This window comes from Paenibacillus sp. J22P169 (assembly GCF_059691995.1).
Genome location: NZ_JCAUAO010000008.1, coordinates 114,038 through 170,463 on the forward strand (window position 1 = coordinate 114,038; position 56,426 = coordinate 170,463).

A 56,426-nucleotide genomic window follows, 5' to 3' on the forward strand; every position below is an offset into this window, starting at 1 on the left:
TGCCTGAGGTCGGCGCAAGAATTATGTCACTAGATGATGCTTCTAAGAAAATGAGTAAGAGCAGTCCTAATGCTGGTAGTTACATCGCGATGCTCGATGAGCCTGATGTAATTCGTAAGAAGCTTAGTCGTGCCGTCACGGATTCTGGGCGAGAAGTGAAATATGATCCTCAGAATAAACCTGAGGTTAGTAATTTGATGTCCATATACTCGCACTTTGCGGAGATGAGTCTAGCGGAGATTGAGGCTCGCTACGAGGGTCAGGGATATGGTCCGTTCAAAAAGGAGCTTGCTGAACATATTGTTTCTGTTCTAGAGCCTATTCAGCAGCGCTATCGTGAGATTCGCAGTTCGGGAGAAATCTTCGACATTTTGAAAAAAGGTGCGGATGAAGCAGCAGAAGTTGCTAATCAAACGCTGCTTGAAGTGAAGAAACGGATGGGCTTTATTGTTCGCTAACACAGCCTGTATAACCAAAGAAAGCTCAAAATCCCTGTGGTTGGGGATTTTGAGCTTTTTCAGTTCACTCGGAAGGTGTATTTTTACGACGCATTTTGGCCTTCACGGCGAAGCCGTAACCGATAAATCCTAATGATATGATAGAGAAGAGGAGCACCATCCAAGGCTCCCGAAGAGCAATGAAAAGCGAGATACAAGCGAGCAGCAGCGTACCAACAACTGCGAATAGGAGAGCGAGTGATTTACTCATAGGTGTGACCTACTTTCTAGAAGTGTATGGCTTATTTTATTATTTTAAACTTTTTTTAACGCTGTGCATATAAATTCATTTCCTCCACATACTATCTTTGCAAGCTTGCAAATACATCAAAGATTATAGCTGACTGAAAGGAGTACGATCCTGATGGCACAATCTCGTAGTAACACACTAGTCGTTCCGCAAGCCAATCAAGCTTTAGATCAATTGAAATATGAGGTAGCTCAAGAACTGGGCATCCAAATTCCTCAAGATGGTTACTATGGCAACATGGCAACCCGTGACACTGGTTCCATTGGTGGTGCGATTACTCGCCGCTTGGTACAAATTGCTGAGCAATCGCTCGCGGGACAATCTGGGTCTAACTACCGTTAACTTAGACAATTTGTCTCCGTACTAGCATACCCGAATTATGTAATAATAAAGCTCAGGAGCCTCAATAGCTCCTGGGCTTTTGGTGCGCAATCACATTCAAGGGAAAGCGCAGCAACGAAAAAGACCCACGCCATTTGCGCGCGGGCCTCGATGTAATTGAGTTTTGAACTTCAAAACCCAATATAGATGCATTTTCTGTAGTTAATTTTTGATAGAATTCACGATTTTGACCAAATAGATGGATTTCCTACAGTTAGATTCAGCTAATATCTCTGATTCCACTGAATTCAGCAGAAATAGATGTAGGAAATCCAGTTAAACCACGAAATCAGGGATTTCCAAAGAAAATAACTGGATTTTTTACAGCTAACTCCCTATTGAAGGGGAATGGCATAAGCCGGCGTTGCTCAGGTATGGAGTCGCGCATCGTGCTAGAGTAAGAAGGCATCAGCGGAAGAAAATGTAGTTGGCGAGCGCGATTTTAATAAAGATCAACTTTCAGCTTCTTTCCAAGCTTCGTATCGTTCACCCAGCCGACATAAGAATCGAGGGTTTGGAAATTATGATCCATCAGGATGACTCCGACGAATGGGAATTGCTTGCGATGACGGTAGCGCACATCTGCCCATCTCACCTCATAGCCCCAGCGATGTTCTTTGACCTCAGCACAGGTGAAGGAGGAGAAATACAGCAGCGATTGAATGTCCTCGTGGTGCTTGGAAATCTCGATAGCTGGGTGATCAGAGCAAGTAATGGTGTCGAGCCACTTGAGCTTGCCATTCTTGAGCTCGCCTAACTGATAGGTTCCATCGGCGCACTCCTTTACGACATTCCAGACATAGAGGTTGAATGTTACAATAAGCGTATATTTATCACCGGGCTGAAAGGTTGCATCTTTGCGATAGAGACCTTTTTCAATAATAGCGTGATCTAGGGTTCGCCAAATGTAATAAAGCGCGAGTAAGCCATACAAGGTTGGGAAAATCAGCTGTGGCTTCGCTAGATCGAAGGACCACATGAAGATTGCGGCAATGTGACTGGTAAATATAAAGGGATCGAAGATGTGGATGATGTTCCAGGATACCCACTTTTCTGAAAAGGGCCGAATGGCTTGAGTGCCATAGGTGTTGAAACAGTCAGTGAACACATGCACGCAAACGGCGATGCCGATCCACATGGCTAGATGCAAGAAAGAGATACCATGGAAGAATGGCGCAAGTGCCCCAGTGATCAACAGCGTCCATAAGGGCAAGGCAGGCAAAGAGTGTGAGCGACCGCGGTGATTGCGAATATACACAGCATTTCCTTTGAAACGGAGGAGTCCATCGATGTCAGGAATCTGAGAACCAACGACAGTTCCAATAAAAACAGCAGTCGTTGCTGCCGTATTTGCAGAAATGCTCGGATCGATTTGCGAAAGTCCTGCTAATCCTAAGCCGATGACGAGATGAGTGCCTGTATCCAACTGGTTATCCTCCTAAGTGTTCTGTACACATGGTTTGTTCTGTATCTGTTGTGAAGGGGGGCAATTAACAAGGGTCAATTAACATCTTGCTCTTAGTTTACCATTTTAGAGTAAAAAATAAATCAGAAGGAGATCTAAAAATGTCTAAAGTTTTTGTAGAGTATGCCATAAAATCTGAATTTCGAGCTTCATTTCTCATCTATATGCAACGACTTCAGCGGCGGGAAGGGCGTTTGGAGCTATTGGAAGGGACGGATCAAGAGGGACTTTATGTAGAAATTTGGAAAGACGTTACGTATGAGGACTATCTGAGTATGAAGGAGAAACGCTTAAATGAGGGGTTGGCTAGCGGCTTGGAGGGCGATTGGGAGCAATGGATCAAAGGCGGCATCCAAAAGCTGCATATGTGGCATTTTTCACCAGCTAAGTATTCCTAAAATAAAAAAACCGTTGCTCTCTCACAAGAGCAACGGTTGACGCATGCTATTTAGTTATTATCTGGAGACTCCGCCCCGGAAGGGGTAGGTGTAATTGAGTTCTTCATCAAATGTAATGTAATCCAAATTCACCATAAGTAATAGGAAACGCATGCCAGTAACAGGATCGCTGATGATGATATGATCACGACCTGCAGCTTCTAATCTTCCTTTGAAAATCTTGGCGTTCCACTCGGAGTTATTTTCATATGTCATGTAGATGGTAGCCATTTTACCAAGGTTCAAACGCAGAATATTTTCGATATACGATTCTTCGACCGGAAGGCCAGGTATATTCACTCCTGTTTGTAAACCACTTCCTGGGGGTGTAAGTACAGATCCGGCAGGTGTTTGGGGAACAATCTTATTCGTAATGTTGGTTGGAACAGGGAAAGCGGGATAGGGATTGCCATATTGCATTTGCGGCATTGCTTGATTACCTATTTTGTAAGGGTTATTCAACATAATGATAATTTCCTCCTCGAGCTTTCAACACGAAAGCTTTCTTCATAAATGTGTTTTTAACAAACAGTTCTCCATCAAGTACTCTTTTTGCCAAACGAACATCAGAATCCCGGGGCTTTTTGGTGCGAATGTTTTTGAAATCGAGACAATTCGCTTTGACCCGATTTACGCCTGCATTTCCAACCATCAGCATACCCTGTTCCCCTTCGCCCTCAGCTTCGGCTCGGAGTAATCGTGCCAATAATTGCCGATCATTTGAATTTGATTTATTACGGCCATTTAGATGGTCACTCCTTTCCGTCGCCTAAGTTCGTAAAGGTCATTTTCCATAATCATCATATTGTGCTGATGCCTATTTGGTGACGAATTTGAAAGTATTTCACAAAACAAAAAAAAGCTCCCGAAGGAGCTTACATGAGTAGAAATTTATAACCGACACCCCAAACGGTCTTGATGTGCTTGGGTTCTTTAGGATCTTCTTCGATTTTTTTGCGAAGGTTAGCAATATGTACGTCGATTGCACGTTCAGTTACCTGGGAATCAAAGCCGCGAACGCGATTTAACAATTCTTCTCGACTGTAAACCCTGCCTTGATTTTGCCAGAAAAGCTTCATGATTTCGTACTCGGAGAAGGTTGTTTCGATATTCTTACCGTCCACATAGAGACAGCGTTTCTCCAAATCCAACTGAATTCCCTGTTGATTAGACACGTCGGATGGTGATGGAGCCTGTGGTGGAAAGGCGTTGGAACGTCGAAGTAAGGCTTGTATTCTAGCGGATAGCTCTCTCATCGAAAATGGTTTGCATAAATAGTCATCTGCACCTGTCTGAAGGCCCTTCACACGATCGGAAACTTCGTTCTTGGCAGATACCATCAGGATCGGAATGGTTGAGGTATGACGAATCGTCGTACATAGTTGTATCCCATCCATATCGGGCAGCATAAGGTCAAGAATAATCATATCAGGCTGAAATTCTTGAAATAAGACCTCGCCTTGTCGGCCATTCTCCGCTCTTTTCACTTCATAGCCATCTTCGTATAAGTAAATAGACATCATTTCACCGATACTTACATCGTCTTCGATAATTAAAATTTTTGACATACAGGTTCCCCTCCTTTTCCTTTAAAAGGCTAGGTGCTCGATATGCCGTCCGCAATAATCGATCCTATCTATATGACATGTTATCCTATCCATTTTGTGACGTCCAGTTTTAACTTATTTTCAAACAGAAAAAAGAAGCTGTTCGCTACTTAAACCATTCATCCTTAGGTCAAGTTGGCCAGCTTCTTCTTATAGGGAGGGTGCAAAGAAATAAAACAATCATACGGTCAAATGCTTTCGGACGAGATCTTCGCTTAAATGCTCCGCTTTCCCTTCGGCTGCTATAGTGCCGCGGTCGAGCACATAGTAGTAATCAGCGATGCTTGTGGCGAATTCTAAACTTTGCTCGACCAAAAGCGCCGCAATTTCTCGATTTCGCTTAATCGTTTCAATGATCGCCTCGATCTCCATCACGATAGAAGGCTGTATGCCTTCCATAGGTTCATCCAGCAGCAAGAGCTTAGGTCCAGAAGCTAATGCCCGCGCAATGGCTAGCTGCTGCTGCTGACCGCCGCTGAGGTCCCCTCCTTTGCGATGTAGCATTTGATGTAGAACGGGAAATGTATCGAAGAGCGTTTCTGGCAATTTCTTGCGGCGATCTGCCGCGGCCTCGAGGCCTAACATAAGATTTTCCTCCACAGTGAGTTGGGGAAATATTTCCCTTCCCTGTGGTACGTAGCCGATACCTGACTTCGCGCGGCGATCTGGTGAAGATGAAGTGATGTCTGCTTCCATGTAGCGGATATAGCCGGACCTTGGCTTAATGAGACCCATAATACTCTTCATCAGTGTTGATTTCCCAACTCCGTTGCGCCCCATTAGACAAACGATCTGACCGGGTCTTACTTCGAGGTTGACGTTACGGATAACCATACTTTCGCCATAGCCGGCCTCTATACTTTGTAGTTTAAGCACCGCGTTCAACTCTCCTTCCGAGGTAAACTTCCGCTACTTTGTCATCATTCTGAATCTCTTGCATGGAGCCTTCTCGGAGGACGGTTCCTTCATGAAGAACAGTTACCGTTCTAGCGAATTGGCGTACGAAAGCCATGTCGTGTTCAACTACGATAATGGTCTGATTTGCTGCAATCTCATGAAGCAGTTCACCTGTCTTCTCTGTTTCACTGTCGGTCATGCCAGCCGCGGGCTCATCGAGCAACAACAGATCAGGCTCTTGCATCAGAAGCATACCGATTTCTAGCCACTGCTTCTCCCCATGGGAAAGGGAGCCTGCACGTTCTTTGGCCTTACTCTGCAGGCCGATCATTTCAAGCCTAAGGAGAAGGCGTTCTCTCTGCTCACTCGTGGTTTTGGCCCAGAGCGCGCTGAGAAGACCGCGCTGCTGCTTCATCGAAAGCGCCAGATTTTCAAAAACCGTTAAGGTAGAGAAAACGGTAGGCGCTTGAAATTTACGGCCGATGCCTAGCTGGGCAATTTGGTGCTCTTGGTGCTTGGTGAGATCAATAGAATCTTTGAAAAAGACATGCCCTTGTGAAGGCTTTACTTTGCCGCAGATCACATCGAGCAGCGTCGTCTTACCAGCACCATTGGGGCCGATAAGAAAGCGGAGCTCACCATATTTTAAAGAGAAATCTAGATTTCGCAAGGCTTTGAATCCGTCGAAGTTCACCTCAAGTCCCTTGACGCTCAGGATTGTCTCGTCAGTTGTCGTTTGTTGTTTCGCTAATTGTCCTAGCATTGAAATGTTCCCCTTTCCGGTTTTCATATACAGAGTTTATGTTTCTATGACTTCTTGCGTTGAAGCGATCTGCTTCGGGTGAGTGTTTCTTTTCCAATTAGAGAAATAGTGGGTCAGTGTGCCAACGATTCCCTTCGGCAGGAGTAGAACGACAATGATGAACATGGCTCCCAGCATGATTGGCCACCAAGCGGGATAGGCTTCGCTGAAAGTCGTTTTGGCTGCATTTGTAATTAGTGCTCCTAGAATAGCGCCTCCAATGGTTGAACGACCGCCAATCGCTACCCATAGAACCATTTCAATGGATGGCACGATACCCATTTGCGCTGGTGAGATGATCCCTTCTTGGAGTACGAAGAGTACGCCGGCAAGTCCAGCTAATCCTGCCGAGACGCAGTAGATGAAGACTTTATACGTGACGGGATTATAGCCAATAAAGCGCACCCTGTTCTCGCCATCCCGAATGGCAGTAAGAATATTGCCAAGCCGGCTGGTCACGAGCAGGGAGCTCAGGATAAGAACGACAAGTACAACGGCTAGAGTAAGATAGAAAAACAGCAGCTTCGTCGATTGTAATTGCAGGTTCAGACCGAGAAAGGTTGTGAAATTCGTCAAACCATTCGTCCCTCCTGTATAGCCTTGCTGCCCGACGAAGAGCGTCACCGTAATGATGACTAATGCTTGGGATAAAATGGAGAAGAATGCGCCTTTAATCCGATTGCGGAAAGTGAAATAGCCAAGGATGAAGGCGACAATCATCGGTACAATAAGCGCCAAAAGGAACGCGGCTGCCGCACTGTGGAATGGTACCCAGAACCAGGGCAAACTTTTGACTCCGCTCCAGGACATGAAATCAGGCAATTGATTAGGTGTGGAAGCCAGCTTTAGATGCATGGCCATGCAATAGGCGCCGAGTCCGAAGTAAACGCCATGACCAAGGCTTAAAATACCGGTATATCCCCAGATTAAATCAATTCCGATCGCGATAATGGCATAAGCCAGGAATTTGCCGAGTAAGGATAAACGAAAGTCAGACAAGAACAGGGGGGCAAGCGCGATGAGTAGTAAACATATCCCATAAATGGTTAGCTTGAGCTTAGATTGTCTGGCAAAGAGCATAGACGATTGTCACATCCTTTCTTCAATCTAAGGATCTCGAACGCATCGTTACAAGTCCCATTGGTTTCCATTGTAAGAAGGCGATGATCAGTGTAAATACAAGCACTTTACCGAGCGTAGCGCTAGTCGTATATTCCAAGGCGGTATTGAATACTCCGATCCCTAATGCACCGGCAACGGTGCCGATTAGCTTACCGATCCCGCCAAGCACGACGACCATAAAGGCATCTACAATATAGTAGGTGCCAATCGTGGGTCCAATCGGTCCAAGCAAGGACAACGCACATCCGGCGATACCTGCCATGGCTGAACCGAAAGCAAAGGATTGCGCATCGACTCTACGCGTAGAGATACCTAAACACGAAGCCATTTGGCGATTTTGCATAACGGCTCTCATTCGTCTTCCGCCAGCAGAGTGATAGAGATATAGATAGATGATGAAGATACATAATGCTACAAGCCCAATGATAAAGAGTCTTTTATATGGAAGAATTAAGTCTGCCGTTACATGCCATCCGCCTTCCAGCCATTGCGGCGCTTTAACAGCGACATTCGGAGCACCGAAGATGGATCGAGCAATTTGTTGTAAGGCAAGAGAAACGCCCCAGGTAGCTAATAAGCTATCCAACGGTCTGCCGTACATGAAACGGATGAGCACTACTTCGAGCAGCCAGCCTATGGCGAAGGCGACAACAAAGGCAACGCCAAGTGAAACGACGAAGTACCAGCCGAATGCAGAAGCCGGCATATAGGATTGGAACCATTTCTGTACGAGATAAGCCATATAGGCACCGATCATAATAAATTCGCCGTGCGCCATATTCATGACATTCATGAGACCGAAGGTAATGGCGAGACCGATAGCGATTAAGAGCAGAATGGAGCTTAAGCTGAGTCCGTTAAATAATTGAAGCAGCAGCAAACTCATGACAACCTCTCCTTCAAAAGTTTTGAGTTGTCCATGCAAGCGAAGCGGGATAGTGAAAACTCAAAACTCGCATCGGAAGCATAGGCTCTGAAACGGGAGTAAATGATGAAATCCAGGACTGCGGTTAGGCAGTCCTGGTTTCTGAGTACCGACTTGTAGTCGTAAGATCACTTCGTTACTTCTACGCCCCAAGGATATGTTTTGAGGAATGGATCCGGTTTGAGTGCTTTGCCAGAGTTCCAAATTTCTTTAATTTGGCCAGCAGCTGTAATTTGACCAATTCGTGCTGTTTTGTAAATATGTTGATTCTCACCATCAATGGTGACTTTGCCTTCAGGTGAATTCCACTCAATGCCTTTGGCTGCTGCTTTTACTTTCTCTACGTCAAAGGAACCGGCTTTCTTCACAGCTTCAGCCCATAGATAAACAGCTGTGTACCCAGCTTCAATCGGATCATCCGTTACACGGTCTTTGCCGTATTTGGCTTTGTAAGCCTCAACGAACTTCTTGTTCTCAGGTGTATCTGTCGTTTGGTAGTAGTTCCATGCTGTGTAGTGGCCATCGAGAACGGAAGCACCGATACCACGCACTTCTTCTTCGGCAATACTCACGGACATGGTTGTTAAATCTTTCGAGGTGATCCCCGCATCTTGCAGTTGTTTGAAGAAGGCAACGTTACTATCGCCATTCAAAGTGTTGAAGACGACATCTGGTTTTTCCTTTTTAATCTTACTAATGATTGTATTGTAGTCCGTGTGTCCAAGCGGTGTGTACTCTTCGGCAACCGTTGTTCCGCCATCTGCTTTCAACTGCTCTTTAATAATTTTGTTGGCTGTTCTTGGGAAAACATAGTCAGACCCGAGGAGGAAGAACTTCTTGCCTTTGTTTTGCAGGAGCCAAGTGACTGCGGGGATGATTTGTTGATTCGTCGTTGCGCCGACGTAGAAGATGTTAGGTGAGGATTCTACGCCTTCATACTGAACCGGGTACCACAGTAAGCCTTTGTTTTGCTCGACTACCGGAAGCACTGCTTTACGGCTAGCAGAAGTCCAGCAACCGAAAATCGTTACTACGCTGTCTTTTTGCAGGAGCTTCTTTGTCTTCTCTGCAAAAGTTGGCCAATCCGATGCCCCATCTTCGATCACGGGTTTAATCTTTTTGCCTAATAGACCCCCAGCTGCATTAATTTCATCAATTGCCATGAGCTCAGCATCTCTAACGGATACCTCACTGATGGACATTGTACCTGTTAGTGAGTGTAGAATTCCCACTGGTACGGTGTCGCCAGATGTTGTTGCAGCCACAGGTGCAGTCGTCGTAGAGGTGGTAGATTCTGTCTTCGCACAGCCGGCCGCAACTAACATCAAAGCCATACTTAGTGCAACTGTAAGCTTACCCTTGTTTCTTATCTCTCTCATTCACGTCCCACTCCCTTGCCTTACAAGATTTGGATTACATGGCTTATGATAAATGGCGATACAAGTTAATGTCAACATACATGACACATGCGAAACGTTTTTTGTTAAAAATGCACAAAAAAGCGTGAAAATCTTGTGAAAATCACATGAAAACGAAATAAATCTTTTAAAATCAAGTTTTAGATGTCACTATACATAACATTATAGATTTACAATCGCTAAATACACGAATATAATGAGTGTAAAGGATTACCATTATTCGGTTTTTGAAGAGGTGAGAAACGTGCATTTAACGGAAAGAGAAAAAGAGAAGTTGCTCATAACCGTAGCTGCTGACCTAGCCAGACGAAGATTAGCCAGAGGATTAAAGCTGAATTACCCTGAAAGTATTGCATTACTGACTTCCGAAATAATGGAAGGAGCTAGGGATGGCTTGACGGTCGCGCAGCTCATGGCGTTTGGTACGACTATTTTGAAGGCAGATCAGGTTATGGAAGGTGTTCCTCAAATGATTCATGAAGTGCAAGTGGAGGCCACGTTTCCCGATGGGACCAAATTAGTTACCGTACATGAACCCATAACGTAATCACAGGAAAGGGGCGAGCGCATGGTTCCCGGCGAATATCGAACAGCCAAAGGCTTTATTGAAATGAACGTTGGCAGACAGACGATAGATATCATCGTTACCAATACAGGAGATCGACCGGTTCAAGTAGGGTCGCATTTTCACTTTTTTGAAGTAAATAGAGGTCTTGCGTTTCCACGGGAGTTGGCATTTGGCATGCGGCTAGACATTCCAGCCGGAACAGCTGTCCGTTTCGAGCCTGGTGAGCAGAAACCCGTTCAGCTTGTTGAATTAGGCGGGGCGAAGCTGTCTTATGGGCTTAATAATTTGAGTCAAGGATTTGCGGAAAAAGACAAAATGTCGGTCGAAACGAGAGAAAGATGGCAGGCATGGGAGGGGATACTCGGTGAGTCGAATAGATCGTAAGAACTATGCGCTGATGTTTGGCCCTACTACAGGCGATGCCATTCGGTTGGCAGACACGGAACTCTGGGCGCAAATCGAGCATGATTACACGGTATATGGTGATGAATGTAAATTCGGTGGCGGGAAGGTTATCCGTGACGGAATGGGACAGTCTAGCGGCGCGACCCGTGCAGAGGGTGTCTTAGATACATTAATAACGAATGCTGTCATTATTGATCATTGGGGTATTGTCAAAGGCGATATCGGTATTCGTGATGGTCATATTGTAGGTATTGGAAAAGCAGGCAACCCAGATATTATGGATGGTGTGCACCCGAATATGATCGTAGGTGCTAGCACAGAGGTTATTGCGGGTGAAGGTAAAATCGTAACCGCTGGAGGCATCGACGCACATATCCATTTCATTTGTCCACAGCAAATTGAAACTGCGCTTTCCTCAGGCGTGACGACGATGATCGGTGGTGGAACCGGGCCTGCAACGGGTACGAATGCCACAACCTGCACACCTGGTGCATGGCACATGCAGCGGATGCTGGAGGCAGCCGAAGCGTTTCCAATGAATCTGGGCTTTACCGGCAAAGGTAATTCGTCCTTCCTGGAGCCGCTGACTGAACAAATTGAAGCGGGCGCCATTGGCTTGAAGCTTCATGAAGATTGGGGAACAACGCCGGCAGCTATCGACATGTGCTTGGAAGCGGCAGATCGTTATGATGTGCAAGTCGCGATTCATACGGACACATTAAATGAAGCGGGATTTCTTGAAGATACGCTTGCAGCAATCAAAGGACGCACCATTCATACGTATCATACCGAGGGCGCCGGGGGCGGTCATGCACCGGATATTATCCGAGCGGCCGCTGAGCTGAATGTCCTACCCTCCTCGACAAATCCGACACGCCCGTACACGATCAATACAATTGAGGAACATTTGGATATGTTGATGGTGTGCCATCACTTGGATAGTCGAATTCCGGAAGATGTCGCTTTCGCAGATTCTCGGATTCGCCCTGAAACGATTGCAGCGGAGGATATTTTGCATGATCTAGGCGTGTTCAGCATGCTGAGCTCCGATTCCCAAGCGATGGGGCGAGTGGGTGAGGTCATCATTCGTACGTGGCAAACGGCGGATAAAATGAAAAAACAGCGTGGACCACTAGCTCCCGATACCGAAGATAATGATAATTTTCGCATTAAACGCTACATGGCAAAATATACAATAAATCCTGCTATTACGCATGGCATCTCGCATCTTGTTGGGTCAATTGAACCAGGCAAGTTCGCAGATTTGGTCGTTTGGAGTCCGATGTTTTTCGGTGTAAAGCCGGATCTGGTCCTCAAGGGTGGCAGTATCGCGTATGCGCAAATGGGAGATCCGAACGCCTCCATTCCAACGCCTCAACCTGTGTTCGGTAGACCGATGTTCGCTGCATTTGGGAAAGCATTGACGCAAAGCTCGATTACATTCGTTTCTCAGGCTGCTTATGACAGCGGGATCGCAGAACGCTTTGGATTGCAAAAGCGGATTGAGCCGGTGAAAGGCTGCCGCAGCATTTCCAAGAAAAATATGATCCATAACGATGGAACACCTTCTATAGAAGTAAATCCTGAAACCTACGAGGTGAAGGTTGATGGGGAGGCTGTGACCTGTGAGCCGGCGACAGAACTACCGATGGCTCAGTTGTATTTCTTATTTTAAATGTAATGGAAGGAAGTCCCGATTGAGGTGACGACATGACAGCAACAGAACAATCATCATTTCATTGGTTAGCCTATCAGCAACTGTTGGATTCAGCGCTTCCGATTGGTGGGTTTTCCCACTCATTTGGATTGGAAACACTAGTCCAGCAAGGGAGATTGACGACAATCTCAGAGCTGGAGGCCTACATTCGGTCGATGCTCGCGAACAGCTGGGCATCCTCGGATGCCATGGTCATAAAGGCTGCTTATATGCACATTCCTGACGGGGAGCTAGGGCAGCTTTGGGACATTGACCATATGCTCCACGTACAGCGGGTAGGCAGAGAGAGTCGGCTCGGTGTTCAGAAAATGGGACGCAGGCTGCTTCAATTATCACGTTCGCTGTATCCGGAGCTGAATTGGCAGCCATTCGATGATGCTGTGAATGCCGGGAAATGCAGTTCGAATCATCCCATTGTTCACGGCTGGGTGAGCTACCATCTGGGCGTTCCACTCCATCAGGCTGCTGAAGGCTATCTATACACCTGTATCATGACTTGCATCAATAGTGCGCTCAGGCTCATGTCCATTGGACAAACGCAAGGTCAGATGCTATTGGCGAAGCTAGTTCCTTTAACAGGAAGCGAATGGCAGCGCGTTTTACATATGGATCCAGTGGAAGCCTACACGAATTCACCTGCGGGGGATTTAGCTATGATGCAGCATGAAACCTTATATTCCCGTTTATTTATGTCCTAGAAGGAAATCTAATCATAGATCTGAGGAGGAATGACGATGTGTCAAGGTAACGGTCATCATCATCATCACGAATGGGAGAAGCCTGCAGCAGATCGCAATCGCCCTATGCGAATTGGCATCGGAGGTCCCGTAGGTTCAGGCAAAACAGCGCTAGTCGAGCGCTTGGCAAGAAAGCTGAACGGCCGCTATAGCATTGCAGTTATTACGAATGACATTTATACGAAGGAAGATGCACGTATTCTGATTAGCTCTGAAGCGTTGCCTGAGGAGCGAATTATTGGGGTAGAGACCGGTGGATGCCCGCATACAGCGATTCGTGAGGATGCATCCATGAATTTTGAGGCAATTGAAGAGCTGGAGAAGCGGTTTGAGAATCTCGATATTATTTTCATTGAGAGTGGTGGCGATAATTTGGCGGCTGCATTCAGTCCGGAGCTTGTGGATCGCTTCATCTATATTATTGACGTGGCCCAAGGGGAGAAAATCCCTCGTAAAGGCGGTCCTGGCATCATGCGTTCGGATATGTTGATTATTAACAAAATCGATCTCGCCCCTTATGTAGGCGCTAGCCTTGAAGTGATGGATTCCGATACGAAAAAAATGCGCGGCGAACGTCCGTATATTTTCTCAAACTTGATGGGCGGTACAGGGTTGGATGATATCGTGACTTGGGTGGAGACGGAGTTCAGCCATGCCTAAGCTGACTGGGGAGATATCCGCACAATTTGCAGTACGCAGCGGCATCACACGACTCGTACACAAATATCATGCCTCCCCGCTCAAAATCGCCAAAACGTTTCATTATGAGAATGAATCGTGCATGGAAAACGCCGAGCCAGTGGATCAACTTGGCGTCTATATGATGGATTGCTCACCTGGACTCATGTCGGGAGATCATTACGAAATTAACGTGCGCCTTGAAGAGGGCGCACGTGTTTTTCTAACGAACCAGTCGTTTACGAAGGTTCATCCTGCAACAAAGGATCAAGGAAGCACGCAGCATCAGATACTTCGTCTCGAAGTTGATGCACTGCTTGAGTATATGCCTGAGCCACTCATGCTGTATAAGGACGCGGACTTGTCTGCGAAAACGGAGGCGCATTTATCAAAGGGATCCGTTTTGATTTTCTCTGACGTCATCTGTCCCGGTCGAGCGCAGCGGGGAGAGATCTTTCAGTATTCAAGGTATGTGAACCAAATGAAGGTTTGGTATGAGGGAGAGCTGATTTTTTATCAGAATCAGCGGATTGAACCAGCGACGATGCTTTTATCTTCACCAGGTTGCTGGGAAGAGGAGACGCATATGGGGAATCTGTTTATTTTCTCGGATCGGCTCAAACAGAATCATTTGGAGGCGATTATGGAGAAACTGAGCCAGTTGGAAGGTAGCACGGTTCGAGTGGGAGCGAGTTTGACGTATAAATATGGCATCGTCGTGAACGTCATGGGAAGGCATGCTTGGGAGTTGCAGGATGCATTGACGACGGCGTGGCATCAGATTCGCCGCAGTTTATTGGCGTTAACGCCATTGCTGGTGAATAAATAGAAAGAGGAGGCAGGGATGACCTGTCTCCTCTTTCTATTTATTCAGCGTCGGCTGTGGAGGAGCCTTTACGCCTGCGCGCCGCAGGATAAGGCCCTTTTTGGGCCTTAAAGCTCCCGTCACTGGAGGCGAGTGAGGTCCGCACCGTCCAACTTTTTCACATATTTCAAAATGGAATCGAATGGTAAGTTCATTTTCCACGCATACTGGAAAGGAGAATCGACAATATGATGACAACTGCCCATGCTTCATTGTCAAATGATGTAGGGGTTGGTATGATGAGAATGTTCATTTAGATGGAGGATCGGAAATTCAACATAGAGGAGGTTAATTTATATGGAAAATCAAGTCACCTACGAAACCGTTTCGAAAGGCTCGTCTCAAGAGTCCGTTGGAACTGATTCTATAGATGCCAGCCTAACGAGAGGTGCGGCAGAACCTGTGACCCTGAAAGAGTTTTACCGACTGGTGAAACCAGGAATTATTTATTCGAATCTGATGACAGCTTTTGCTGGTTACTGGCTAGCTGCTCAATGGGATGTGGACTGGATCCATCTGATTATGACCATGCTGGGGACAGCATTGGTGATGGCTGGAGGTACAGTGCTGAACAATTATCTGGACCGTGAGATGGACGCGAAGATGGAGCGCACACAGAATAGAGCACTTCCAAGCGGAAGACTCAGCGCTAATTTCGTACTCGGGTACGGTATCATACTGGGGACAATCGGTTTAGGCGTTCTGTATTTTGGGGCACAATCACCTTTAGCAACATTGATCGGTGTACTTGGATTGTTTCTATATGTATGGCTCTATACGGCATGGTTCAAAAGGACATCCGTTTGGAGCACATTCGTTGGTGCATTCTCAGGTGCGACGCCACCCGTCATTGGATATTGTGCGGTTAGCGGGACAGTCGATTTAGGAGCTATACTGATCTTCCTGTTCTTGTTCTTGTGGCAGCCGCCGCATTTCTGGGCGCTTGGCATTCGCCGCATGGAAGAGTACCGTGCAGCGGGCTTCCCGCTTTTGCCAGTCGTTAAAGGGACTTTCGTGACGAAAATTAGTATGGTTCGCTATGTCGTTCTATTAGTACCTGTTACGGTTATGTTAACGGCGTATGGCTATGTGGGAACTATCTTTTTGATCGTATCCACAATTCTTGGATTAACATGGGTTTTCATGAGCGTCAAAGGGTTCAAAGCAAATGGGGAAGCGGAAATTGTATGGGCAAAGCGTATGTTCTTGTTCTCCCTTTTATATTTGACGCTGTTATCGATCTTGATGGTCATTGATACAACGGCGAAAATTTAGTAAGTCTGGGGGACGAAAACGATGGGGACGTTTTTCGAGAAAAACTGGTTTAAGTTAGCACTGGGTTTAATATTAGTTGCGATGATTGCATCCTTTGCATATAAATTAGTGTCGAACGGCAGTAAGCCGGATGAAAGATTAACAGCAATGAAGGCAGCGCCTTCGTTTCAGCTGCAGGATTTAGATGGCAAAACGGTTACCTCCGAAAGTCTGAATGGCAAGGTGCGACTAGTCTATTTCTTCTACTCTTTTTGTCCGGATGTGTGCTTGCCGACGAGCTTCTTGATTTCGCAGGTACAGGATAAGTTGAAGGACAAAGATCTACTGGGCTCCAAAGCAGAAATTCTTTCAATTACAGTGGATCCCAATAGGGATACGGCTGAGGTGTTAAAAGCATTTGGAAATCGCTTTGAGTCGAAACCGATCCCTGGCGGATGGACGTTCCTCCGAGGTGAGGAAGCGAAAGTTCAGAAGCTTGCTGAGGACTTCGGTATCATGGTCATCAAAGAGAAGGATGGTAATTTCTCGCATGCCAATGCGATTTTGCTAGTGGATCCGAAAGGTCAGCTAAGAAATTACTATGATGCAAGCAATCCAGAGTTGGATGCGGATCATATCGTGAAAGATGTTGTAACCCTTTCAAAAGGGAAATAACGCAAAGTAGTTATTCATAAGCAGGGTTGGGCGCAGGGTAGATAATATACGCGTCCAGTCCTGCTTTTTCTAATTGTTGAATGAGATATTCTTCAGGCGTTCCTTCTACGCCCGCATAGCCCTTACGGGTATAAATGTGTTCAGCATCTGGAAATGTATCACGCAGCAAATAACGAATTTTTTTGCCGGATGCGTCATTGTCCGTGAAAATATAAACGGGAAGATGGTCAACTTTTTTTCGCAGCGAATCAAGCGTAATAGAACTAGGAGTTCCGAATGTGCAATGGATGCTGACAGTATCATCAACCACGCGTTTCAAGCGACTTTTATCATTTTTACCCTCAACAATAATGGCAATGGACATGGGATCACCTTCACTCCTTTTTAGAGTAGTATACCCCGTTTGGAGCGGCGATCCAAGTAAAGCGAAGCTTCGATATTTCCTGGGAAATGACAAGGATTTACAGCGTATGACAGCAGGAAAAGGCCTGATGGTTGGCATCAAGCCATTTGGTGGGGCTTCGTTATGAAGATATAACATGCGATTTGAACGTACGGAGCGGCAATAGGGAAAGGGCTAGCATGAGAATGAAGAATGCAATGAAGTAGGAGGAAATATGATCGCGAAGCTGACCTGCCATCATGGGGCCAATAAAAGCACCGACGGAATATGAAATCGATAGCAAAGAAAACACGCGACCATATCTAGAACTACTTGTTATGCTGGCAAGCAATGCTGCAAGAGCTGGATAGATGACTCCTTTGGCCATACCGATGAGAAAGAGGGAAACCGTCAGAGGAATCGGCCATTGGACGGCTAAACCAAAGAACACTGCTGCAAGCCCAATACTGCCGCCGATCGTTCGAAGAAATGGAGATATTTTATTCAAAAACCAGAAAGAGATGCTCAGCAGCGCACCTAAACTGACCAACGTGAAAAATACACCAGAAGTAAGGATGGACTCCCGTGCCGATTTCATCAAGGGGAGCTCAAAGAACAAAATCCCTTGCGAGCATGAAAGTGCCATGGGGATGAGGAAGAAAAGCCAGGGGATAGAGACACCATCCGAACTATCATTAATATCCTGAGATCCATGGTGACCATGGGGGTCTAAAATAGCTGTTGAACCTGCTTGCTTCCCTTGGTGAGCTAGTAGTTCCTTCTCTTTCACGCCGAAAATGGCAAGGAAGCCCGTGATGATTAGGACCCAGCCTAACACGGAAAACGCGGTGGTAAAGCCAATTTTGGCCACTAATATAGCACCTGCCGCAGGTGAGACCACGGATGCAAGGGTGTGAACGAGTCCATTGCCTGCCATAAGCTTGCTTTGATGAATGCGATCACGTGCTATGCGAGCTAGTAAAGTTAAACAAGCTGGCGATAGGAAGGCAAGAACAAATCCGCTGATGGAACGAATGTAAAGCAGATGCCAGGGGTCTGTGACATTCGATTGAAATAGTAAGATGATCCCTGCTACAATCAAACTAAAGACTATGAATAATTTGCTGCCATATTTGTCCACACCATAGCCTGCAATGAGATTGCCGGGGAGATGTGTAAGAGAGTAAACACCCATGATGAGCCCTATAAAAGAGGGAGCAGCTCCCAATGATAAGGCGAAAGGGGATAAAATCGGGTATTGCGCGTGTAAATCAAAAAATGCAACAAACATAAATAAGTACAACCATATGGCTGTTCGCACGGTTTCACCACCTCGATCCTTTAGTCTTGTCTTCTTAAGTTTTACGCTGCTCGTCCTAAGGATATGACCGTTCGGGACAAATGACACAATTTCGGTACATAGGAGGAAGCATGGATCCAATTGTTTTTATACTGTTGGCCGCAGTTGGCATTTTTCTTGTATTTCGTTTAAGACAGTCCTATCGGAAAACAGGAAGAACGATGGATAAAACCAAAGAAATTGAGCAGAAGCTAGCACAGTTAAGGAAAAAAAGAGATGAAGATTAAGGAGTCCATGTAGTATGATAGGAAGGGACTTTTGGATTACAAGGAGGGGTTAAAAATGGATCAGTGGATTTCGTTTGCACAGGATCGTTGGTATTTAATTGTAGGGGCTATTATTGTTCTATTTATTGTGATTGGTATTGTAAAAACCGTGGTGAAATGGGTAGTGGTTCTTGTCATCGTGGGGGCGCTTATCGTTTATGGAGCGAGCTATAAGGATAAAATAAAAGATATTGGGGCAACTGTCGTTTCCCAAGTCAGTGATGATATCAAGGATAAAGCAGTTAGCGCCTTGACGTCAGAGGCCAAAGAAGCCAAATTTAAGGCCAATGCAGATGGTTCCTTTTTGATCACGACGAAAAGCTTGCAAGTGGAAGGTAAACCAGGATCCGATGAAGTTCAGATCACCTTTCTCGGGAAATCTTTCAAAATGAATGCTAATTCTGCTGTGAATGCATTCATTGAGCAAGCAAAGAAAAATGCCTAGACAAAGCTAGGTCAGCCTATCAAAGGAAGGTGAGTACACATGACGGATAACGCGTGGTTTTCAACCACCTCAATTAATCTTATATCCATCTTGATCGTTCTCACGATTGCAGCTTCCGTGCTGCAAGGATTTTTCCGTGGTGGCTCCGGCTCGGCCAGGCATTTCGTAGCAATGTTGGTGGAAGCAGTGCTCGCCATCTTATCCATGTTGATTGCTTGGAAAGGCGTGCAACTGATTTCACCTTGGATTCAAACGTGGTTGAAAGGGCAGGATTTGCAAATTCCGGCGGTGGACTTAAGTACGATCAAACAAGCCTATTATACCGCCATCACTAGCTTGCGTGATTTTCCATTACTCCGTTTCGGGGTTTTATTTATCCTTGGCTATGTCATTATCAAACAAATCTTAAATTACTTGGTTGATGTTTGGCTAGGGCGTTGGTTGGCTGAACGATATGCGATGCCCAAACGCAGTCATTCCATTCTAAGCTCGGTTTCAGGCGGGGCTATAGGTTCCATAGCCGGATTTGCTAGAGCTCTGATGCTAATCGCGATATTATTCATCTATGTCTCTTTGTTCCCACACTCGTTGATAACCCCCTATATTGAGTCCTCGCATATGTATCAAAAAGGAGCTCAAGAAGTTATTTCACCGTTCACAGGTGATTTTATAGCGGAAAAGGCGCCTGTTTTCACACGTGCTGTTGAGCAGGAATTCACGAATATTCTACAACGTAAATATGAAGTACTCGATGCGAAAATCCCGGGAAATATTGCTGATGCGGCGAAAGAAATTACGGCGGATGCCAAGACGGATGAAGATAAAGCCAAATTACTGTACAGTTGGGTAGGAACCCGAGTTCAGTATGATTGGGATAAAGTGAAATTATACGAAGAACAGCGGATTTGGAAGGAGCAGACGCCTGAGGATACGTTCAATACCAAAGAGGGTGTTTGTATTGATTATTCTAGGTTATATGCACAAATGGCCAGATCCATTGGATTAGATGTGAAGGTTGTCACGGGTTTAGGGTATGATGGACAAGGCGGATATGGTCCTCATGCTTGGAATGAAGTGTACCTTAAGGAAACGAATAAGTGGGTGCCTCTGGATTCTACTTGGGTAGCGAGCGGTGCGAATTGGTTCAATCCGCCGAATTTTGATCAAACCCACGTAAGGGACGTTTAAAGGAGACGAAATGCGAAAAGAGTTAACATCATACAAGATGATTTACTTAGATGCAGGTGATACTTTGGTAACGATTCCTGCAGCACAAACGATATTGAAGCAATATTTGCAATTGCGCGCTGTTGACCGAGATGAAGCGCATATTCATGAACTTTTTACTGAAGCATTTCGTCTATATTATTATGTTGAGAAAAAAGATAACTTCGTGGTGTGCAGTCCAGAGTCAGATCGTGAATTCTGGGTTAACCTATACCACTATGTCCTGCATAAGCTAGGCGTTCATGAAGAGTGGACGGAGGAAGAAATTTTTAACTGCTGTCATGAACTTTATGAGATTTTCACAGCACCCGAGCATTACGATTTGTTCGATGATGTGAAGCCATTTCTGGAAGAACTGCGAGCACAAGGTTTCCGTATCGGTATTATCTCTAATTTTGCGCCTACGCTGAAAGCTATTTTAGCAGACAAAGGTGTATTGCACTATTTTGACCCAGTACTCGTATCCACAGAAGTTGGCTTGGAGAAACCTGATCCTGCAATTTTTGAGCTTGCGCTACAGATGGCGGGCGTTGCGGCCGAGGACGTGCTGTATGTCGGGGATCATGAGACGAATGATATTTGGGCCCCTAATCAAGTAGGAATTGATGCTGTTCGTATAATTCGGTATCCATATCATACGGGAGATGGGATCCGTTCCCTGCTCGAACTGATTCAGGAGCCTGCCGGCGATGTACGACCTAAGTGAGAAAGGATATGAACCACCATGAAATCATCCATTATGGATGATCCGAAGAAAAAAGAAATTACAAAAAAACGGCACTTTTCGTTTCGGATCAATATATTTTTCTTCGTTACCTTTTTATTGTTTTCCGTGCTAATCGTGAGGTTAGCAATTCTTCAATTTGTTCAAGCCAAAGATCTGAAGGCTGCAGAGAATACCAATACGAATCAGACTAACAAGATCGCCCCGATTCGCGGTAATATTTATGATTCTACGAAATCCCCGCTGGCCTATACAATTCCCGTACAGTCCTTATTTTTCCGTATTGAACCAGGCCAGGATAAGGATGCTAATATTGATTTAGCCAAGCGCATTAAGAAGGTATTTGACGAGTATGCTAAACCGAATACAGTCAGCCCTACCGCTGAGGAGATCGTCCTTGCGATGGATCTGGGCTATGACATTAATAAAAATAAAGTGAAAGACCCAAGTTACTTTTCAGTGCCACGTCGTATTAAACCGGATTTATCCAACGGTGAAATTGCCTATTTGCTAGAGCACCGGGATGAATTCAAAGGGCTGGAAGTGACGGAAGAAAGTATCCGCACCTATGAAGTGGAAGATGATAAGACGACAATTGCTACGCAATTGGTCGGGTATACGAATGCATTTTCAACCCAAACAGCGAAAGAAATCTATAAGGATAATCCGAATAGTGAAGAATATTTAAGTAATGAGAATGTCGGTTTCGATGGGATCGAGCGGATGTATCAGGATGAGCTGCGCGGAAGGAATGGCAGTAAGAAATATCCGGTGAATGCCGCGATGAAAATTATTGGAAGAGCGGAAGTCACAGCCCCGATTAAGGGGAATAATCTGTATCTGTCGATCAATAAGGACGTTCAGAAGGCTGCAGAGAAAGTGCTCCATGATCATATTCTATATCTTCGCGATCCTTCACATGCGAATGATCTGTATATGAAAACGGGCATGAAGGCATCTTCTGGCTTCGCCGTTGCTATGGAAGTAGATACGGGCCGCATCGTTACGATGGCGAATTATCCGGATTATGACGCGAACGCTTGGACAGGTGGAATATCGCCAGGTATTTATAAGGACATCAGTACCTTTATTTCCAATGGTACGATTATGACTGCAAAATCGAAGTTTCCGGATGAGAAAGAAAATGCGAAACATCCTTCCTCCATCGTTTTCATGGGTTCTACGATTAAGCCATTATCGGTGTTAATTGGTTTGAAGGAAAAGTTCTTTACAGCGGGGCAGACGTATTATGATTCTGGTTCATTCAGCTTCGGTAAGGATGGTAATAGCACTATCTCGAACTCAGGAAAAACCGCTTACGGTTCCTTAAATGCAGCGGGAGCGATTGAACACTCCTCGAATACGTATATGTCTGCGATGGTAGGTATTCCGTTCTGGAACAAGTATGGGAGAGAGAATCAGAAGGTGACGGCTAAGTGGGCTGAGTATTTGGCTAAGTTCGGCATGGGCGTGAAAACGGGAAGTGGCTTGCCAGGTGAATTCGCAGGCTCGAATGACTTTATCAAAAATGCCGAGAAAGACAGTTATCAATCGGCAATGGTTTACGCATCATGGGGTCAGAATGAGAAAACGACAACGCTGCAGCTTGCGCAATATACAGCAACACTTGCCAGTCGTGGTAAACGGATGAAGCCATTGTTTGTCGATGAAATAAGAGATTTTCAAGGTGAATTAGTGAAAAAGGTTGAGCCAGAGGTTCTTGAGGATTTCTCGAAGGAATTCGCTCAGGCTGATTGGAATACGATTATCCATGGAATGAAAAGTGGCGCCGAAGGTATTGAAGAATTGCCATTCAATGTCGCTCGTAAAACGGGTACATCCACACAAGTTGTAGCAGGTGGATCTGTTGAGAATGCGGTGCTTATCGCCTTTGCTCCGGTCGAGAATCCGAAACTGGCAGTGGCGGTCGTAGTACCAGAGGGTGGATTTGGACGCTACGGCGCATCCCCGATAGCAGCGAAAATCTTCGAAGCGTATGACGCGGCGAACGATGGCATTTTGACGAAGCTTGGCGGCGGGAAGAGGCCTTGGTAATCAAGAGGAAGAAAGAGGGAGCTTGCTGCGGCAGGCTCTTTTTTTTGCGATTAGAACTTGCTTCTGAAGCACGGTTGCTAATCCTGGAATGGTCTAAATTGGTGGATGAGGGTGGGGCGGTGTATGTGCGCGCATGTGGAGTTTGGATAGGGGAGCAATAGATGGATTTCATACAGTTAAATCTTCTGAAAATCGATATAAATGGAGAATAGATGGATTTTGTACCGTTAATTTAAAGAAATTTCGCCTATATACGCTATCGGGGAGAATTAGCTGCATTTTTTCCATCTAAGACGAATTAACAGGGTGAATCTGCGAAAGTAGATGTATAATTTCCAGTTAATTCAAGTTGCTGGGATCAGCACTCGCGCGAATTCCCCCCCCTATTAGCCCAGCAAATAGCAAAGTAGAACCTTAGCCTAACAATGAAGAAATCTGGTCGATTTCAGCAGCTATTTAAGCTGTAAGCACCAGTTACACAACGGCAGCATATCCTATTCCAAGGGTAGGAACTTCTTATACCCCAAATGTTGCCTTAGATCAACTTTTGTGCACACAGGAAAGGTGGTCGAATCAATTGAAAAAAAGCCGGTTATCTGCTTCTTTAAAACGACTTCTCATTTCCATCATTTTTCTATAGGATACAGCAATTCTCGTACGCTCATGGCATTTCCTGAATGACGGGCTGATATGGTATACTAATATATCGGTTGTCCAAGAGAAGAATGATGAGAGTACGGAGGAGTGAGTCTCACCATGTGTGGTATTGCAGGTGTTATGTATTTTGAAGATAGAGAACCAACTGAAGCGATGCTTCAGCAAATGACGGATATGATCGTTCACCGGGGGCCGAATGATGTGGGCTTCTGGACAGAGAATCGTATTGGTTTAGGATTTAGACGTTTGTCCATTATCGATATCAAAGAAGGCCATCAGCCATTAGCTAATGAAGATGAAACCGTTTGGATTATTTTCAACGGTGAAATTTATAATTACAAAGAGCTGCGCACGATGTTGAAGGAGCGCGGTCATATTTTCCGCACGCAGAGTGACACAGAGGTCATCGTTCATCTATATGAGGAATTCGGCGAAGATTGCGTGAAGCACATGCGCGGAATGTTTGGCTTTGTAATCTGGGATCGCAAGAAAAAGCAGCTGTTCGGAGCGAGAGACCATTTCGGTATTAAGCCGTTCTATTATCATGTAAGTGACCGTCAGTTTATGTTCGGCTCGGAAATCAAGAGCTTGCTGGCGGCGGATGGCATGAATCGGTTGATCCATACGGACAGCTTGCTGAATTATTTGACCTTTCAATATGTACCAGAGCCAAACACAATGTTCCAAGGCATCTATAAGCTGCCGCCTGCTCATTCGGTAACAATTACGTTTGACGGTAAAATGACGCTACATAAATATTGGGATCCGATGTTCGAACCGGAAGAGAAGCCATTTGACTATTATGTGGAACAAATTCGTGAAGGCTTGAAAGAATCCGTTAAGTTGCACATGGTCAGCGATGTGGAACGAGGATGCTTCCTATCGAGCGGGATCGACTCGACGGCTATTGCAACGCATATGCGGAATATCGAACCGATCCGCACATTCTCTGTTGGCTTCGAAGGCGCCAACAACGAGACGCCGATTGCCGCTCAGACCGCTGCAACGCTCGGGACAGAGCACTACGATAAAATCATCACGCAGGATGATTTCTTTGCCACCATGCCAAAGGCGATCTGGCACCAGGACGAGCCTGTCGCCGATCCTTCGGCCATCGCGCTCTACCACGTGGCTCAGCTTGCGCGCGAGCACGTAACGGTTGTGCTGTCCGGCGAAGGCGCGGACGAGCTGTTCGGCGGCTATCGCATTTATCGCGAGCCGCAGTCGCTCAAGCCGCTGGATCAGCTGCCGTCATCGGTGAAGCGTATGCTGAACCGTTTCGCACGCATACTGCCGAGCGGAGTGAAAGGCCGCAACTATGTGTTGCGGGGGACGACTCCGCTAGAGGAACGCTTCCTCGGGAATGCCAAAATCTTCTCCGAGGATATGAAAGCGGAAGTGCTCCGTCTCGATAGCGAGATGCTGCGTGCCTACAAAAATCCCGTGCAAATCGCCGGCGATTACTATAACAAAACAAAGCATCTGGATCCGGTAAGTCGAATGCAATACATCGATATGAATTTGTGGATGCCTGGTGATATTTTGATGAAGGCTGACAAAATGACAATGGCACACTCCCTAGAGCTGCGTGTTCCATTCTTGGATAAAGAGTTGTTCGAGGTAGCTCGCCGTATTCCAGCTAAATATCGCATTGCGAATGGCACTACGAAGTACATCTTCCGTAAAGCGATGGAAGGGATTATTCCTGATCCGATTCTGAATCGTCCGAAGTTAGGCTTCCCTGTTCCACTTCGTGATTGGATGAAGGGTGCCATGGGCGACATGGTCATAGATCAAATCAAGACTAGTGGCATTGAAGATTATATCGATATTGGAGCGGTCGAGAAAATGCTGCATAAGCATCGTATTGGTCAAGGAGACTACGCAAGACGCTTGTGGACCCTTTATATATTTGCACTATGGCACAAAACGTTCATGGAAGAGCTGCCTAAGAAAGTGCTCACTGCTTACTAGGTCCACAAGTTAAGGCACCATGAGACAGGAGTTGACGAGCTTTGGGAAAATATAAATTAATCGCACTCGACATGGATGGGACCTTGTTAAACGAGGACAAAAAAATATCCGCCGAGAATCAAGCGGCAATTCGGGAAGCCTCTTCCCAAGGGAAAGTCGTTATTATGTCTACAGGTCGTGGAGCGATAAGTGCTATGCCTTTCATTAAGGAGCTTGGGCTTTCAACTCCACTAGTTGTGGTAAACGGCGGTGAAGTGTGGTCTTCACCAGATACTTTGCTGAAACGAACCTTAGTCCCCATTGAAACGATACGCGATTTGCATAAGCTAGCGGTGGAGAATGATTGCTGGTGGTGGGCGTATTCCGTACAAGGTGTGTTTAACCGTGAAAGTGAAGGGTTAGATATCAACCAGCATGAATGGCTAAAATTCGGCTTTTTCACAGACAATGCGGAGAAATTGCAACGCATTCGCGAAGTGGTGTCGAGTTGGGGGACCCTTGAAATCACCAATTCGCATCCGTCGAACTTAGAGCTGAATCCGCTCGGCATCACGAAAGCAAGTGGTGTTGAAGCGGTGTGTGACCTATTGGGTATTTCGATGTCCGAGGTTATTGCTATGGGTGACAGCGAAAATGATATTGCGATGATTCGTGAAGCAGGACTAGGCGTTGCCATGGGAAATGCGCAGGATGAAGTAAAGCGAATCGCCGATATCACGACGGTTACGAATAATGAGCATGCTGTCGCACAAGTCATTCGAACTTACATGCTTGCCTAGTTGAAAAGCCATGTACCACATTCACGCATGAGTGGAGGAAGTAACTGAGCATGATTACCTTAGGTTGGATTGTCGTTATTCTTTTATTTGTTGTCGGAATGGTGGGTGCCGTCTATCCGATTCTGCCTGGTGTGCTGGCCATTTATGCTGCCTTTTTCATCTACGGCTGGCTGATCAGCTGGGAGCCTTTCGGCTTCTGGTTCTGGTTGATACAGACCTTGACCGTCATTATTATTATTGTGGCGGACTATGCGGTTAGTGCGTTAGGGGTCAAAAAGTTCGGCGGCTCCAAGGCAGCAGTCGTGGGCAGCACCATTGGATTGATTATTGGCCCTTTCGTGATTCCAGCTTTCGGGATTATTCTAGGTCCATTCATTGGTGCCGTATTGGGTGAATTGATTGTCGGATCATCCTGGCAAAATGCAGTACGTACGGGAATTGGTTCTGTGCTTGGCTTTTTTGCTAGCTCTGTTGTCAAAGTTGTATTACAGCTTGCCATGATCATCATTTTCTTCCTCTGGGTCTTTTGAGGCATAAGAGGACGTATGAAAACTGTAAGAGAGAGAAGGAACGGACTTGACGAAGGTAACCAAAGATTCCCTTGTAAAAGGGACGCTCATTCTCACCGTGGCCGCGCTTATAGCGCGGTTTCTCGGCGTTTTCCAGCGAATACCGCTGGTTCATCTGCTTCATGAAGAAGGAATGGCCAGCTATGTCATTGCTTTTAATTTATATTCAATTCTGCTGGTTATTGCAACCGCAGGAATTCCCAGCGCATTAAGTAAAATGGTGGCTGAGAAACGTGCCATCGGTCGACCTCATGAAGCACAGCGTATCTATCGAGCTGCGATTTGGTTCGCGATTGTTGCAGGTGCAGCCATGACTGTGTTGCTGTATGTTTTCGCTCCGATTTATGCAGAAAACATTTCAAAGGGTGGTCCCGACGCGACGTTAGCTACGAGGGCGATCGCGCCAGCTATGCTTCTATTTCCGCTTATCGCGATTATGCGAGGGTATTTCCAAGGACGACAGAATATGATGCCAAATGGCATTTCACAAGTCGTGGAACAAATTTTTAGACTCATTATCTCAATTACACTGGCCTATTTCTTGCTCGATATCTCGCTAGGGTGGGGTGTAGCAGGGGCTTCTTTTGGAGGTGTGGTTGGAGGTGTAGCGGCACTAGCCGTTATGCTGTATTATGCTGTAAAGCTTAAGCGTGCTGATGCACAAGTACCTCAACCAGCTGTTTCACAAGCCGCGGCAGAGCAGACGGGAGCTGCTCGGTTAGATGATCATCCAGTGGAATTGATCCGTTACAGGGATATTTATCGCAGCTTATTGAGGCTCTCGATACCCATAGTCGTATTCTCCGTGACGGTTACGCTAGTGTATCTTATTGATACATCCATGATCATTCCACTCTTGCAAGATGCTATCGGCACTAGTGAAGCCTCACGATTAGTAGGTATTTTGGGCGGACGTGCGCAATCGCTCGCGGGGATTCCTATTATTTTGGCCATAGCCTTGAGTCAATCTGTTGTACCTATAATTTCAGCCGCGTATTCACGGAAAGACTTGAAGCAAGTTGGACAGCAGACGACACGTGTGCTTCAGCTCGCTATTCTTTCGGGTCTTCCTGCGGTACTCATGATCACCATTGCGGCTAGACCGCTTGATTTCTTCCTATTTGGCCTAGAGGATTCAACTTACGGAATTGCACATGGACCTGCGATGATTTCCTTGCTGACAGCAGGTGCGATGTTCCAGATCGTGATGCAGACCTCAGGGGCCGTTCTCATGGGAATGGGACGGATGAAGCCACTAATGGCTCATGTAGGTGTCGGCATCGCAATCAAGCTGCTTGGCAGCTTCGTGCTAGGGCAATGGTACGGTATTTACGGTATCATTATCTCAACAGGGCTATGTTTTATTGCGATGTCTTGGCTTAATATCCGCTCCCTCCGTAAGGAGGTATCGTTCACAATTCTGGGACGCCGTTTCGGCGGGCTTATCGTAACGATCATTGTTATCGGTGGTCTCGGCTTTGCGGCGGAATGGCTAACTCACACCTATGTGCTGCCATCACCGTGGTTCCGTTTGAATCAAGGCATCCAAGCCGTGTTGATTTGCGGATTTACAGTGGCCTTGTACCCTGTCATGCTTATGATAACGCGAGTGGTGACGAAGGATGATGTGAAAAGCTTTCCATCACCTGTACAGAAGCTGATCGCGAAAGCGAGTCGCGTGTTGAAGCGTTCTTAGGTAATAACGGCCTCAGGGGATGAATTTCTTTATCGCTTGAGCGCTAACGACAGCTAATTCAATCTTGCTCAATCCAAGACACATATCTTGTGTCAAGTCGTAAGCAACCGGAACGGAAATGGATCGCATATGCTTTAGCGGTTCCTCCACACGGGTAAACCAATCCCCTCGTTCTACCGGCGCTAGTGGCCTATCAGGCCACGCTGAGCGAAGAGGTGGACTATAGAACGGAGCTGCACCTTTCTTAAGGCTGTAGCCATCGAGCCTCTCCTGATATTTAAGATCAGGAGGGGTTTTTCGTATGGGCGCGAATAGATGCGGCCAGTAATCTGAGCGTGACCCCGAATGGGGAGTTGTCGAAGCGAAAGCAAGGACACCGTGTAACACGCTTGGCACTCCAAAGAGGATTGCATACAAGGCTTTGCCAAATTCAATGCGTTCAGTGAGATTCTTGAAATTCTCAAGAATAAGGCCAGCAAGATGTGGTTGAGGTGGTGGTGCATCCGCCTTGTTGGATCGAAAGGGGAATCCAACTTGATTAAGCTGCAGCCAAGCTTGTGTTTTGAACAGCGGCGTGTCTAATACGGTTTGTCGATATATAGGATTCTGAACAATACGATCTTCAACGTAACTTTGCTCATTGACAATTAGCCCTAGGGTTAGAAGGGCAGTATCTTGGAATTTCCAGAAATCCTGCCAGATCGGGAGCATCCAAGCGGATATTTGCAAATGAGGGAGAAGATGGAATAAACTGACTTTCCTCCGTTTGCTTTCAACATAGAGTAGCATTTGCGGATATGCATCTTGGAAGATAAGGGCGTTCGCGCGTTCCAGAAAGGAAAATAAGTGATCTGTAGCTCTATTGCTCATCAAGTGAGGCAGCAGTTCCCCGCGTAAATCCGTCATGCACCAGCCCCCATTGCGGGATACCATATGAGCTAACAACGCCCAATGCAGCTCAGGAAAGTCGCGATAGCACGCCCAATACGCTTGTGTACGAGTAACATTATTCCGATTATCCGATTGGGTTTTGGCGATGATCTGTTGAAGAATTCGTAGTTCCAGAGCGGTAGGGGATGGGGGAGTTACGCCTCCTTGCTGCAAAGCTAGCTGTTGATCAAGCTCCTTTTCTACTCTTGCAATCGCAGCGGGGGAGATATCGATTCGCAAAGGCAATTCGTGAACTTGATCCGAAGAGCTTGTTAGCTTAGCAGCTTGCTGTTTAACAAGTTGAACAATAGCGCCCGGGAGTCCCCTGATTTTATAATAAAATCCCTTATCGTCCTCGGTTTCGGGTGGAAGATTTAGTCGCATATTTGCCTCCTTACTAGAGCGAAATCCATCTTTCTATTATTTGCATGTTAGCTTAGAGGTATGTCAAAAGGATACGATTAATGTTTAGAGAGCGAAAATGATCGCTTATCGACTGTTTGTCTATATAAATGTGGAGAAGTACTATGACTAATATCCAATTTAAGGAAAAGATTTGCACACAGATCCCGAGATTACTACACCACAGATCATTTCGGTACCTACCATTAAGATTACAACTTAGGGAAATGCAAAAAACATCTTACAGGCGGATGCCATGTAAGATGTTTTTCGTTAGTCCAACTCTTCATGCGATGGCTGTGCCACGGCACTAGTTTTGGGGAGCCGTCCCGAACGGAGGAGCGCTTCTCGGAGTAAGTATTCAATGTGTCCGTTAACACTTCGGAACTCATCCTCAGCCCACTGCTCTAATGCTTGGTGCAACTTTGGATCAAGTCGAAGCGGGAAATTTTTCTTGGGAGCCATACCATGGTCCCGTTAGTACAACGATCCGGTATTAATGACCGGAGTCGCTGAACGATCAGATACAATCGCAACTAGGAGATTGTTGATCATGGCAGCTTTACGCTCCTCGTCAAGCTGCAAACCCTTGGCCTCCAATTGTTCGACAGCCATTTGAACCATGCCAACGGCGCCTTCTACAATAATGGAGCGTACTGATAAAATCGCTGAGGCTTGTTGACGCTGTAGCATGGCGCTGGCAATTTCGGTGGAGTAGGCCAGGTGAGTCAGACGGGACTCAATCACCTCAACACCTGCAACGGAAAGACGATGTTGAAGCTCCATGCTGAGCTCAGCCGCAACCTCATCAGCATTTCCTCTTAACGAATAGCCTTCCGTTTCGTAGCGGTCATAGGGATACTTGCTAGCAACATGACGAAGGGCAGTCTCACTTTGAATTTCAACGAATTTCTCATAACTGTCTACATCGAACAAGGCTTTGTACGTATCAACGACTTTAAACACGACTACAGCAGCAATTTCAATCGGATTCCCATCGATATCATTAACTTTTAATTTAACACTGTTAAAATTGCGAACCCGCAGCGAAATCTTCTTGCGTGAAGAAAAGGGAACCACGAACCAGAGTCCACTCTTGCGAATCGTGCCTAGATAGCTCCCGAAAAAAGTAATGACCGAGGCTTGATTCGGCTGAACGACAGTAATTGTCGTCAGGGAGATGATGCCAATTAAGATCAAAATAAAACCAATCAAAATGCTCTCTTGCGTGAAACTGTAAATGCCTAGCCCGAGAGCGGCGAAAAATAAGAGTAAGCCAATAAAGCCATTGAATGACCATACGTTAGTTTCTTTCATAGATGTAAAGCCTCCCTAATACACATATTATTTTGATATTTATATGATATCACTTTTTACTTTAATTGTAAAATGAAGATGACCGGAACATACCAAAGAACAGGAGCAAATCTTGACACCGATTTTCTCACATGATATAAGATAGTAAATTCCATAAGTGATGAGGTGTCCCTATGCGTAAAGTATCAACTGAGCAACAATTCCAAGAGCAAATTTCACAATCCGGCGTGACCATTGCCATTTTCAAAACGACATGGTGTAAGGATTGTCATTATATTGATCCTTTTATGCCTGCAGTGGAGCAAGCCTACGAAGGCCGACTTACCTTCATTGAATTGGATCGCGATGAATTCCCTGATCTGTGTGAACAATTGAACATCTTAGGTATCCCGAGTTTCATTGCTTTCCGGAATGGCCAAGAGTTGGTTCGTTTTGTCAGCAAGCTGCGTAAAACACGTGAGGAAATCGAGCAATTCCTTGATCGTGCCATTGAAGTCTCAAACGCGTTAACTTCATAAGAAGGAGTAAGGCGTAAATGACTCCAGTTGGAGTAAACATACGATGACACCGACGTCGGATCATATCCGATGTCGGTGTTTTTTTGATGACGCTAATGTAACAAGAGTGATGTACTGATGATATGTAATCAGGCGCGAAATCGCCCCTTTTACACTTCTCAGCCTATCTCGGAATAAATGCGTCCATATTACACACACTATAATGTTTTTTCCAAGTGTTGGGCGCGCTAATGCGAGTAGCCAACATATCGATTCCCTGTGGTTTCGGAGCTTTGTAACAATTGCGAATGGAAATGCCTTCATATTACAGCTATAATTGAAAGCGGAACAACAGTATTCGACAAGATCCTTAGTAGATATGACATAAAGTAGGTGCAATCATGCAAAAATGGATCCAAAGATTAGCTAATTTATCCGCCATCGGCATGTTCCTTATTCTTGCTATGGGTGCCTTAGTAACTAAGGCTGACGCAGGTCGAGGCTGTGGAGATGAGTGGCCATTGTGTCATGGTAAATTCATACCGGCACATACCATTTCTTCTTTTATTGAGTACAGTCACCGCTTGGTTGTTGGTGTTGTAACGCTCATTCTTGTAGCAACATTCTACTTAGTTTTTCGCTATGTGAAACGTAGAGATGCAAAATTCTTTATTACAGCAACTGTGGTGATGACGCTGATTCAAGCAGCTATGGGTGCTTTGGCCGTTGTTTGGCCGCAATCTTCTCTTGTCTTGGCACTTCATTTCGGATTATCCTTACTTGCTTTTGCTTTTTCCTTACTGCTAGCACTTGTGTTTACCCCATGGGGACAATTTGTGCGGACAACGCCGATTCATACAAGCTTTAAAGTGATCGTCTGGTTTACGGCTATTTACAGTTATGTCGTTGTTTATCTAGGTGCATTCGTGCGTCATACCGTTTCTTCTGGTGGGTGCTCGGGCTGGCCGTTGTGTAATGGCGAAGTCATTCCAGAGCTCAGCGGTGCTACAGGAATTGTATTTACGCATCGAATTGCTGCCTTGCTGCTATTTGTTTGTATTTTATTTCTATATCTGCAAGCACGACGCCATTATCAGCATACGGACAAGCTTTGGTTTGGGAGTAAATGGGCCCTTATTCTCGTTTCTCTTCAAGTGATTAGCGGTGCTGTGGTAACCTGGTCACTAGGGAATGAAGTCGCGTATTTATTTACTGGTATGATTCATGCCATTATTGTGGCTTGTATGTTTGGATTCTTATGTTATTTATGTGTACTCACGCTATATGATCGCAAAGCCTAGCAGCAAAATGCGGCAAACAAGGCCTTCTAACGGAAGGCCATTTCCTTTTTCATCCTGGATGAATGATTAAATATTACTTAGGTAAAGGTGGAAGTTCCCATGGTACCAACAAATTTACGAGCGTTTCTAGAGATTTTACGCGGCGAAAATGAATTGATTGAAATATCCGCTCCCGTAGATCCAAATCTTGAGCTTGCGGAAATACATCGCCGTGTCATCGATGAGCAAGGTCCTGCTTTACTGTTCACGAATGTAAAAGGCAGTGCATTCCCTGTCGTGACGAATTTGTTCGGCACAACAAGACGAGTGGATCTGGCTTTCGGTCCGAAGCCGGAGCAATTCATGAAAGCGGTTATCAACGCAACGAGCACGTTGATGCCACCTACGCCTAAAGCGCTGTGGGGCGAAAGAGGTCTCATCCTCGACCTGATGAAAGTCGGGACGAAGAAGATCCAACCGAATCAAGCGCCGATTCTCGGCGGCTTGAAGCAGGAGAACCCCCTCGCAGGACTGCCTGTCCTGACGAGCTGGCAAGAAGACGGCGGCCCGTTCGTCACGCTGCCGCTTGTTTACACCGAGCATCCAGACGGCGGTCATCATAACCTGGGCATGTATCGCATGCAGGTGTATGATGACTTCACGACCGGGATGCACTGGCAAATCCACAAAGGCGGCGGCTTCCACTACCACGAAGCCGAGAAGCGCAACCAGGCGCTGCCCGTCACCGTGTTCCTGGGCGGCCCGCCCGCGCTCATCGCCTCGGCGATTGCGCCGGTGCCCGAGCACTTGCCCGAGCTGATGCTCGCTTCGCTCATCCTCGGGCAGAAGCTGCCCATGGTGGAGAATCCCCATGGGGGGCACCGCCTCGTGGCCGAGGCGGAGTTCGCGATATGCGGCTCCGTTCCGCCGCATCTTAGACGCCCCGAAGGTCCATTCGGCGACCACTTCGGGTATTACTCGCTCACCCATGATTTCCCCGTTTTCAACGTGAATCATGTGTGGCACCGCAAAGACGCGATCTATCCGGCGACGATCGTTGGCAAACCCCGCCAAGAGGATTACTTCCTTGGCGAATTCCTGCAAAGACTGCTGGAGCCCGCGTTCCCGATGGCGATGCCAGGGGTGAAAGACCTGTGGACGTATGCCGAGACCGGATTCCACCCGCTCGCTGCCGCTGTCGTCCGCGAAAGCTACAGCCGTGAGGCGCTCGGTACAGCGTTCCGGATCCTCGGTGAGGGTCAGCTATCCCTCACGAAGTTCTTGATCGTGACGGACCGTCCGACGACCTTAGCGAACTTCTCGCAGCTGTTAGAAACCGTATTGGAACGTTTCGATCCGGCACGCGATCTATTTATTTTTAATAAAACATCACACGATACATTGGATTATACCGGTGGTCAGCTCAACCACGGCTCGAAAGCCGTACTGCTTGGCACAGGCGATCCTGTACGCGAGCTGCCAAGGGCATACACCGAAGGTGAACTGCCAGAGATCCATGATATCGCCGTGTATTGCGGCGGCTGCCTGCTCGTCTCTGGCGCTTCCTATGCAGCTGAGCCTGAGCTGCCACAGCGTCTGCTTGCGAATGCTGCTGACCGATTGAAGCAGTGGCCTTTGGTCATCCTAGTCGATGATGCCAGCGGTATCGCGAATGACCAAACGAAATTCTTATGGACGGTGTTCACACGTTTTAACCCTGCAAGTGACATGTACGCGCAGTCTAGTGTGAATCGTCATCATATTGCCTATGAAGTTCCGATTGTCATTGACGCTCGGATGAAGCCGGGTTACCCAGATGAGCTTTTCCCTCGAGAAGACATCGTAGAACTCGTTGACCGCAGATGGAAGGAATACTTCGCGTGATGAGCGCGGGACGATTTCGAAACCTCTATCCGCATATGGGATTTGTTCTTGTATACCTGCTTTGGGGAATTAATTTGGCTTCTCTCAAAATTGGGGGCAGAGAATGGGACAGTCTAGTCTTCAATGGTCTACGCTTCGCGAGTATGATTCCAATCCTGTGGGTCTATACTTACTTCTATTATCGTTCTCGTTCGCTTCGCTTCCAAATTGCGGGTCGTGATCTGCTGCTCATCTGTGGGCTGGGGATACTCAATGCCGTAGGGATGGAAGCTCTGCTGCAATATGCTTTACAGTTTTCCAACGCTGCGAATGGTGCCGTGCTTGGACGAGGTTTCATGCCTGTCATCACGGTGCTCATTGCTGTCATTGCTGGGCAAGTGAAGATTACTTGGAGAATCCTAGTAGGGATACCCTTAGCGCTCGGCAGTGTGATCCTCATTGTCTCGGGGGGAGCCGAAGGCTTTCACTTGGGTAGTGAGACGTTTCGAGGCGATATCCTACTCCTTATGCGCAGTTTCATGGGGGCTATCTATCTCATTGGGATGAATCGATTAGTCGTGAAATACCCACTTCCAATTCTCATTTCCCTTGAAATGACAGCGGGAGCCTTATCTTTATTGCCGTTCGTTTTATTGCGTGCGGATGGTGCATACTTCGCAGCGATTTCACAGGCTGGATGGATTAGCTTAATCTATACTTCGCTTTTGGCAACTGCTGTTGGATTCTCTCTGCATAATTGGAGTTTAGCTAAGCTAGGACCTTTCAAATCATCGGCTTACGGCTACTTGCTCCCTGTGACGGCTGCACTTGGAGGGTTCATTTTCCTAGGAGAGTCGATCTCGTTAAGCCAGTATCTGGGGGGCGCAGGTGTGTTGGCCGCGATGTATTTTGTGCAGCGTGATCGTACAGCAGGAGCCAAGCGATCAGCTATTCCTGCCCCTGCGGCCACAACGTTATCGAAGTAACAAGATGATCTGATCATGATAATAGGAAGGTGATCTTATGCTTCGTGTATTATTTAATGAGCCGGAACGTATCGACAGCGGACTCCTGCTGGAAGCTGGCGATGCAGTAAGAGCCTATATGAAACAGATCGAAACGGAACAGAGTCACCTCTCTACGGTGCGTTCGATCTTTCATCGGCAAGCGATATGGAGCAAAGGATTTATCGATGCACTAGATGAGCTTGAACAGAGCAAATATTGCTGCGAGCGATATGGCGAGCGTATAGTTAAAGGTTTTTTGGAGGAAATGACCCCCCAAGAAACAGAGGATTATCAGCGGTTTGTTTATTTCTACAAAAATGCGTTCATCCGTCTATTTTCTATTTTGGATAAATTAGGTACCTTCATGAATGACCTCTTCGAGTTGAAGACCGAGACCGTGAAATCGCGATTTTCGTATTTCACTGTGCTCCGTCACATGCATGAGAAGCATATTCATGGCTCTTTAGAGTTGCAACTTTATACCCTCAAAATGACCTATAAAGCGCCGTTAGAACGTCTCCGTAATCTGCGTAATATGGAGATGCATTATATTAATGCTGAGATGTTGGACGATCTTATGCAGAAAGAGCCGATGCTCGGTGAACGCATTCATATTGAGGATGTGAAGATGAATTTGTCCGATTTGCAGCAGGGATTTGACATGGTATGCCGAACCTTAACAATAGCATTTACTTACATTACGGCATATGTGACAAAGGGGTAGGGGACCATGCCATTAACAGGTCGAACAGTGCTGGTGACAGGCAGTGCCAAGGGTTTGGGCAAAATGACGGCATTAACCTTAGCCAAGAAGGGCTGCCAGGTCGCTGTTAATTATGTAACAAGCGAGAAGGAAGCTGTTGAACTTGTTCAGCAATTGACGGACATGGGTGTTCGCAGCATTGCCGTTCAAGGGGATGTAGCCAACCGTGAGGATAATATCCGGATGGTGGAAGAAACGGTCTCAAAGCTGGGATCGATTGATATACTTGTGAATAATGCGGGGCCATTTGTTCGGGAACGGCGCTTTTTCGCTGATTATCATATGGATGAAATTGATTATTTAATGCGAGGGAATCTCCTAGGCGTGATGGCGTTAGATCATCTTGTACTGCCTATGATGAGAGAGAAGCGATGGGGGCGTATCATCCATTTCGGCTTTGGGAAAGCGGCTGAAGCGAGGGGTTGGACGCACAGGGCTGCTTATGCGGCTGCTAAGGTAGGGTTAGTCTCTTTCACCAAAACATTAGCCGAGGAAGAAGCCGCGCATGGCATTACGGTGAATATGATTTGTCCGGGCGATATTCGGGGGAAGAACAAAGAACGCACCATGGAAGAAGCGCGCTTAGAAGTGGATGGAGAGACGCCTGTGGGTAGACCTGGAACAGGGGAGGATGTCGCGCGTGTCATTGATTTCCTTTGCTCGCCCAACTCGGATTTCATCACTGGCAATATTATGGATATCTCCGGTGCGTTGGACCCTATTCAGCCTATACCTGTGATCAAACAACGCAAGTCAGAATAGAACATCATCCCATACAGCAAAAAGAGCTTACCCTAGAGGTAAGCTCTTTCTTATGATATAGTCGTAATTAGAATACCTGTACGACTTCTGTTATGCCTTCTACCTCTTCAACCAATGCGCGCTCAATACCAGCCTTCAATGTGATTGTTGAGCTCGGGCAGCTACCGCAGGCACCCATAAGTTTAAGTTTTACGATTCCGTCTTCCACATCAACTAGATCGACGTCACCGCCATCGCGTTGTAGGAAAGGACGAAGTTTATCTAAAACCTCAAGAACTTCATCGTAAATCGCTTCTTTGGTTTTTTCTGTCATTTGATTCATCTCCTTTCTTTATCTATTATAGTACAATACGCTTTAAATGAAAATGGTTTGGGGTTTGAAACTATCAGCATGGGGTGGAATTTTTAAATGCGACCAATTATAGAATTTTGTGCCAGCAATATGCACACAGGAACAGATAAAGTCATGAAAGAACTCGAAGAAAATCCCGAATTTGATGTCATGGAATATGGTTGTCTTGGCAACTGTGGCCAGTGCTACATGGAGCCTTACGCGCTCGTCAACGGCGAAATCATTGCAGCTGAAAGCGCAGAGAGCCTCCATATTCGCATTTTAGATAAAATCAAAGAGATTGAGGCCATGTACGATTTGCTAAGTGAATAATCGGATATCCTGATGCTAACCAAAGTGGCGTTTGGATTTCCATAGCACGCCGCTTTTCAACATACGAGCAATTTTTCCTGTCATTAACGTACGTTTACCCATTATGCCGAAGCCGCTCTTTTTACCAAGTGAACCAAGCGTGCCTCTAAGCTTGATTTTGCCAAGCTTAGGCGTATCGCCTTTCCAAATTGCTTGTATCGCTTCTGCAATTTGCTTACCCTGCGCTTGTGCGGCTTGAGCGCTTGGTGAGAAAGGTAATGACGCACAGTCACCAACGACGAAAACTTCTTCGAAGTCCGGGATTTGGTGGTATTCATTTAACAGAATACGTCCTTGACGATCTTTTGGTACATTCAAAGCTTCGACAATAGGCGTTGGTTGTATACCAGCTGTCCAAATCGTCGCATCTGTACGGATAATTTCATCTTGATTGTATAAATCTCCGCCATCTAATCGAACTAGGGATACTTGAGTACGCAATTCGATATGATGTTCGATCATCCATTCACGCACATACTGCTGCAGATTCGTAGGGAAAGCGGAGAGAAGACTTGGACCACGATCGATTAATCGGATATTCAAGTCAGGGCGGCTTTCACGAAGCTCGGACGCCATTTCTACACCGCTAAGTCCGCCACCAATAATGGACACTTGTCCATATGGATTGATGTTGTTTATTTTCTGATACGTTGCACGCGTTTGAGCAAGTGTTTGGATGCTAGAAGAGAACTCCTGAGCACCCACGATGCCATGATAACTATCCACACAACCCAGTCCAATGACTAACCAGTCATAGGAAATGGGTTCTTTGTCGTGGAAGTTGATTTGTTTCGTGCCAAGATCAACACCAGAAACTTCTCCGTACACGAGCTGTAATCGAGAATCATCTGGATAGGCAACACGAATATGCGTTTCTGCAATGGTGCCTGAAGCGAGTGCATAGTATTCGGTTTTGAGCCCTTGAAATGGACTGCGATCAATCATTATAAGTTCTGTGTCGTCTGGTAAATCCTTTTCCAGCAAATTTAAAGCTATGGTCAGACCACCATAGCCTCCTCCGAGAATGACAAACTTTTTCATAGCCAACCAATATCCCTTCTGAACGATGATCTATTCTCTATTATCTCTCATACACTTTGATTTCATTATAAAAGGTGTCACGTTCTACCGCGACGCGGCCTGAACCTTGAATGAGCCAAACGAGCTCGTCACGTGTTAAGCCCTCAGGTGAAAGTGCACCGGCTGCATGTGAAATTTTCTCTTTCACGATCGTGCCGTGTGCATCAGAGGCGCCGAAGGTGAAGGATAGTTGTGTAAGCTTCGTGCCAATATTAATAAAATAAGCCTTAATGTGCGGGAAATTATCCAGCATTAAGCGGCTAATCGCAATGGTTTTGAGCTCATCCCAAGCCGGAACGCGTCGTTTGAGACCTGCATTCTTGCTTGCTGGTTGAACAGAATTCGGGATGAAGACGAGGAAACCGCCTGTTTCGTCCTGCAGCTCGCGCAGCAACATCATATGGCGAATACGTTCTTCTTTTGTTTCAATCGAACCATATAGCATGGTCGCATGTGTTTTCATCCCAAGCAAATGTGCTTGGCGATGAACATCCAACCATTCTTCTGTGGATGCTTTTTCTACTTTCATTTTGGCACGGTAACGTTCAGTCAGAATTTCTGCACCGCCACCAGGCAGTGTGGAAAGTCCAGCATCCATTAATGTTTTCAGCACATCACGGTAGCTTAAGCCACTGATGCGGGAGAAAAATTCGATTTCAGCAGCGGTATGGGCTTTAATCGTAACGTCCGGATAAGCCTGTTTCAATTGACGAATGCAATCGACATAATACTCAAAAGGTAGATGAGGGTTATGTCCTTGACTTATATGGAATTCTTTAATTTCAGGATTGAAATTTTCAGCAATGTAATCCAACATCTGACTTGGCGTCAGTGTGTAAGCACCTTCTTCACCTTCGTCGCGGCGGAAATGACAAAAAGAACAATGCTCCTCGCATACATTCGTGAAATATAAGCTCATGTTTTGTACAAAATACACCTTGTTTCCATTCAATCGTGTATTCACTTTATTAGCTAATTGACCAATGGTTAAAAGATCGTCGGATTCATATAAGAATAGTCCATCTTCCATGGTCAGACGTTCGCCGTTCTCAACTTTGTCAGCAATCTCAGCCATCCGTTTGAGCGGATCAATAGTCGTAATACTCATGATCACATGCCTCCTATGAAAATAAAATAAACCGCATAATGAAACGACGCAGCCAGAAGCTAGAACCCGGTGCGTTAAGTGGTGTGAGTAGCTCGCGTACCTGTCAACCAGTTCGGTTAAGGAATTCACACCTAGATTTATAACGATACAAGCTTTCAATCCCTTTTATTATAAACCTCCTACTTGGGAGGGGCAACATCCGAACGTTGAAGATAAATCGACAATCTTATCCATGACCTATATTATTTCGGTGAAATTGGCGAAATGTTATTCCCAATATTAACAAATTCCTGTATACTATTGCAATGTGATTACGTAAGGGCTAAAGGTGATAATAATCGTGCTACCATTATTCGTGACCGAACCGCAGGAACGACTTCATATCAAAATTGAGCAGCTTCGAGGCCAAATGGTTAGTTTGGGAACCTCCTACGGTTTTCTTCATCCTGATGTGCAGAAATGCAGTCGAGATCTAGATCAGCTGCTTTTGCAGTATTATGCCACAAGACGTCCTAAACAGTGAACAGCTGCCCTTGAGCATCGGATGGATTAGGAGTATACTTGAAGCAAGCACTTCGTATACCAATGCCAGGTTTCCTTCATATGTAAGGAAAAACCAAGGAGGGATTTCCATTATGATTAACATTAGTGAATCAGCAAGTGATAAAATTAAAGAGCTTTTGGCTGCTGAAGAATCTACAAAGCTATTCTTACGCCTTGGCGTGAAAGCTGGCGGTTGCAGCGGCTTTTCTTATGGAATGGGCTTTGATGACGATCAGAAGTCTGACGATAAAGAATTTACTATTCACGGCGTGAAAGTCGTTGTAGACGAAGAAAGCGCTAAGTACTTATACGGCGTCCAAATCGACTTCGAAGACAAAGGCATGGGCGGCGGCTTCACCATCAACAACCCGAATGCGGTAGCTTCCTGTGGTTGTGGATCATCCTTCAAACCAGCGGATTATGAAGGAACACCTGAACCTTGTGATGATAAGGTTGAGGCTTAATAACGGATGACGAACCTTCCAAGCTTGTGTAGATGTCCATACACAGCATTGGGAGGTTTTTGTTTGTGAAGAAACTGAAAAAAGTGGCTCAACAGTAGAAAAGTTTCGAGTATCTCGGGACGGATTGCTCCCTAGGTACCTATTAGTCCTAAAATTTCGAATTAATCTTGCTGTCAGCATCATAAATTTTAGTTAGAGTCCTAAAGAGCCCAACTAAACAGAACATGGCGAAGGATGTTCACAACATCCTGATTGACATTATTGAAAAAGAAGGCAAGTTGAGCCGCGAAGATGCTGAAGCGTATTTGAATAGCTTGCAAGAGCAAGGACGTTACCAACGCGACGTTTATTAATTAACATTAGAAGAGGGTGTCCCAAAGTCATGAAATGACTAAGGGGCACCCTCTTCCGTTTTTGCAAACCTCTTTTCGATCATTTTGATAGATAGTTACTAAAATTATGTTGTAACCGTTGTGTCAGAAGTTGGTACAAAGTTTACTATTTCTAGAACGATCGGAGATCCAGTTGGGATAGACTCTACTCCTGGAGGTACAGTAATCTCAAGACTTCCAACGCCTGTAGCACCAGGAGTATAATCTGAAATTTCCTGCATTTGTAACACGCCGTTAATGTAAACATTAAACATACTATTATCCGTTGCTAATACTGGGAGGGTAGTAGCAGCTGCACCGGCATCAGTGAAAAAATCAGCCGTATCAATCTCTAATGTTGCACTTGGCGCCGTTGGAGCAGTTGTTACATAGAAAAATCGTTGTGGCGTTGGAACCGTACTTATTGTGCTTGTTGCTGTAACTAGTAACTTCATAAGTTGAAGTGCCATGTTCAAAAACCTCCTCTTATAATGACATATACTTCCATATCAATATATTCGAGAGAGTATGAAGAGGCAGGGTGAAACTTCCCGTTTATATATCTATTTATATACTAACTTCGTGGTAAATCCAACCGATTCAATAATAATAGGAGTTCCTTCATAAATATGTTGTCCTGTTGCAACAAGCGTTATTGCATTGGGACTCATACGGTACATCTCGCCTTCTTGCAATACAGCATTGATATAAAGGTTGAAATAACCTTCTTGACCGAAATCGGAAAATTCGTTGATGGTTTCGCCGCTATCATCGACAAACTGACTTGAAAAAATAACGTTCTCGTCAGTTAAATTAATATCATAGGGGGTAACAAAAAAATATCTTTTTACAATAGGTCTAATGCTAATTGAAGGAAGCGTGGGATAATCGTAAGAACATTCTATGTTTATTTGTGTTACTACATATCGGGTCTTAGATGCTTTATTATTTTTTCTACAGATTGTTCTTCTCCTCTTAGGGCACCTTTTTTTTGTGTGTTTAGCACAGTTACGGCTTGGTTTCCTAATTTTGGGCATGTAGGTCACCTCCCCCTACCACGTTTACATTGGATTAGTTTATGCTTCTTATTTAGTTGAAGTAATGGACAAGAACCCGACATATGTACATTTATTTCCCAAATCATTTTAATTAGTTATCGCCAACTGATTGTAGAAAATCTGATAAGACTAACTGTATATTATGGACATATCAAAACGAGGTAATTCGGATGAATATCCACGTAACCACCCTCTACTAGCCGTTTCTATCTACCAATTTATGGAATACTATATGATATACAGCAAGTAGGAAGGACTAGTTGTAGTTGATAGAAAGGAGGGGGTTATATGACAACTAGAAAGGATTTTATTGATCTCGTTGCACCGATTGCTGTGAAGCTTCGCCTAGAAGGCTCGCCGATTTTCCCATCTGTTCGTATTGCACAAGCCATACTGGAAACTGGCGGCAAAATAAAGGCATGGAATAACTTGGTTGGGTATAAGGTTGGAAATGGCGTGCTAACGCCATACTGGCAGGGTGATCGTGTGTCTGTAAGTACGTGGGAAATTATCAATGGGGAACGTTCGTCAAATGTAGCGGGAGATTTCCGAGCATACGCCTCGATCGAGGATGGGTTTCGAGATCAAGATTTGTTATTTCAAACTGCGCGTTACTCGGCAGTTCGGTCAGCTAGTAGTCCACAAGCTCAAATGGCTGCCTTACAAAGCAGTGGATACGCGACTGACCCTGCCTATACAAATAAATTGAATCAGATCATGGTTTCTGAAGGGTTAACTTTCTTCGATGAGGAGGTCATACGGATGTTAGAAAAATTACAAGCACAAATGACAGAGTTAACTAATAGAGTGCATTCACTCGAGGAGCAGGCAGCTTTGACAGTCGTGCCAACGTGGGCGAAGTCTGCGATTGATGCAGCAGTAAAGGCAGGTTTGATCGACACTCCTGAGAAAGGGAGCTATGATTTTTATCGCTTATTAACAGTTTTGCATCGCAAAGGCATCATTTAGATGTGGATGAAATAAGGGTCCGAAGGGGCAAAGGTGGGGTTAGTAGATGATTCGGCCTTTAATTCGTACATTTTCACCGTACTTGGCTTGCATTAACTTCGTTTGCTCTTGCATAAAGGCATAAATTTCTTTCAAACGATTCTTGCGAGGCTTAATTGTTTCTTTAATTTCGCCATTTAAAACGATATCGTAGACGATCATTCTAGTTCAACTCCTTTTAAATTATCTTACTAATCTTATTGTAGACGATGTTTATTAAGGGATGATTAAAATTTCTTTTCAATTTTGTGAAAAAGATGAAGGTTATGTTAATAGAACATGAAAAATGCCTAAAATAGCGATCAATTTTTTTTATCAGTATTTGGTAGGTTTTGGATGTGCATAAGTTTATACACATTATCCCCCTATACATCACGTGCCTTCATGGTACATATTAACAATTTACCCACAGGATATGCACACTTATCTGTGGATAACGGAACGCTTGTTCTATTAAAAACCCCATGATACTATTAGTTTAAATTATAGAATATGGGTGATTTCAGTGAGACAAATTAGCGATGAGACGTTGATCGACTCTTATTACAAAGCACTAGATTTAAGATTAGAATCCGATTTTCTTGAACTTTTGCTCGCGGAAATTCAGAGACGTAAATTAAAGTTAGCCGTATTGGTTAAGGACGAAACACCACTTAATTAAAGTTCACTCAGCAGGTATTTGCAGGGTATAGCTGGAATGACAGTCGGGGCAATTCAAGAGATGAAGGCAGAAATCTAGATCGCTGCCATCCTGGTTTGTCATAGAAATGTTGTTCATCTCATAAGGCGAATAAGGACCGAGCATGTCACTCAGCTTACCATGGTCACACATACGCTGCGAGCACATAGGACAGTTGGTTTGCAATTCTTGCAGGCCATTACAAACTGGACATATAGATGACAAAGGGGTATTCCTCCTAATCCATAGATTAGGTATAGAATACCCCATTTCATTTCTGCTAATTAAAATTTCAAGTTCGAGCTGTGTCCAGGTGAAAGCTTAGCACTTGGGTCAATGTAAACTTTGGCATTGTTAATCGCAGTAGGTGCTTCACCGAAGCCAACAGCAATCAATTTCAATTTACCTGGGTATGTCGTAATATCGCCAGCAGCGAAGATACCTGGAATATTTGTTTCCATACGAGAATCAACTACGATAGAACCACTTTCGATTTCTAAACCCCATTCAGAAATCGGTCCAAGAGAGGATACGAATCCGAAGTTGATGATGACGGCATCGACATCGTGGATGCTATCTTCGCCTGATTTAATATTTTTAAGTGTGATTTGCTCGATCCGATCCGTTCCGTGAAGCTTGGTGATTTCCGTTGGTGTAACAACGTTTACTTTCGAGTTCATTAGGTTCTCTACACTGTGCTCGTGAGCGCGGAATTTATCTCTACGATGGATCAGGGTTACTTGCTCTGCAATTGGTTCAAGCATCAGAGCCCAGTCAACAGCGGAATCACCGCCGCCGCTAATCACAACTTTCTGTCCGGCAAATGTATTCAAGTCACTTACGAAGTAATGTAGGTTTTTCTTTTCGAATTGCGCAGCTTCCGGTAATTCAAGACGACGTGGCTCAAAGGCTCCAACGCCACCAGTAATAATAACGGCATGACTAAGGTGCACACCCTTGTCGGTCGTAATTTCGAATAGACGCTCTTCCTTCTTAACAACTTGATGAACTTTTTCTTCCAAGCAGATGTTAATCGGAAAATGTTTCATTTGTACAGACAGATTATTTATGAGTTCTTGCGCGGTAACTTTCGGAAAGCCTGCAACATCATAAATATATTTTTCGGGATATAGAGCCGCGAGTTGACCGCCAAGTTGCGGCATGCTTTCAATAACTTTCACAGTTGCTTGTCGCATTCCTGCATAGAAGGATGCGAACATGCCAGCCGGGCCACCGCCAATGACTATAATATCAACGATATCTGGATTTGCTTCTTTCTCATTCATAAGAGAACCTCCGATTTGGTCCAATATGTGTAAGATTCCGAATAAACCGATAATCAATATCATTATAAGTATATTTATAAACGTCTCATCTAATGAAGGAAACAGAAAAGTTTAAATTCTCCATATAAATGCTTATAGATAAGATAAGTAAATGCTTACATGGATTGGATGGGCTAGAACGCCTAAAATACAAGATTTTTGTGCAAAATGACACTTGATATTTACTTATTAAAATTATATCATATCATGAGAATCGGTTTACCATGTTGTGACGAATTTCCACCTGTTTCATCATAATTCACTTCGAAAGCGTGCAAACTAGTAGCAGTATACTACTTTTGAAGCTGTTTGTGTAATTTTTCACAAGATAGAGAGACCATGGGACAAAATACGGATATGGAAGTGAGAGAGACATGAGTAGAATTCCAAGAATCGTTATATTAGGAGCCGGTTACGGCGGAATCCTTGCTGCAATTCGGTTGCAGAAGGAATTGAACTACAACGAAGCTGATGTTACGCTTGTAAATAAGCATGACTATCACTACATTACAACACATCTTCACATGCCTGCTGCAGGGACAGATAATCCTGAAAATGCACGCGTGAACATTTTAAAATTGATCGATGAATTTAAAGTTGATTTCGTAAAATCGACAGTTACACAAATTCGTCCACACGAGAAAAAAGTTATTCTGGAAGACGGAACCCTTTCCTATGATTACCTAGTAATCGGGCTTGGTGGCGAAGCGGAAACCTTCGGAATTCCTGGTCTGAAAGAAAATGCTTTGAATATCCGCAGTATTAACAGTGTACGCTTTATTCGTGAGCATATTGAGTATCAATTCGCGAAGTATAAGCGTGAACCAGATCGCAAAGATTACTTGACTTTCGTTATCGGTGGCGCTGGGTTTACCGGTATTGAGTTCATTGGTGAGCTTGCGGATCGTATTCCATTATTATGCAAAGAATTCGACGTGGATCCTTCCCTTGTGAAGATTTATAATATTGAAGCTGCTCCAACAGCATTGCCAGGTTTCGATCCTGAGCTTGTTGAGTATGCGATGAAAGTTCTTACTGACAAAGGTATTACGTTCAAAATCGGTACGGCGATTAAAGAATGTACACCAGAAGGCGTTCTGATTGCTGGCGACGAGTTTATTAAAGCAGCAACGGTTGTATGGACTGGCGGTATCCGCGGTAACCATATGCTTGATGAAGCTGGTTTCGAAACAATGCGCGGCAGAATCAAAGTAGATGAGCATCTTCATGCACCAGGTTTTGATAACATCTACGTTGTGGGTGACTGTTCCATCGTGATGAACGATGAAGGCAGACCATATCCGCCAACAGCTCAAATTGCTATGCAGCAAGGTGAGGCTGTTGCTCATAACTTGATCGCGTCGATTCGTGGATCCCAAATGAAAACTTTCAAATACTCGAACAAAGGTACAGTAGCTTCCCTTGGTAAAGGTCAAGCAATTGGTATCGTTGGTTCCCGTAAATTGAAAGGTAATGTAGCTGCCATGATGAAAAAAGTGGTTGATATGAGATACCTTTACATTATTGGCGGAATTCCACTTGTTATACGTAAAGGACGTTTCTAGTCAAAGGATGCTAACGGGGGGATTGCCATGCGACACTGCAGTGTCCAAGTAAGAGGACTTCTTACCCGGGATGAACTGGATCGTTATAATGCCTTGATCGAGGTCGGTCACTTTTTAGAGACTGAGAAACGGTACGATCATGTTGCTGTTGTCCAAAAGGAGATTGATATCCTCATTCTTCCTGCGATTGAACGTCTGAAGGAGAAAGGTCGTCAGCGTGACCGCGATACGGAAGCGTATCTGGCACGTAAAGCTCAGATGGAAGCTGAATTGGAAGCTGCTCTGCGAGACGACGACGATGAATAAATAATTCCAAGAAGCATTGCTCTAACAGGGCAGTGCTTCTTTTTTAATTGGACGAAAAAAGAGCAGAGGACAGCAATCCTTTGCTCTTAATTACTCTTATATTTGAATGAATGACGCGAATTTCTCAGGAAGCATAACATTGCCAACGTAGAAATCACCGAACTCGCCAAAGCGTGCGCTAACTTCATCAAAGCGCATTTCGTACACGAGTTTTTTGAAATGAAGGGGATCATCTGAGAATAGTGTAACGCCCCATTCCCAATCATCTAATCCAACAGAGCCAGTAATGATTTGTTTTACTTTACCTGCGTATGTACGACCGATCATCCCGTGGCTGCGCATCATTGTCTTACGATCTTCCGCAGGAAGCATGTACCAGTTATCATTGCCATCACGACGTTTGTTCATCGGATAGAAACAGATGTGCTTGGATTTTGGAAGAATTGGCTTCAAACGCGCTTGAAGTTCAGGATCTTGCGCAGGATCAACACCTGGCTTCGCAAGGTAACTGCTCAATTCTACGATTGAAACGTAGGAATAAACGGGTATAGTAAAAGCAGCGAAGCTAGACTTGTTAAAAGCAGTTTCAAGCTCATTCAGCTCTTCCAGGGTTTCACGCAATTGCATGAAAACGAAATCAGCTTTCTGACCAACGATGCTATAAACGGCAGTACTGCCTAGTTTATCGTTTTCAACTTGCTGCCACTGGGACAAGAAGCTTTGCAGCTCGTCCGCTGCATGCTTGCGTTCTTGTGGGGTTGCGGCATGCCATGCATTCCAATCCATCAGACGGAAATCATGGAGCGCATACCAGCCTTCCAGCGTTTGTACGGCTTCACTCATTGTTTTTCCTCCATTCAAGGGCTAATATCCCCTACATTGTATCCAATTCATGGAGAAAGGGCAAATGAACAAAGGGTGAAGTTGAAACATAAATTGTTCAATTTGTGTACACTTTACCTGTACCTTTTCGTCGATTACAATAATAAGAGCTGTAGAAGCCAATGTTAGGAAGAGCTTCTTACATATACAAGGGGGAACTATCGTGCTGCAAATGGTTATCGCCACTGTCTTAATGATGGTGTTATTTTTTGGGATCGGCTTTATTCTGAACATGCTTATGAAAACAACGTGGTTTCCGCTTTACGCGTTCATTGCTTTAGTAATTGGTATTATCATCTATGGCTACATGGGCTCCTCATCTTTCTTATCCAGTGACGAGAGCTTTACGATCGTTGACGTAATTCCAGCAATCGGCGGCTTAGTTGGTGCCATTCTGAGCGGATCGGCGATCAAAGCACTGCGTATTCGTGGCTTTAAAATGTTCTAATTCATCATAATGAAAGGCCAAACGGGTCACGATAAGAAGGAGTTACCTAAACTTCTCTTAGAGAGGGGACACGGCAAGTGCCTTGGGCAAATGTGAATGGAACATCACTGCACTATGAGATAACAGGGCCAGATATGGGCACACCCATTGTGTTTATTCACCCTCCTTTGCTAACGCTAGAAGCGTTCACGTATCAGAAAGAGCAACTAAGCGTCCAATTCCGTGTAATTACCTTTGATGTCAGGGGACATGGCGGAAGTGCTTCCTCGAAGATGGTGATAACGTATGAACTTATTTCGCAAGACATCGTAGGGCTTCTTGATTTCTTAGGGATCGAGCAAGCCTTTCTTTGCGGATATTCTACGGGAGGCACTGTTGCGCTTGCGGCCTTGCTTTCTCATCCTACCCGATTTGCAGGGGGGATTATCGTGAGCGGAATGTCTGAATTGACAGATATCTACAATAGAGTCCGAGTATGGCTTGCGATACGAATGGCGAATCCTAGTCGAATTATGAATCTTTTGATTAGAGCGATTACGTATGGCAATGCCGATAAACAGACAACCTATCAGGAGCTAAATGAACATGCTTTGCAAGATGTGGCAGGCAATGTGAAAACGTATTTCGAGCAATCATTGCGATATAACTGCTCGAGTCGGCTACACAGCATTCAGCAGCCTGTATTATTGATCTATGGTCAAAAGGATACCGGCTTCCATTCTTACGCTCAAATTCTTCATAAGGGACTGCCTCATAGTTCGCTTTTTTTCATCAAAGATGCGAAGCATCCTGTACCGATTCAAAACGCTAGACGCATGAATGATCTCATTCAGCTATGGGTGAGAAGCCTAAGTGAGAAGGAGCAAAAAACGCGTTGGAAGCTCGATCTAGCCATTGCACAAAAGCTTCATCCACAGATGTATGGAACCATAGACGAAGATCCCACTGATGCTGAAAATACGATGCCAAGTTATGAATAAATGATGCCAAGCTAAGATTCCATTGCTAGTGAGAAATTGCGATGGAATCTTTTTCTTGCCCAAAAGGTAAAATTATCTTTTCTCTTGTAGATACCAAGATTGTCGATTTTTGTGGTAGACTAATAGAGAGAGACTGAGGCATGGGATAGCTAGAATAAAGCTATTGCTCAGTCGAGCTGAGGCAGGATGGTGCTGTAACGGGATGAGAATGACGAATATGCTGCATTTCACCGAGAATCACAGGTTTTGTGTGAACCGTGAGTTTTCTTTGAGCAGTTTAGACTATAAAATGTTAGCAATGATGTATCAGCCAATGATAGGCGGTTTAGCGATTAGTCTCTATCAAGCTCTCTATCAGCAGATGAGTGCCGAGAAAGTAGGCTTTTCGCCGATGGAGCAGCAACGGAAGCTATTTCTTCTGCTTGATCTTGAGCATGGCGAGCGCGGCCGCAAGTACTTAATTGAACAATCTTCCAAACTAGAAGCGATTGGTCTTCTACAGACGACTCGCAAGTTTATTCCGGAAGAAGAGGATTACGTTTTCGTCTATACGCTTTTCGCGCCGTTAGGGCCGAATGAGTTTTTCCGAAATCAGCATTTAACGCTGCTGCTGCGCGATAAGGTTGGCAAATTCATGCTGCTGTCGCTGCGAGAAGATCTTCTCTCACCTGAACCTGAGGAGTGTCGAGAGGCCACGGAGGAGAACTTGTCGGTTCCTTTTTATGAGTTATTCCGCCTGAATACACAGGTCGTGGATTATGAGTTGGAACAAGCGCTCTATGAGGCCTCTGCTAGCAAGCAAGGGGACGCTCGGATGGATGTGACGACCAAAGGCTTCAAGTATGCGGATATTATCATGAGGTTCCCGCGTGGAGCAAGTAATCGTGTGTTCGTTGAAGCGCTGAAGCACAAGCCGGAGCACATGGTAGCCATTAATATTGTGGCGAAAAAGTACAATCTTTCCCTACAAGAAACGTGTCGCTTGCTGGACGAAGATGGCGTGTTCACTGAGGAAGGTGAGCTTGTCATGGATCTTATGCAATATAATGCGAATCTGTTTTATAGACAAAGTAAGAAACGGGAAGAGGAGCGGGAGCGCACGACAACGAAATCCGAAGACGACACCCAAGCTACGGAAGAGCAATCCGTTGAGATGGCTTACTACCTTGAGGTTCCTCAGCAGCTGCGCGGCGAATGTACCGATCATCAGTACAACTACATCATGCGAAATGAGCCATACACGGCTGTGTTGAAAATGTTTTTCACACAGGGTTCGATACCTGATGGCGTACTTAATATTTTCGAGAAAATCGATTTGAACTATAAACTAAAAGAGGAAGTCATCAATGTTTTGATTCACTTCCTGCACATTGATCGTCGCTCTTGGGCCAAATCTTCGATCGAGGCTGTTGCTTCAGATATGCTTGGCAAGCAAATTAATACGTATGAGCATGCCGTTGAATACGTACGTGAGAAAATTAATTATAAGCAGAAGGCGGCATCTAAAGTGGAATCTGCGAAAGCGGGTGGAGGCTCTGCTACGCGTGGACGTCAAGGGAAGACACAGAAGCCTCACATCCCTATTGTATTGCCTGACACGGGAACAACGGCATCTACTAGGCTGTCTGCAGAGGAGTTAGAGGCTGCTAGACGTATGGCGCAGAAGCTAGATGAGCGATTTAACCGTAAGAGCTAAGGCTAAGCCGCGGGTCTGAGGATTAGAACGATGGAACTGTTAGGAGGTGCCGAAATATGATGGAGTCCTTATCGCATTTACTCAAATCATTGCCGGATACGGAATGGAAAAGAAAAGCTGAAGTGAAAATTCAAGGCGTTCTCGCGGACCCTTTGATTGTTAAGTTTCGTCAAAAGTATCCTTTTGTCGATAATTATGCGATTAAAATAAATATGAACAAGCTTTACCAGCACGTGTCCGAATTTAAAAATTGTTCAAATTGCCCAGGCTTGGAGAACTGCCCCAATGATATGACGGGGCACTACACGATAATCTCGGCCGAGTCCATTGAGGGACAAACGCCTTTTATCCATGAGGAGAAGGTAGCCTGTAAAAAGTTCATTGCCAAAGGTCAGCAGGATGCGATTAGCAGCCGGATTCGCACTTTTCACGTGGATCCGCGAATGATTTCGCGAAGCTTCTCTTTTGGTGATATTCTGGAAACGGATTTGGATCGAGCCAAAGCCGTTATGCAAATTAATGACTATGTGAGCTTAACCATTGAAGAGGGTCTTCAGACCCGAGGGTTATATTTGTCTGGCTCGTTCGGGACGGGGAAAACTTTCTTGATGGGCTACATGCTTCATCAGCTGGCGAAGGTCGGTATGACAGGAGCTATCGTCTATATGCCAGATTTTGCCGAGGATTTGAAGGGGATGTTCCAAGAGCCTTATAAGCTGAAGGAGACGATTGATCTTCTCAAAGAAACGGATCTGCTCGTATTTGACGATATCGGGGCAGAGAATTTGAATCCTTGGCTAAGAGATCATGTCATCGGTGCTATCGTGAATCATCGGATGAATCGGAAACCAACGTTCTTCACTTCTAATTATGCGCTATCGGGCTTGGAGAAGCATTTCAGCTTCACGAACAAGGACGGAGACGAAGAGTATAAGGGACAACGGATTATGGACCGAATACGGCCATTCGTTGATGTGGTTGAGGTTACGGGAACGAACAAGCGAGGAAAATAAGGTGTAAAACAAAAACCTAGCCAGCAATGGCTAGGTTTTGTGATACAGTTCCAGTTCCCTGACTCTCAAGCTTGAAAATGCAGAAAAAAAGCCGCTTCACATACAAATGCGAAGTGGCTTTCTTATGTAGTTCAACCTATTTCATCACTTGGATGACGGTAGCAATGACTGCAATGACGAACAATACGCCAAAGAATGCGCCAAAGCCTATGCCTACATCCATGAAATCATTACGCGGTTCTTCGTACACGTGATGCTCAGGGTGTTGATTGCTCATGTGGTTACCCCCTAACGTCCGACATTCGTATTTGTAAGCCTAGTATACCCAAATTCGTCGAAAGTTGTAAAGCTAATCAAAGTGACAATTGTGCAAACAATCGCAATAACGAGTAGAATGGGTAAAATACTTCTTGACTCTCACATTAGTGTTATGGTTTACAATAAAGACATCCCCACCATGCAGGTAGGAACAAGAAAGAAGTGAAGTCCATGCGGATTAGTGAGCTATCCAAGCTTACCGGAGCAAGTATTCGGTCCTTGCGCTACTACGAAGCCAAGGGGCTGATCGCAACACAGCGTGAAGAGAATGGCTATCGGGTCTACAATCAAATGGTTGTAGAGCGCGTGAAGACGATTCAATTTTATTTGAGTCTCGGCTTTACGACCGAACAGATTGAGAGCTTTCTGAACTGTGTGATGAAGAATCAAGAATCACAGTGTGATGATTTGCTGCCTCTGTACACTGAGAAGCTGCAAGAAATTGAGAAGCAAATGGAGATGCTGCAGCTGCTCCAAGCGAATCTCAAGGATCGTATTTCCTATATTGAGGAACAGCGACGCCAAGGGCTGCCTGTTGAATTACCCTCGATATAGACCAAAGGATACCCGGTTTGCTAACTTATGGCTTGGTTGAAAAGGCATATGAGTGTGGTATACTTTGTATGTTGACGTGATGCGAAGCAAGTTAAGTGACTAACTTAATCTTACTTTTCACCTTATAAATCAAATTCATTCTTAGAAGGAGGAACTATCATGGCAATCGTGAATGTTTCTGACAACAGTTTTAAAGCAGAAGTTGAAGGAGAAGGTACAGTACTTGTAGACTTCTGGGCACCTTGGTGCGGACCTTGTAAAATGATCGCTCCTGTATTGGAAGAGCTAGATAAAGAAGTTGAATCATTGAAAATCGCAAAAGTAAACGTGGATGACAATCCGGAATCCGCTGCTCGCTTTGGCGTTATGAGTATCCCTACTCTGATCGTTTTCAAAGATGGTCAACCAGTTGATAAAGTGGTTGGTTTCCAATCCAAAGATGCATTGAAAAACGTTGTATCCCGTCATCAATAATTGGTTCCAGTTACAAACTAGAAACAATTGTTCGTGAGAAAAAGCTCTTTTTCTGCTATGCTGAGAAAGAGCTTTTTCTTATGTGCTGTTTTTTTCTGAAAGGAGATTGGAATGAATGACAGACTTCGAGCAAGAGGACGCTGACGTCCGCGAACAGAGCCTGGAAACGATTAGGCACAAGCTATCTTTACTACCGGATAAGCCGGGCTGTTATATTATGAAGAACCATCAAGGCACCATTATTTATGTGGGCAAGGCAAAGGTTTTGAAAAATCGCGTGCGCTCCTATTTTACAGGGAGTCACAGTGCCAAAACGCAAAAGCTAGTCAGCGAAATTCGCGACTTTGAATATATTATAACCTCGTCCAACATGGAGGCCCTCATCCTCGAGTGTAATCTGATTAAGCAGCACCATCCTCGCTATAACGTGCTGCTGAAGGATGACAAAACGTTTCCTTACATCAAGATTACGCATGAAGAGCAGCCGCGTCTGGAAGTCACGCGGCGGGTGTACAAGGATAAGGGGAAGTACTTCGGCCCTTATCCGAATGCCTTTGCGGCGCAGCAGACGAAGAAGCTGCTGGATCGGTTGTATCCGCTGCGCAAGTGCAAGACTATGCCCGATAAAGTATGCCTATACTATCACATGGGGCAATGTCTCGCGCCCTGCGCACTAGAGGTATCCGCGGAGACGAACGAGCGGATGGTGCAAGAAATCAGTCGTTTCCTAAACGGGGGACACGACGTCATTAAGGAAGAGCTGACGACCAAGATGTTGGCGGCAGCGGAAGAACTGAACTTCGAGCGCGCGAAGGAGCTGCGCGATCACATCATGAGCATCGACGCGCTCATGGAGAAGCAGAAGATCACGACGGCGGATGCGCTGGATCGCGATGTGTTCGGCTACGCCGTCGACAAAGGCTGGATGGCGGTGCACATCCAATACATGCGCCAGGGCAAGCTGATCGAACGGCACGTCTCGCTCTTCCCTTACTACGGCGATGAGTACAACGATTTCATGACGTATGTCACACAGGTATACAGCGATAATCCGGCGTTGCCGAAGGAGATATTCTTGCCAACCATGCCAGAGGCAGAAGCTCAACAAGATGCTTTGGGAGAAGGGGTAAGACGTACAGAGGGTGACGAGAAAGAGATTCGCGAAGCCTTGGAAGGTTGGCTCAAGGTGAAGGTGCATATGCCGCAGCGGGGATTGAAGAAGCAAATGGTCGATATGGCCAGGGACAACGCGTTAAATGCATTGGATGAGAAATTCCGACTTGTTGAACGCGATGAACGTCGTACAACGAAGGCGGTCGAGAATCTCGGCGAGTGGCTCGGGATTGGTACGATTCGCCGAATTGAGGCGTTCGATAACTCGAATATCCAAGGGACGAATCCCGTATCAGCCATGGTTGTATTCGTTGACGGTAAGCCGGATCGCAAGGAGTACCGTAAATATAAAGTGAAGACGGTCGTTGGACCGGATGATTATGAAACGATGAGGGAAGTCATCAGACGGCGCTATGAGCGTGTTCTGAAGGACAATCTCACAATGCCAGACTTGATTGTTGTTGACGGCGGGAAAGGGCAAATTTCGGCTGCGATAGACGTTCTTGAGAATGAATTAGGCTTATACATTCCGATTTGCGGACTTGTGAAGGATGCCAAGCACAAAACAGCTCAGCTGATGATCGGCGACCCTGCCGAAATTGTTCCTCTTCCGCGGGACAGCCAGGAGTTTTATTTGCTGCAGCGTATTCAAGATGAAGTCCATCGCTTCGCGATCACGTTTCATCGGGAAACGCGGGCCAAATCGATGGTCGTGTCGCAGCTCGATGCTATTCCGGGTATTGGCGAGAAGCGCCGCAAGGCGTTGCTGAAACATTTTGGCTCTGTGCGGAAAATAAAAGAGGCCGAAGTCACGGACTTCAAGCCTCTGGGTATTGGTGAGAAATTAGCAGGTGAAATTATCAAAGCACTTCAAGGCGAGGCGGCGGCTCCCCAAGAATAGGGGGCTTTCGCCTTTTTCCATGCAGCCAAGCTAAGCCTAGTCCAACTAGTGCGGGGAGAACTAGGTACAGAAGGCCAGTGAGAACATCGCCAATGTGACCTAAGGAGAAGAGAGACATTCCCATTAATATGCTATCCATACAGGCATGCGCGAATATGGCGGTAATGAAGCCATATTTCAG

63 protein-coding genes and 2 pseudogenes (2 of these 65 running past the window's edge) are annotated in these 56,426 nt (G+C 45.4%); 41 read left to right on the forward strand and 24 right to left on the reverse strand.

What is annotated here, in order from left to right; translation table 11 throughout:
- A protein-coding gene (trpS, locus tag AC58QG_RS28185) for a tryptophan--tRNA ligase (protein ID WP_497365398.1) crosses the window boundary here: on the forward strand, positions 1-458 show its end. Its footprint begins 526 nt before the window's first position; the window shows 458 of its 984 coding nt (coding positions 527-984); its start codon lies off the left edge, out of view; the stop codon is at positions 456-458.
- 64 nt (positions 459-522) lie between these two features.
- On the opposite strand, the gene AC58QG_RS28190 is transcribed toward trpS, so the two are convergent.
- Positions 523-708, reverse strand: a complete 186-nt coding sequence (locus AC58QG_RS28190; protein ID WP_497365399.1) for a DUF5325 family protein — start codon at positions 706-708, stop codon at positions 523-525.
- A 153-nt stretch (positions 709-861) separates the two neighbouring features.
- On the opposite strand from AC58QG_RS28190, the gene AC58QG_RS28195 reads away from it, so the two are divergent.
- The gene (locus tag AC58QG_RS28195) at positions 862-1,089 is read left to right on the forward strand and encodes an alpha/beta-type small acid-soluble spore protein (protein WP_497365400.1); all 228 of its coding nucleotides are present in this window, start codon (positions 862-864) and stop codon (positions 1,087-1,089) included.
- Between the two features lie 481 nt (positions 1,090-1,570).
- On the opposite strand, the gene AC58QG_RS28200 is transcribed toward AC58QG_RS28195, so the two are convergent.
- Positions 1,571-2,554, reverse strand: a complete 984-nt coding sequence (locus tag AC58QG_RS28200; protein WP_497365401.1) for a metal-dependent hydrolase — start codon at positions 2,552-2,554, stop codon at positions 1,571-1,573.
- Positions 2,555-2,694: 140 nt separating this feature from the next.
- Between AC58QG_RS28200 and AC58QG_RS28205 the strand changes: the two genes are divergently transcribed.
- The gene (locus tag AC58QG_RS28205) at positions 2,695-2,991 is read left to right on the forward strand and encodes a hypothetical protein (protein WP_497365402.1); all 297 of its coding nucleotides are present in this window, start codon (positions 2,695-2,697) and stop codon (positions 2,989-2,991) included.
- Positions 2,992-3,048: 57 nt separating this feature from the next.
- On the opposite strand, the gene gerQ is transcribed toward AC58QG_RS28205, so the two are convergent.
- The 8 genes and pseudogenes from gerQ to urtA all read right to left on the reverse strand — a co-directional run bounded on the left by gerQ (position 3,049) and on the right by urtA (position 9,762).
- Positions 3,049-3,495: a spore coat protein GerQ gene (gerQ, locus tag AC58QG_RS28210; RefSeq protein WP_497365403.1), complete on the reverse strand. Its 447-nt coding sequence runs from the start codon at positions 3,493-3,495 to the stop codon at positions 3,049-3,051.
- A 124-nt stretch (positions 3,496-3,619) separates the two neighbouring features.
- Positions 3,620-3,736: pseudogene (locus tag AC58QG_RS28215) on the reverse strand (cell wall hydrolase); the annotation flags it as partial.
- Between the two features lie 169 nt (positions 3,737-3,905).
- Positions 3,906-4,598 (reverse strand): response regulator transcription factor, encoded by a 693-nt coding sequence (locus AC58QG_RS28220; protein ID WP_497365404.1) that lies wholly within the window; start codon positions 4,596-4,598, stop codon positions 3,906-3,908.
- A 219-nt stretch (positions 4,599-4,817) separates the two neighbouring features.
- Entirely contained in the window at positions 4,818-5,513 is a 696-nt protein-coding gene (gene urtE / locus AC58QG_RS28225) for an urea ABC transporter ATP-binding subunit UrtE (protein WP_497365405.1), read from the reverse strand.
- On the reverse strand, positions 5,506-6,297 hold the full coding sequence (gene urtD / locus AC58QG_RS28230) for an urea ABC transporter ATP-binding protein UrtD (protein WP_497365406.1): 792 nt from the start codon (positions 6,295-6,297) through the stop codon (positions 5,506-5,508). The genes urtE and urtD overlap by 8 nt, the downstream gene beginning before the upstream one ends.
- Before the next feature lie 36 nt (positions 6,298-6,333).
- Positions 6,334-7,416: an urea ABC transporter permease subunit UrtC gene (gene urtC / locus AC58QG_RS28235; RefSeq protein ID WP_497365407.1), complete on the reverse strand. Its 1,083-nt coding sequence runs from the start codon at positions 7,414-7,416 to the stop codon at positions 6,334-6,336.
- 22 nt (positions 7,417-7,438) lie between these two features.
- On the reverse strand, positions 7,439-8,344 hold the full coding sequence (gene urtB / locus AC58QG_RS28240) for an urea ABC transporter permease subunit UrtB (RefSeq protein WP_497365408.1): 906 nt from the start codon (positions 8,342-8,344) through the stop codon (positions 7,439-7,441).
- Positions 8,345-8,511: 167 nt separating this feature from the next.
- Entirely contained in the window at positions 8,512-9,762 is a 1,251-nt protein-coding gene (gene urtA, locus AC58QG_RS28245) for an urea ABC transporter substrate-binding protein (RefSeq protein WP_497365409.1), read from the reverse strand.
- Positions 9,763-10,045: 283 nt separating this feature from the next.
- Between urtA and AC58QG_RS28250 the strand changes: the two genes are divergently transcribed.
- The 8 genes from AC58QG_RS28250 (at position 10,046) to AC58QG_RS28285 (ending at position 16,700) form a co-directional block, all read left to right on the forward strand.
- Positions 10,046-10,348 carry an urease subunit gamma gene (locus AC58QG_RS28250; protein ID WP_056613424.1) on the forward strand — a complete coding sequence of 101 codons (303 nt, stop codon included), beginning with the start codon at positions 10,046-10,048 and terminating at the stop codon, positions 10,346-10,348.
- Positions 10,349-10,369: 21 nt separating this feature from the next.
- Positions 10,370-10,753, forward strand: a complete 384-nt coding sequence (gene ureB, locus AC58QG_RS28255) for an urease subunit beta (protein ID WP_497365410.1) — start codon at positions 10,370-10,372, stop codon at positions 10,751-10,753.
- Positions 10,734-12,449 (forward strand): urease subunit alpha, encoded by a 1,716-nt coding sequence (ureC, locus tag AC58QG_RS28260; protein WP_497365411.1) that lies wholly within the window; start codon positions 10,734-10,736, stop codon positions 12,447-12,449. Before ureB ends, ureC begins: the two co-directional genes overlap by 20 nt.
- Positions 12,450-12,484: 35 nt before the next feature.
- A complete protein-coding gene (locus AC58QG_RS28265; RefSeq protein ID WP_497365412.1) occupies positions 12,485-13,189 on the forward strand; it encodes an urease accessory protein UreF in 705 nt (234 codons plus the stop codon).
- Positions 13,190-13,225: 36 nt separating this feature from the next.
- The gene (gene ureG / locus AC58QG_RS28270; RefSeq protein WP_497365413.1) at positions 13,226-13,888 is read left to right on the forward strand and encodes an urease accessory protein UreG; all 663 of its coding nucleotides are present in this window, start codon (positions 13,226-13,228) and stop codon (positions 13,886-13,888) included.
- Entirely contained in the window at positions 13,881-14,735 is an 855-nt protein-coding gene (locus AC58QG_RS28275; protein ID WP_497365414.1) for an urease accessory protein UreD, read from the forward strand. Before ureG ends, AC58QG_RS28275 begins: the two co-directional genes overlap by 8 nt.
- Positions 14,736-15,068: 333 nt before the next feature.
- On the forward strand, positions 15,069-16,046 hold the full coding sequence (cyoE, locus tag AC58QG_RS28280; protein WP_497365415.1) for a heme o synthase: 978 nt from the start codon (positions 15,069-15,071) through the stop codon (positions 16,044-16,046).
- A 21-nt stretch (positions 16,047-16,067) separates the two neighbouring features.
- Positions 16,068-16,700 (forward strand): SCO family protein, encoded by a 633-nt coding sequence (locus AC58QG_RS28285; RefSeq protein WP_497365416.1) that lies wholly within the window; start codon positions 16,068-16,070, stop codon positions 16,698-16,700.
- 10 nt (positions 16,701-16,710) lie between these two features.
- Here AC58QG_RS28285 and AC58QG_RS28290 read toward each other — a convergent pair whose 3' ends face one another.
- Complete coding sequence (locus AC58QG_RS28290) at positions 16,711-17,064, reverse strand: toprim domain-containing protein (protein ID WP_497365417.1); 354 nt, start codon at positions 17,062-17,064, stop codon at positions 16,711-16,713.
- A 160-nt stretch (positions 17,065-17,224) separates the two neighbouring features.
- Complete coding sequence (locus AC58QG_RS28295; protein WP_497365418.1) at positions 17,225-18,403, reverse strand: MFS transporter; 1,179 nt, start codon at positions 18,401-18,403, stop codon at positions 17,225-17,227.
- Positions 18,404-18,513: 110 nt separating this feature from the next.
- Between AC58QG_RS28295 and AC58QG_RS28300 the strand changes: the two genes are divergently transcribed.
- The 9 genes from AC58QG_RS28300 to AC58QG_RS28340 all read left to right on the forward strand — a co-directional run bounded on the left by AC58QG_RS28300 (position 18,514) and on the right by AC58QG_RS28340 (position 28,834).
- Positions 18,514-18,669, forward strand: coding sequence for a hypothetical protein (locus tag AC58QG_RS28300; protein ID WP_497365419.1), 156 nt, complete (start codon positions 18,514-18,516; stop codon positions 18,667-18,669).
- Between the two features lie 55 nt (positions 18,670-18,724).
- Positions 18,725-19,153 carry a hypothetical protein gene (locus AC58QG_RS28305; RefSeq protein WP_497365420.1) on the forward strand — a complete coding sequence of 143 codons (429 nt, stop codon included), beginning with the start codon at positions 18,725-18,727 and terminating at the stop codon, positions 19,151-19,153.
- Positions 19,154-19,192: 39 nt separating this feature from the next.
- Positions 19,193-20,341 (forward strand): transglutaminase domain-containing protein, encoded by a 1,149-nt coding sequence (locus tag AC58QG_RS28310; protein ID WP_497365421.1) that lies wholly within the window; start codon positions 19,193-19,195, stop codon positions 20,339-20,341.
- A gap of 10 nt (positions 20,342-20,351) precedes the next feature.
- Positions 20,352-21,086 carry an HAD-IA family hydrolase gene (locus AC58QG_RS28315; protein ID WP_497365422.1) on the forward strand — a complete coding sequence of 245 codons (735 nt, stop codon included), beginning with the start codon at positions 20,352-20,354 and terminating at the stop codon, positions 21,084-21,086.
- A gap of 18 nt (positions 21,087-21,104) precedes the next feature.
- Positions 21,105-23,159: a peptidoglycan D,D-transpeptidase FtsI family protein gene (locus AC58QG_RS28320; protein ID WP_497365423.1), complete on the forward strand. Its 2,055-nt coding sequence runs from the start codon at positions 21,105-21,107 to the stop codon at positions 23,157-23,159.
- 756 nt (positions 23,160-23,915) lie between these two features.
- Positions 23,916-25,790, forward strand: coding sequence for an asparagine synthase (glutamine-hydrolyzing) (gene asnB / locus AC58QG_RS28325; protein WP_497365424.1), 1,875 nt, complete (start codon positions 23,916-23,918; stop codon positions 25,788-25,790).
- Between the two features lie 41 nt (positions 25,791-25,831).
- Positions 25,832-26,569 carry a Cof-type HAD-IIB family hydrolase gene (locus AC58QG_RS28330; RefSeq protein WP_497365425.1) on the forward strand — a complete coding sequence of 246 codons (738 nt, stop codon included), beginning with the start codon at positions 25,832-25,834 and terminating at the stop codon, positions 26,567-26,569.
- A gap of 50 nt (positions 26,570-26,619) precedes the next feature.
- On the forward strand, positions 26,620-27,099 hold the full coding sequence (locus AC58QG_RS28335) for a DUF456 domain-containing protein (protein WP_497365426.1): 480 nt from the start codon (positions 26,620-26,622) through the stop codon (positions 27,097-27,099).
- A gap of 46 nt (positions 27,100-27,145) precedes the next feature.
- On the forward strand, positions 27,146-28,834 hold the full coding sequence (locus AC58QG_RS28340; protein WP_497365427.1) for a putative polysaccharide biosynthesis protein: 1,689 nt from the start codon (positions 27,146-27,148) through the stop codon (positions 28,832-28,834).
- Between the two features lie 12 nt (positions 28,835-28,846).
- Here the strand turns inward: AC58QG_RS28340 and AC58QG_RS28345 are convergent, their stop codons facing one another.
- Both AC58QG_RS28345 and AC58QG_RS28350 read right to left on the reverse strand, forming a co-directional pair.
- Positions 28,847-30,148: a DUF2515 family protein gene (locus AC58QG_RS28345; protein ID WP_497365428.1), complete on the reverse strand. Its 1,302-nt coding sequence runs from the start codon at positions 30,146-30,148 to the stop codon at positions 28,847-28,849.
- 495 nt (positions 30,149-30,643) lie between these two features.
- Positions 30,644-31,483 carry an SPFH domain-containing protein gene (locus AC58QG_RS28350; protein ID WP_497365429.1) on the reverse strand — a complete coding sequence of 280 codons (840 nt, stop codon included), beginning with the start codon at positions 31,481-31,483 and terminating at the stop codon, positions 30,644-30,646.
- Between the two features lie 173 nt (positions 31,484-31,656).
- Here AC58QG_RS28350 and AC58QG_RS28355 point away from each other — a divergent pair, with 173 nt between their 5' ends.
- The 6 genes from AC58QG_RS28355 (at position 31,657) to AC58QG_RS28380 (ending at position 37,655) form a co-directional block, all read left to right on the forward strand.
- Positions 31,657-32,001: a thioredoxin family protein gene (locus tag AC58QG_RS28355; RefSeq protein ID WP_497365430.1), complete on the forward strand. Its 345-nt coding sequence runs from the start codon at positions 31,657-31,659 to the stop codon at positions 31,999-32,001.
- Positions 32,002-32,381: 380 nt separating this feature from the next.
- The gene (locus AC58QG_RS28360) at positions 32,382-33,281 is read left to right on the forward strand and encodes a COX15/CtaA family protein (protein ID WP_497365431.1); all 900 of its coding nucleotides are present in this window, start codon (positions 32,382-32,384) and stop codon (positions 33,279-33,281) included.
- A 99-nt stretch (positions 33,282-33,380) separates the two neighbouring features.
- Entirely contained in the window at positions 33,381-35,144 is a 1,764-nt protein-coding gene (locus AC58QG_RS28365; protein WP_497365432.1) for a UbiD family decarboxylase, read from the forward strand.
- On the forward strand, positions 35,123-36,109 hold the full coding sequence (locus AC58QG_RS28370; RefSeq protein ID WP_497365433.1) for a DMT family transporter: 987 nt from the start codon (positions 35,123-35,125) through the stop codon (positions 36,107-36,109). Before AC58QG_RS28365 ends, AC58QG_RS28370 begins: the two co-directional genes overlap by 22 nt.
- A 37-nt stretch (positions 36,110-36,146) precedes the next feature.
- A complete protein-coding gene (locus AC58QG_RS28375) occupies positions 36,147-36,854 on the forward strand; it encodes a Cthe_2314 family HEPN domain-containing protein (RefSeq protein ID WP_497365434.1) in 708 nt (235 codons plus the stop codon).
- A gap of 6 nt (positions 36,855-36,860) precedes the next feature.
- Positions 36,861-37,655, forward strand: a complete 795-nt coding sequence (locus AC58QG_RS28380; RefSeq protein ID WP_497365435.1) for an SDR family oxidoreductase — start codon at positions 36,861-36,863, stop codon at positions 37,653-37,655.
- A 67-nt stretch (positions 37,656-37,722) separates the two neighbouring features.
- On the opposite strand, the gene AC58QG_RS28385 is transcribed toward AC58QG_RS28380, so the two are convergent.
- Positions 37,723-37,968: a NifU family protein gene (locus tag AC58QG_RS28385; RefSeq protein ID WP_028558591.1), complete on the reverse strand. Its 246-nt coding sequence runs from the start codon at positions 37,966-37,968 to the stop codon at positions 37,723-37,725.
- Positions 37,969-38,064: 96 nt separating this feature from the next.
- Between AC58QG_RS28385 and AC58QG_RS28390 the strand changes: the two genes are divergently transcribed.
- Positions 38,065-38,319, forward strand: coding sequence for a YuzB family protein (locus tag AC58QG_RS28390; protein ID WP_497365436.1), 255 nt, complete (start codon positions 38,065-38,067; stop codon positions 38,317-38,319).
- Positions 38,320-38,334: 15 nt separating this feature from the next.
- Here the strand turns inward: AC58QG_RS28390 and AC58QG_RS28395 are convergent, their stop codons facing one another.
- Both AC58QG_RS28395 and mqnE read right to left on the reverse strand, forming a co-directional pair.
- Complete coding sequence (locus AC58QG_RS28395; protein ID WP_497365548.1) at positions 38,335-39,399, reverse strand: NAD(P)/FAD-dependent oxidoreductase; 1,065 nt, start codon at positions 39,397-39,399, stop codon at positions 38,335-38,337.
- A gap of 40 nt (positions 39,400-39,439) precedes the next feature.
- Positions 39,440-40,546 (reverse strand): aminofutalosine synthase MqnE, encoded by a 1,107-nt coding sequence (gene mqnE, locus AC58QG_RS28400; RefSeq protein ID WP_497365437.1) that lies wholly within the window; start codon positions 40,544-40,546, stop codon positions 39,440-39,442.
- A 340-nt stretch (positions 40,547-40,886) separates the two neighbouring features.
- Between mqnE and AC58QG_RS28405 the strand changes: the two genes are divergently transcribed.
- From AC58QG_RS28405 to AC58QG_RS28415, 3 genes and pseudogenes are all read left to right on the forward strand, one after another.
- Positions 40,887-41,069: an aspartyl-phosphate phosphatase Spo0E family protein gene (locus AC58QG_RS28405; RefSeq protein WP_497343157.1), complete on the forward strand. Its 183-nt coding sequence runs from the start codon at positions 40,887-40,889 to the stop codon at positions 41,067-41,069.
- Positions 41,070-41,181: 112 nt separating this feature from the next.
- Positions 41,182-41,553, forward strand: a complete 372-nt coding sequence (locus tag AC58QG_RS28410) for a HesB/IscA family protein (protein ID WP_310502353.1) — start codon at positions 41,182-41,184, stop codon at positions 41,551-41,553.
- 215 nt (positions 41,554-41,768) lie between these two features.
- Positions 41,769-41,906: pseudogene (locus tag AC58QG_RS28415) on the forward strand (protein CysJ); the annotation flags it as partial.
- A 104-nt stretch (positions 41,907-42,010) separates the two neighbouring features.
- Here AC58QG_RS28415 and AC58QG_RS28420 read toward each other — a convergent pair.
- Positions 42,011-42,394, reverse strand: a complete 384-nt coding sequence (locus AC58QG_RS28420; protein WP_497365438.1) for a DUF4183 domain-containing protein — start codon at positions 42,392-42,394, stop codon at positions 42,011-42,013.
- A 93-nt stretch (positions 42,395-42,487) separates the two neighbouring features.
- Positions 42,488-42,961, reverse strand: a complete 474-nt coding sequence (locus AC58QG_RS28425) for a DUF4183 domain-containing protein (RefSeq protein ID WP_497365439.1) — start codon at positions 42,959-42,961, stop codon at positions 42,488-42,490.
- A gap of 309 nt (positions 42,962-43,270) precedes the next feature.
- Between AC58QG_RS28425 and AC58QG_RS28430 the strand changes: the two genes are divergently transcribed.
- Positions 43,271-43,951 (forward strand): glycoside hydrolase family 73 protein, encoded by a 681-nt coding sequence (locus tag AC58QG_RS28430; protein WP_497365440.1) that lies wholly within the window; start codon positions 43,271-43,273, stop codon positions 43,949-43,951.
- A 39-nt stretch (positions 43,952-43,990) separates the two neighbouring features.
- Here the strand turns inward: AC58QG_RS28430 and AC58QG_RS28435 are convergent, their stop codons facing one another.
- Complete coding sequence (locus AC58QG_RS28435; RefSeq protein ID WP_497365441.1) at positions 43,991-44,152, reverse strand: mechanosensitive ion channel protein MscL; 162 nt, start codon at positions 44,150-44,152, stop codon at positions 43,991-43,993.
- A 343-nt stretch (positions 44,153-44,495) separates the two neighbouring features.
- On the opposite strand from AC58QG_RS28435, the gene sda reads away from it, so the two are divergent.
- Positions 44,496-44,651 carry a sporulation histidine kinase inhibitor Sda gene (sda, locus tag AC58QG_RS28440; protein WP_497365442.1) on the forward strand — a complete coding sequence of 52 codons (156 nt, stop codon included), beginning with the start codon at positions 44,496-44,498 and terminating at the stop codon, positions 44,649-44,651.
- Between the two features lie 302 nt (positions 44,652-44,953).
- On the opposite strand, the gene AC58QG_RS28445 is transcribed toward sda, so the two are convergent.
- Complete coding sequence (locus AC58QG_RS28445) at positions 44,954-45,955, reverse strand: NAD(P)/FAD-dependent oxidoreductase (RefSeq protein WP_497365443.1); 1,002 nt, start codon at positions 45,953-45,955, stop codon at positions 44,954-44,956.
- Between the two features lie 413 nt (positions 45,956-46,368).
- On the opposite strand from AC58QG_RS28445, the gene AC58QG_RS28450 reads away from it, so the two are divergent.
- On the forward strand, positions 46,369-47,559 hold the full coding sequence (locus AC58QG_RS28450) for an NAD(P)/FAD-dependent oxidoreductase (protein WP_497288031.1): 1,191 nt from the start codon (positions 46,369-46,371) through the stop codon (positions 47,557-47,559).
- A gap of 27 nt (positions 47,560-47,586) precedes the next feature.
- Complete coding sequence (locus tag AC58QG_RS28455) at positions 47,587-47,865, forward strand: hypothetical protein (protein ID WP_497365444.1); 279 nt, start codon at positions 47,587-47,589, stop codon at positions 47,863-47,865.
- Positions 47,866-47,961: 96 nt separating this feature from the next.
- On the opposite strand, the gene hemQ is transcribed toward AC58QG_RS28455, so the two are convergent.
- Entirely contained in the window at positions 47,962-48,708 is a 747-nt protein-coding gene (hemQ, locus tag AC58QG_RS28460) for a hydrogen peroxide-dependent heme synthase (RefSeq protein WP_497365445.1), read from the reverse strand.
- A gap of 202 nt (positions 48,709-48,910) precedes the next feature.
- Between hemQ and AC58QG_RS28465 the strand changes: the two genes are divergently transcribed.
- The 4 genes from AC58QG_RS28465 (at position 48,911) to dnaI (ending at position 52,884) form a co-directional block, all read left to right on the forward strand.
- A complete protein-coding gene (locus AC58QG_RS28465; RefSeq protein WP_497258024.1) occupies positions 48,911-49,195 on the forward strand; it encodes a YuiB family protein in 285 nt (94 codons plus the stop codon).
- Positions 49,196-49,272: 77 nt separating this feature from the next.
- Positions 49,273-50,175, forward strand: coding sequence for an alpha/beta fold hydrolase (locus tag AC58QG_RS28470; protein WP_497365446.1), 903 nt, complete (start codon positions 49,273-49,275; stop codon positions 50,173-50,175).
- A 202-nt stretch (positions 50,176-50,377) separates the two neighbouring features.
- The gene (locus tag AC58QG_RS28475) at positions 50,378-51,871 is read left to right on the forward strand and encodes a replication initiation and membrane attachment family protein (RefSeq protein WP_497365447.1); all 1,494 of its coding nucleotides are present in this window, start codon (positions 50,378-50,380) and stop codon (positions 51,869-51,871) included.
- A 59-nt stretch (positions 51,872-51,930) separates the two neighbouring features.
- Positions 51,931-52,884 carry a primosomal protein DnaI gene (gene dnaI, locus AC58QG_RS28480; RefSeq protein WP_497365549.1) on the forward strand — a complete coding sequence of 318 codons (954 nt, stop codon included), beginning with the start codon at positions 51,931-51,933 and terminating at the stop codon, positions 52,882-52,884.
- Positions 52,885-53,020: 136 nt separating this feature from the next.
- Here the strand turns inward: dnaI and AC58QG_RS28485 are convergent, their stop codons facing one another.
- A complete protein-coding gene (locus tag AC58QG_RS28485; protein WP_477591058.1) occupies positions 53,021-53,161 on the reverse strand; it encodes a YqzM family protein in 141 nt (46 codons plus the stop codon).
- 212 nt (positions 53,162-53,373) lie between these two features.
- Between AC58QG_RS28485 and AC58QG_RS28490 the strand changes: the two genes are divergently transcribed.
- The 3 genes from AC58QG_RS28490 to uvrC all read left to right on the forward strand — a co-directional run bounded on the left by AC58QG_RS28490 (position 53,374) and on the right by uvrC (position 56,245).
- Positions 53,374-53,757: a MerR family transcriptional regulator gene (locus AC58QG_RS28490; RefSeq protein ID WP_497365448.1), complete on the forward strand. Its 384-nt coding sequence runs from the start codon at positions 53,374-53,376 to the stop codon at positions 53,755-53,757.
- 159 nt (positions 53,758-53,916) lie between these two features.
- Complete coding sequence (trxA, locus tag AC58QG_RS28495) at positions 53,917-54,231, forward strand: thioredoxin (protein WP_056613612.1); 315 nt, start codon at positions 53,917-53,919, stop codon at positions 54,229-54,231.
- Positions 54,232-54,346: 115 nt separating this feature from the next.
- Positions 54,347-56,245 carry an excinuclease ABC subunit UvrC gene (gene uvrC / locus AC58QG_RS28500; RefSeq protein ID WP_497365449.1) on the forward strand — a complete coding sequence of 633 codons (1,899 nt, stop codon included), beginning with the start codon at positions 54,347-54,349 and terminating at the stop codon, positions 56,243-56,245.
- Here the strand turns inward: uvrC and AC58QG_RS28505 are convergent.
- Positions 56,205-56,426: the final stretch of a CPBP family intramembrane glutamic endopeptidase gene (locus AC58QG_RS28505; RefSeq protein WP_497365450.1), read on the reverse strand. The gene runs 1,419 nt beyond the window's last position; the window shows 222 of its 1,641 coding nt (coding positions 1,420-1,641); its start codon lies beyond the right edge, outside the window; it ends in the stop codon at positions 56,205-56,207. The genes uvrC and AC58QG_RS28505 overlap by 41 nt on opposite strands.

Excerpts from the sequence above, each read along its gene's own strand:
- AC58QG_RS28370 (WP_497365433.1), top strand. The coding sequence starts at position 35,123 with ATGGAAGGAATACTTCGCGTGATGAGCGCGGGACGATTTCGAAACCTC.
- AC58QG_RS28425 (WP_497365439.1), bottom strand. The coding sequence starts at position 42,961 with ATGCCCAAAATTAGGAAACCAAGCCGTAACTGTGCTAAACACACAAAA.
- AC58QG_RS28290 (WP_497365417.1), bottom strand. The coding sequence starts at position 17,064 with ATGTCCATTGCCATTATTGTTGAGGGTAAAAATGATAAAAGTCGCTTG.
- asnB (WP_497365424.1), top strand. The coding sequence starts at position 23,916 with ATGTGTGGTATTGCAGGTGTTATGTATTTTGAAGATAGAGAACCAACT.
- ureG (WP_497365413.1), top strand. The coding sequence starts at position 13,226 with ATGTGTCAAGGTAACGGTCATCATCATCATCACGAATGGGAGAAGCCT.
- AC58QG_RS28345 (WP_497365428.1), bottom strand. The coding sequence starts at position 30,148 with ATGCGACTAAATCTTCCACCCGAAACCGAGGACGATAAGGGATTTTAT.
- AC58QG_RS28285 (WP_497365416.1), top strand. The coding sequence starts at position 16,068 with ATGGGGACGTTTTTCGAGAAAAACTGGTTTAAGTTAGCACTGGGTTTA.
- AC58QG_RS28205 (WP_497365402.1), top strand. The coding sequence starts at position 2,695 with ATGTCTAAAGTTTTTGTAGAGTATGCCATAAAATCTGAATTTCGAGCT.
- AC58QG_RS28275 (WP_497365414.1), top strand. The coding sequence starts at position 13,881 with ATGCCTAAGCTGACTGGGGAGATATCCGCACAATTTGCAGTACGCAGC.
- urtD (WP_497365406.1), bottom strand. The coding sequence starts at position 6,297 with ATGCTAGGACAATTAGCGAAACAACAAACGACAACTGACGAGACAATC.
- AC58QG_RS28490 (WP_497365448.1), top strand. The coding sequence starts at position 53,374 with ATGCGGATTAGTGAGCTATCCAAGCTTACCGGAGCAAGTATTCGGTCC.
- AC58QG_RS28450 (WP_497288031.1), top strand. The coding sequence starts at position 46,369 with ATGAGTAGAATTCCAAGAATCGTTATATTAGGAGCCGGTTACGGCGGA.
- hemQ (WP_497365445.1), bottom strand. The coding sequence starts at position 48,708 with ATGAGTGAAGCCGTACAAACGCTGGAAGGCTGGTATGCGCTCCATGAT.
- urtA (WP_497365409.1), bottom strand. The coding sequence starts at position 9,762 with ATGAGAGAGATAAGAAACAAGGGTAAGCTTACAGTTGCACTAAGTATG.
- AC58QG_RS28455 (WP_497365444.1), top strand. The coding sequence starts at position 47,587 with ATGCGACACTGCAGTGTCCAAGTAAGAGGACTTCTTACCCGGGATGAA.
- AC58QG_RS28300 (WP_497365419.1), top strand. The coding sequence starts at position 18,514 with ATGGATCCAATTGTTTTTATACTGTTGGCCGCAGTTGGCATTTTTCTT.
- AC58QG_RS28420 (WP_497365438.1), bottom strand. The coding sequence starts at position 42,394 with ATGGCACTTCAACTTATGAAGTTACTAGTTACAGCAACAAGCACAATA.
- ureB (WP_497365410.1), top strand. The coding sequence starts at position 10,370 with ATGGTTCCCGGCGAATATCGAACAGCCAAAGGCTTTATTGAAATGAAC.
- uvrC (WP_497365449.1), top strand. The coding sequence starts at position 54,347 with ATGACAGACTTCGAGCAAGAGGACGCTGACGTCCGCGAACAGAGCCTG.
- gerQ (WP_497365403.1), bottom strand. The coding sequence starts at position 3,495 with ATGTTGAATAACCCTTACAAAATAGGTAATCAAGCAATGCCGCAAATG.
- AC58QG_RS28305 (WP_497365420.1), top strand. The coding sequence starts at position 18,725 with ATGGATCAGTGGATTTCGTTTGCACAGGATCGTTGGTATTTAATTGTA.
- AC58QG_RS28220 (WP_497365404.1), bottom strand. The coding sequence starts at position 4,598 with ATGTCAAAAATTTTAATTATCGAAGACGATGTAAGTATCGGTGAAATG.
- AC58QG_RS28360 (WP_497365431.1), top strand. The coding sequence starts at position 32,382 with ATGCAAAAATGGATCCAAAGATTAGCTAATTTATCCGCCATCGGCATG.
- AC58QG_RS28390 (WP_497365436.1), top strand. The coding sequence starts at position 38,065 with ATGCGACCAATTATAGAATTTTGTGCCAGCAATATGCACACAGGAACA.
- AC58QG_RS28195 (WP_497365400.1), top strand. The coding sequence starts at position 862 with ATGGCACAATCTCGTAGTAACACACTAGTCGTTCCGCAAGCCAATCAA.
- AC58QG_RS28350 (WP_497365429.1), bottom strand. The coding sequence starts at position 31,483 with ATGAAAGAAACTAACGTATGGTCATTCAATGGCTTTATTGGCTTACTC.
- urtB (WP_497365408.1), bottom strand. The coding sequence starts at position 8,344 with ATGAGTTTGCTGCTGCTTCAATTATTTAACGGACTCAGCTTAAGCTCC.
- AC58QG_RS28315 (WP_497365422.1), top strand. The coding sequence starts at position 20,352 with ATGCGAAAAGAGTTAACATCATACAAGATGATTTACTTAGATGCAGGT.
- AC58QG_RS28445 (WP_497365443.1), bottom strand. The coding sequence starts at position 45,955 with ATGAATGAGAAAGAAGCAAATCCAGATATCGTTGATATTATAGTCATT.
- AC58QG_RS28190 (WP_497365399.1), bottom strand. The coding sequence starts at position 708 with ATGAGTAAATCACTCGCTCTCCTATTCGCAGTTGTTGGTACGCTGCTG.
- AC58QG_RS28380 (WP_497365435.1), top strand. The coding sequence starts at position 36,861 with ATGCCATTAACAGGTCGAACAGTGCTGGTGACAGGCAGTGCCAAGGGT.
- trxA (WP_056613612.1), top strand. The coding sequence starts at position 53,917 with ATGGCAATCGTGAATGTTTCTGACAACAGTTTTAAAGCAGAAGTTGAA.
- mqnE (WP_497365437.1), bottom strand. The coding sequence starts at position 40,546 with ATGAGTATTACGACTATTGATCCGCTCAAACGGATGGCTGAGATTGCT.
- AC58QG_RS28410 (WP_310502353.1), top strand. The coding sequence starts at position 41,182 with ATGATTAACATTAGTGAATCAGCAAGTGATAAAATTAAAGAGCTTTTG.
- AC58QG_RS28265 (WP_497365412.1), top strand. The coding sequence starts at position 12,485 with ATGACAGCAACAGAACAATCATCATTTCATTGGTTAGCCTATCAGCAA.
- AC58QG_RS28375 (WP_497365434.1), top strand. The coding sequence starts at position 36,147 with ATGCTTCGTGTATTATTTAATGAGCCGGAACGTATCGACAGCGGACTC.
- urtC (WP_497365407.1), bottom strand. The coding sequence starts at position 7,416 with ATGCTCTTTGCCAGACAATCTAAGCTCAAGCTAACCATTTATGGGATA.
- AC58QG_RS28395 (WP_497365548.1), bottom strand. The coding sequence starts at position 39,399 with ATGAAAAAGTTTGTCATTCTCGGAGGAGGCTATGGTGGTCTGACCATA.
- AC58QG_RS28385 (WP_028558591.1), bottom strand. The coding sequence starts at position 37,968 with ATGACAGAAAAAACCAAAGAAGCGATTTACGATGAAGTTCTTGAGGTT.
- AC58QG_RS28475 (WP_497365447.1), top strand. The coding sequence starts at position 50,378 with ATGAGAATGACGAATATGCTGCATTTCACCGAGAATCACAGGTTTTGT.
- AC58QG_RS28430 (WP_497365440.1), top strand. The coding sequence starts at position 43,271 with ATGACAACTAGAAAGGATTTTATTGATCTCGTTGCACCGATTGCTGTG.
- AC58QG_RS28335 (WP_497365426.1), top strand. The coding sequence starts at position 26,620 with ATGATTACCTTAGGTTGGATTGTCGTTATTCTTTTATTTGTTGTCGGA.
- AC58QG_RS28435 (WP_497365441.1), bottom strand. The coding sequence starts at position 44,152 with ATGATCGTCTACGATATCGTTTTAAATGGCGAAATTAAAGAAACAATT.
- AC58QG_RS28365 (WP_497365432.1), top strand. The coding sequence starts at position 33,381 with ATGGTACCAACAAATTTACGAGCGTTTCTAGAGATTTTACGCGGCGAA.
- AC58QG_RS28310 (WP_497365421.1), top strand. The coding sequence starts at position 19,193 with ATGACGGATAACGCGTGGTTTTCAACCACCTCAATTAATCTTATATCC.
- cyoE (WP_497365415.1), top strand. The coding sequence starts at position 15,069 with ATGGAAAATCAAGTCACCTACGAAACCGTTTCGAAAGGCTCGTCTCAA.
- AC58QG_RS28355 (WP_497365430.1), top strand. The coding sequence starts at position 31,657 with ATGCGTAAAGTATCAACTGAGCAACAATTCCAAGAGCAAATTTCACAA.
- AC58QG_RS28485 (WP_477591058.1), bottom strand. The coding sequence starts at position 53,161 with ATGAGCAATCAACACCCTGAGCATCACGTGTACGAAGAACCGCGTAAT.
- AC58QG_RS28320 (WP_497365423.1), top strand. The coding sequence starts at position 21,105 with ATGAAATCATCCATTATGGATGATCCGAAGAAAAAAGAAATTACAAAA.
- dnaI (WP_497365549.1), top strand. The coding sequence starts at position 51,931 with ATGGAGTCCTTATCGCATTTACTCAAATCATTGCCGGATACGGAATGG.